The sequence below is a fragment of the Dactylosporangium sp. NPDC049742 genome, assembly GCF_040674675.1.
GTDB classification, from domain to species: Bacteria; Actinomycetota; Actinomycetes; order Mycobacteriales; family Micromonosporaceae; genus Dactylosporangium; species Dactylosporangium maewongense.
Map to the genome: position 1 here is coordinate 157,449 of NZ_JBFANF010000014.1, position 56,172 is coordinate 213,620.

The 56,172-nt window shown below is 72.3% G+C and carries 43 protein-coding genes; 24 read left to right on the forward strand and 19 right to left on the reverse strand.

From position 1 onward, the window contains the following. Positions 1-157 precede the first annotated feature (157 nt). From AB0J72_RS20055 to htpG, 8 genes are read right to left on the reverse strand one after another with little or no spacing between them, the layout of a single operon-like run. On the reverse strand, positions 158-3,136 hold the full coding sequence (locus tag AB0J72_RS20055) for a DUF5682 family protein (RefSeq protein ID WP_363400722.1): 2,979 nt from the start codon (positions 3,134-3,136) through the stop codon (positions 158-160). Further along, positions 3,133-4,245 (reverse strand): AAA family ATPase, encoded by a 1,113-nt coding sequence (locus AB0J72_RS20060; RefSeq protein WP_363400723.1) that lies wholly within the window; start codon positions 4,243-4,245, stop codon positions 3,133-3,135. The genes AB0J72_RS20055 and AB0J72_RS20060 overlap by 4 nt, the downstream gene beginning before the upstream one ends. A 10-nt stretch (positions 4,246-4,255) precedes the next feature. Continuing rightward, positions 4,256-5,905, reverse strand: a complete 1,650-nt coding sequence (locus AB0J72_RS20065; protein WP_363400725.1) for a VWA domain-containing protein — start codon at positions 5,903-5,905, stop codon at positions 4,256-4,258. Beyond that, positions 5,902-7,284, reverse strand: a complete 1,383-nt coding sequence (locus AB0J72_RS20070; protein WP_363400727.1) for a hypothetical protein — start codon at positions 7,282-7,284, stop codon at positions 5,902-5,904. The genes AB0J72_RS20065 and AB0J72_RS20070 overlap by 4 nt, the downstream gene beginning before the upstream one ends. A 43-nt stretch (positions 7,285-7,327) precedes the next feature. Further along, positions 7,328-7,807: a hypothetical protein gene (locus tag AB0J72_RS20075; RefSeq protein WP_363400729.1), complete on the reverse strand. Its 480-nt coding sequence runs from the start codon at positions 7,805-7,807 to the stop codon at positions 7,328-7,330. A 45-nt stretch (positions 7,808-7,852) separates the two neighbouring features. Next, the gene (locus tag AB0J72_RS20080) at positions 7,853-9,016 is read right to left on the reverse strand and encodes an aminoglycoside phosphotransferase family protein (RefSeq protein ID WP_363400731.1); all 1,164 of its coding nucleotides are present in this window, start codon (positions 9,014-9,016) and stop codon (positions 7,853-7,855) included. A 1-nt stretch (position 9,017) separates the two neighbouring features. Next, on the reverse strand, positions 9,018-9,392 hold the full coding sequence (locus AB0J72_RS20085; RefSeq protein ID WP_363400733.1) for a nuclear transport factor 2 family protein: 375 nt from the start codon (positions 9,390-9,392) through the stop codon (positions 9,018-9,020). Then, complete coding sequence (gene htpG, locus AB0J72_RS20090; RefSeq protein WP_363400735.1) at positions 9,389-11,236, reverse strand: molecular chaperone HtpG; 1,848 nt, start codon at positions 11,234-11,236, stop codon at positions 9,389-9,391. The genes AB0J72_RS20085 and htpG overlap by 4 nt, the downstream gene beginning before the upstream one ends. Positions 11,237-11,302: 66 nt before the next feature. On the opposite strand from htpG, the gene AB0J72_RS20095 reads away from it, so the two are divergent. Genes AB0J72_RS20095 through AB0J72_RS20105 form a run of 3 tightly spaced genes read left to right on the forward strand, consistent with a single transcriptional unit; the run spans position 11,303 to position 13,139 of the window. Further along, on the forward strand, positions 11,303-11,632 hold the full coding sequence (locus tag AB0J72_RS20095) for a YciI family protein (protein WP_360566659.1): 330 nt from the start codon (positions 11,303-11,305) through the stop codon (positions 11,630-11,632). Beyond that, entirely contained in the window at positions 11,629-12,795 is a 1,167-nt protein-coding gene (locus tag AB0J72_RS20100; RefSeq protein ID WP_363400738.1) for an RNA polymerase sigma factor, read from the forward strand. The genes AB0J72_RS20095 and AB0J72_RS20100 overlap by 4 nt, the downstream gene beginning before the upstream one ends. Before the next feature lie 32 nt (positions 12,796-12,827). Next, the gene (locus AB0J72_RS20105) at positions 12,828-13,139 is read left to right on the forward strand and encodes a DUF5808 domain-containing protein (RefSeq protein WP_363400740.1); all 312 of its coding nucleotides are present in this window, start codon (positions 12,828-12,830) and stop codon (positions 13,137-13,139) included. Between the two features lie 3 nt (positions 13,140-13,142). Here the strand turns inward: AB0J72_RS20105 and AB0J72_RS20110 are convergent, their stop codons facing one another. Then, positions 13,143-14,096, reverse strand: coding sequence for a YafY family protein (locus AB0J72_RS20110; RefSeq protein WP_363400742.1), 954 nt, complete (start codon positions 14,094-14,096; stop codon positions 13,143-13,145). Positions 14,097-14,150: 54 nt separating this feature from the next. Here AB0J72_RS20110 and AB0J72_RS20115 point away from each other — a divergent pair, with 54 nt between their 5' ends. From AB0J72_RS20115 to AB0J72_RS20125, 3 genes are all read left to right on the forward strand, one after another. After that, positions 14,151-14,822 (forward strand): alpha/beta fold hydrolase, encoded by a 672-nt coding sequence (locus AB0J72_RS20115; protein ID WP_363400744.1) that lies wholly within the window; start codon positions 14,151-14,153, stop codon positions 14,820-14,822. Between the two features lie 174 nt (positions 14,823-14,996). Further along, the gene (locus AB0J72_RS20120) at positions 14,997-15,812 is read left to right on the forward strand and encodes a hypothetical protein (protein ID WP_363400746.1); all 816 of its coding nucleotides are present in this window, start codon (positions 14,997-14,999) and stop codon (positions 15,810-15,812) included. A 1,416-nt stretch (positions 15,813-17,228) separates the two neighbouring features. Beyond that, a complete protein-coding gene (locus AB0J72_RS20125) occupies positions 17,229-19,568 on the forward strand; it encodes a tetratricopeptide repeat protein (protein ID WP_363400748.1) in 2,340 nt (779 codons plus the stop codon). 10 nt (positions 19,569-19,578) lie between these two features. Here the strand turns inward: AB0J72_RS20125 and AB0J72_RS20130 are convergent, their stop codons facing one another. Continuing rightward, complete coding sequence (locus AB0J72_RS20130; RefSeq protein WP_363400750.1) at positions 19,579-20,892, reverse strand: carbohydrate-binding protein; 1,314 nt, start codon at positions 20,890-20,892, stop codon at positions 19,579-19,581. A gap of 205 nt (positions 20,893-21,097) precedes the next feature. On the opposite strand from AB0J72_RS20130, the gene AB0J72_RS20135 reads away from it, so the two are divergent. Beyond that, complete coding sequence (locus AB0J72_RS20135) at positions 21,098-22,408, forward strand: helix-turn-helix transcriptional regulator (RefSeq protein WP_363400752.1); 1,311 nt, start codon at positions 21,098-21,100, stop codon at positions 22,406-22,408. 28 nt (positions 22,409-22,436) lie between these two features. Next, entirely contained in the window at positions 22,437-23,792 is a 1,356-nt protein-coding gene (locus tag AB0J72_RS20140) for a helix-turn-helix transcriptional regulator (protein ID WP_363400754.1), read from the forward strand. A gap of 77 nt (positions 23,793-23,869) precedes the next feature. Here the strand turns inward: AB0J72_RS20140 and AB0J72_RS20145 are convergent, their stop codons facing one another. Next, entirely contained in the window at positions 23,870-24,331 is a 462-nt protein-coding gene (locus tag AB0J72_RS20145) for a PPOX class F420-dependent oxidoreductase (RefSeq protein WP_363400756.1), read from the reverse strand. Positions 24,332-24,390: 59 nt separating this feature from the next. Between AB0J72_RS20145 and AB0J72_RS20150 the strand changes: the two genes are divergently transcribed. Then, a complete protein-coding gene (locus tag AB0J72_RS20150) occupies positions 24,391-25,431 on the forward strand; it encodes a suppressor of fused domain protein (RefSeq protein ID WP_363400758.1) in 1,041 nt (346 codons plus the stop codon). A 52-nt stretch (positions 25,432-25,483) separates the two neighbouring features. Next, entirely contained in the window at positions 25,484-25,855 is a 372-nt protein-coding gene (locus tag AB0J72_RS20155) for a VOC family protein (RefSeq protein ID WP_363400760.1), read from the forward strand. A gap of 1,041 nt (positions 25,856-26,896) precedes the next feature. Here AB0J72_RS20155 and AB0J72_RS20160 read toward each other — a convergent pair. The 3 genes from AB0J72_RS20160 to AB0J72_RS20170 are packed head-to-tail and all read right to left on the reverse strand — an operon-like array spanning position 26,897 to position 29,236. After that, entirely contained in the window at positions 26,897-27,523 is a 627-nt protein-coding gene (locus AB0J72_RS20160) for an FMN-binding negative transcriptional regulator (RefSeq protein WP_363400762.1), read from the reverse strand. Positions 27,524-27,543: 20 nt separating this feature from the next. Beyond that, on the reverse strand, positions 27,544-28,695 hold the full coding sequence (locus tag AB0J72_RS20165) for a hypothetical protein (RefSeq protein WP_363400764.1): 1,152 nt from the start codon (positions 28,693-28,695) through the stop codon (positions 27,544-27,546). A gap of 37 nt (positions 28,696-28,732) precedes the next feature. Beyond that, a complete protein-coding gene (locus AB0J72_RS20170; protein WP_363400766.1) occupies positions 28,733-29,236 on the reverse strand; it encodes a SigE family RNA polymerase sigma factor in 504 nt (167 codons plus the stop codon). Between the two features lie 123 nt (positions 29,237-29,359). On the opposite strand from AB0J72_RS20170, the gene AB0J72_RS20175 reads away from it, so the two are divergent. Both AB0J72_RS20175 and AB0J72_RS20180 read left to right on the forward strand, forming a co-directional pair. Continuing rightward, the gene (locus AB0J72_RS20175; protein ID WP_363400768.1) at positions 29,360-30,316 is read left to right on the forward strand and encodes an ATP-binding cassette domain-containing protein; all 957 of its coding nucleotides are present in this window, start codon (positions 29,360-29,362) and stop codon (positions 30,314-30,316) included. Further along, positions 30,313-31,107 (forward strand): ABC transporter permease, encoded by a 795-nt coding sequence (locus AB0J72_RS20180; RefSeq protein WP_363400770.1) that lies wholly within the window; start codon positions 30,313-30,315, stop codon positions 31,105-31,107. Before AB0J72_RS20175 ends, AB0J72_RS20180 begins: the two co-directional genes overlap by 4 nt. Here the strand turns inward: AB0J72_RS20180 and AB0J72_RS20185 are convergent. Continuing rightward, the gene (locus AB0J72_RS20185) at positions 31,081-34,155 is read right to left on the reverse strand and encodes a BTAD domain-containing putative transcriptional regulator (protein ID WP_363400772.1); all 3,075 of its coding nucleotides are present in this window, start codon (positions 34,153-34,155) and stop codon (positions 31,081-31,083) included. The genes AB0J72_RS20180 and AB0J72_RS20185 overlap by 27 nt on opposite strands. Positions 34,156-34,242: 87 nt before the next feature. Continuing rightward, the gene (locus AB0J72_RS20190) at positions 34,243-36,321 is read right to left on the reverse strand and encodes a fibronectin type III domain-containing protein (protein ID WP_363400774.1); all 2,079 of its coding nucleotides are present in this window, start codon (positions 36,319-36,321) and stop codon (positions 34,243-34,245) included. Positions 36,322-36,697: 376 nt separating this feature from the next. On the opposite strand from AB0J72_RS20190, the gene AB0J72_RS20195 reads away from it, so the two are divergent. From AB0J72_RS20195 to lysS, 4 genes are all read left to right on the forward strand, one after another. Continuing rightward, positions 36,698-37,090, forward strand: coding sequence for a YciI family protein (locus tag AB0J72_RS20195; RefSeq protein WP_344501237.1), 393 nt, complete (start codon positions 36,698-36,700; stop codon positions 37,088-37,090). After that, positions 37,087-38,301, forward strand: a complete 1,215-nt coding sequence (locus AB0J72_RS20200) for a DUF6596 domain-containing protein (RefSeq protein ID WP_363400776.1) — start codon at positions 37,087-37,089, stop codon at positions 38,299-38,301. Before AB0J72_RS20195 ends, AB0J72_RS20200 begins: the two co-directional genes overlap by 4 nt. Before the next feature lie 228 nt (positions 38,302-38,529). After that, entirely contained in the window at positions 38,530-39,000 is a 471-nt protein-coding gene (locus tag AB0J72_RS20205; protein WP_363400778.1) for an STAS domain-containing protein, read from the forward strand. A 137-nt stretch (positions 39,001-39,137) separates the two neighbouring features. Next, a complete protein-coding gene (gene lysS / locus AB0J72_RS20210) occupies positions 39,138-40,829 on the forward strand; it encodes a lysine--tRNA ligase (protein WP_363400780.1) in 1,692 nt (563 codons plus the stop codon). Positions 40,830-40,956: 127 nt separating this feature from the next. Here the strand turns inward: lysS and AB0J72_RS20215 are convergent, their stop codons facing one another. Beyond that, positions 40,957-41,583: an RICIN domain-containing protein gene (locus tag AB0J72_RS20215; RefSeq protein ID WP_363400782.1), complete on the reverse strand. Its 627-nt coding sequence runs from the start codon at positions 41,581-41,583 to the stop codon at positions 40,957-40,959. A 496-nt stretch (positions 41,584-42,079) separates the two neighbouring features. Here AB0J72_RS20215 and AB0J72_RS20220 point away from each other — a divergent pair, with 496 nt between their 5' ends. The 3 genes from AB0J72_RS20220 (at position 42,080) to AB0J72_RS20230 (ending at position 46,926) form a co-directional block, all read left to right on the forward strand. Further along, positions 42,080-43,954 (forward strand): adenylyl cyclase, encoded by a 1,875-nt coding sequence (locus tag AB0J72_RS20220; protein WP_363400784.1) that lies wholly within the window; start codon positions 42,080-42,082, stop codon positions 43,952-43,954. A 175-nt stretch (positions 43,955-44,129) separates the two neighbouring features. Beyond that, positions 44,130-46,220 (forward strand): sigma-70 family RNA polymerase sigma factor, encoded by a 2,091-nt coding sequence (locus AB0J72_RS20225; protein ID WP_363400786.1) that lies wholly within the window; start codon positions 44,130-44,132, stop codon positions 46,218-46,220. A 271-nt stretch (positions 46,221-46,491) separates the two neighbouring features. Then, positions 46,492-46,926 carry an HIT family protein gene (locus AB0J72_RS20230; RefSeq protein ID WP_363400788.1) on the forward strand — a complete coding sequence of 145 codons (435 nt, stop codon included), beginning with the start codon at positions 46,492-46,494 and terminating at the stop codon, positions 46,924-46,926. 14 nt (positions 46,927-46,940) lie between these two features. On the opposite strand, the gene AB0J72_RS20235 is transcribed toward AB0J72_RS20230, so the two are convergent. Beyond that, complete coding sequence (locus tag AB0J72_RS20235; protein WP_363400790.1) at positions 46,941-47,360, reverse strand: hypothetical protein; 420 nt, start codon at positions 47,358-47,360, stop codon at positions 46,941-46,943. Positions 47,361-47,428: 68 nt separating this feature from the next. Here AB0J72_RS20235 and AB0J72_RS20240 point away from each other — a divergent pair, with 68 nt between their 5' ends. After that, on the forward strand, positions 47,429-48,715 hold the full coding sequence (locus tag AB0J72_RS20240; RefSeq protein ID WP_363400792.1) for a helix-turn-helix transcriptional regulator: 1,287 nt from the start codon (positions 47,429-47,431) through the stop codon (positions 48,713-48,715). Between the two features lie 195 nt (positions 48,716-48,910). Here the strand turns inward: AB0J72_RS20240 and AB0J72_RS20245 are convergent, their stop codons facing one another. After that, positions 48,911-49,891 (reverse strand): hypothetical protein, encoded by a 981-nt coding sequence (locus AB0J72_RS20245; protein ID WP_363400794.1) that lies wholly within the window; start codon positions 49,889-49,891, stop codon positions 48,911-48,913. 463 nt (positions 49,892-50,354) lie between these two features. Between AB0J72_RS20245 and AB0J72_RS20250 the strand changes: the two genes are divergently transcribed. From AB0J72_RS20250 to AB0J72_RS20265, 4 genes are read left to right on the forward strand one after another with little or no spacing between them, the layout of a single operon-like run. Beyond that, a complete protein-coding gene (locus AB0J72_RS20250; protein ID WP_363400796.1) occupies positions 50,355-50,942 on the forward strand; it encodes a toll/interleukin-1 receptor domain-containing protein in 588 nt (195 codons plus the stop codon). Between the two features lie 7 nt (positions 50,943-50,949). Beyond that, on the forward strand, positions 50,950-53,265 hold the full coding sequence (locus AB0J72_RS20255) for a hypothetical protein (protein WP_363400798.1): 2,316 nt from the start codon (positions 50,950-50,952) through the stop codon (positions 53,263-53,265). Then, positions 53,262-54,719, forward strand: coding sequence for a hypothetical protein (locus tag AB0J72_RS20260; protein WP_363400800.1), 1,458 nt, complete (start codon positions 53,262-53,264; stop codon positions 54,717-54,719). Before AB0J72_RS20255 ends, AB0J72_RS20260 begins: the two co-directional genes overlap by 4 nt. Further along, positions 54,712-56,058, forward strand: a complete 1,347-nt coding sequence (locus AB0J72_RS20265; RefSeq protein WP_363400801.1) for a DUF4407 domain-containing protein — start codon at positions 54,712-54,714, stop codon at positions 56,056-56,058. The genes AB0J72_RS20260 and AB0J72_RS20265 overlap by 8 nt, the downstream gene beginning before the upstream one ends. Positions 56,059-56,172: the final 114 nt, after the last annotated feature.

Below are 56,172 nucleotides of genomic sequence, written 5' to 3' on the forward strand. Positions count from 1 at the left end.
GCCACGACCTCAAGGTCGCGGCGCCCCGACCGGCCGGTCTGCCACCGGGGGCTGCCCCACCGCCGCGACCTCAAGGCCGCATCGCCCGACCGGCCGGCCCCGCCACCGGCCGCCGCTTCCTTGAGATCGCGTCGCCCCGACCGGTGCGGCCTCGCTGTCACCTCACCGCCAAGAGCGCCTCCAGGGCTTCCCCCGTCGCGGGGTGGTCGGCGAGCAGCGCCCGCACGGCGGACGGCCCCGGACCAGCCGAGCCTGCGGCGGATGCCTGGCCCGGACCGGCGGGCGCCGCGAGTAATTCGAGGTCTGACCAGCCGGGGCTCTCGCCGCCGGCACCCGGAATCCCGAGCAGGCCGGCGACCCCGTTCGCCGCGGACGGGTGCCCGGCGAGCAGCCGCATGACCGGCACGGCCGCGTCCCAGCGCTCCGACCCGGGCCCGAACCCGTCGCCGCCTCCGACCAGGTCACCGAGGCCGCCGAGGGCACCGCCGCCGTGGGCCGCGGCACCCGGGGCGGGCGCGGCGGCGGTCCACGGCGGGACCCAGGCGTCGACGGCGGGCAGGCTGCCGGGGAACGTCCGACCGGCCTCCCGGATCAGGACGGGCACGAGCTCGCCCGCCTGGTCGCGCAGCGTGGTGATGAGCGTCGGGAGCCACGGCAGCAGGACCGGGTCGGGCAGGTGGGCGAACGCGTCCGACATCACCTCGACCACGAACGCGGCCAGCTTCGGCACCGGCTCCAGCGCCTGGACGAACCCGCTCAGGTACTGCGGGAACGTCGGCACCACGAGCGGGTTGCCCAGCAGGTCGGCGCAGCGGGCCCGCAGGTCCGCCAGGGGCAGCAGGCCGAGCTGGTGCTGCGCGGCCCAGAGCAGCGCGACCTTTGCCGGCGACTCGGGGTGCGACTGCCGGACGGCGAGCTCCAGCTGGGCCCGGTCGCAGCCGAGCGACAGCGCCAGGCCCTCCATGGTGAAGAGGAAGCCGAGCATCGCGCCGACCTGCCGGACCCCGGTCTCGTCGTCGACGAACGCGGTCGGCAGGAGCGTGCAGTAGTGCGCGTAGCCGGTGGTGACGAACGACGCGCACCACGACGGCAGCTCCGGCTCGGTCGACCGGTAGTGCGCGAGCAGCCGGCGGATGCGGCGCAGGACGTCGGGGGCGTCGTCGACGGTGCGCTCGGCGGCGAGCAGCTCGACGGCCCGCGCGCCGAGCTCGTCGGTGAACCTGCGGCTGCCGAGGAACAGGATCGAGTCCTCGACGGCGCGCAGGGCGACGGCGGCGGTCGCGTCGGGCGCGTACACGGATCGGCGGAGCCTGCGCTCCACGACCTGTTCGACGGTGACGCCCTCATAGCCCAGCTCGATGATGTACCGCTGGTGCTTGCCGATCGAGAGGTCCCAGCTCTCCTGGACCGACCGCTCGCCGAGCCGTCGCGAGCCCATGATCGGCCGGACGGCGCCGTCGGGCAGCAGGTACCGCAGCATCCACAGCAAATGGGAGCAGGGAACCAGCTCGGGCTGCCCGTTGAGGTCGAGCAGCGCCCGCTGCACCGTGTTCTTGCGCAGGTCGAGGCCGATCGGGGCGAGCCGGTCGTAGACGTCGCGAGCCAGTGGCGGCAGGGCCTCGTAGCCGACCTGGCCGACGCGGTCGCCGCCGAGCAGGATCTCGCAGAGCCGCCGCACGTCGCGCCGGCCCGGGACCACGTCCTTCTCGATGCAGGTGACGGCCGCGTCCTGGAAGTCGTACGGCGTGGGCCGCGCCCGGTTGCGCATGCCGGCGAGCAGGATCGACGTCTCGAAGACGGCGATCGCGTCGGCGGTGCTGGCGAGGTACCCGTTGCGCCGGGCCAGCCGGACGATGTCGACGGACCAGCCGAGCAGCTCCTCCTCGTCGAACCCGTGCAGGTCGGGCGGGCTGGCCAGGAACTGGGTCAGCTGGTCGGCGACGGGAGCCGCCTCGACCGGCGCGGCGGCCGGCCGGGCGGGCTTCTTCTTGCTGCCGCGCTGCCCCTCGAGCTGGAACGTGGCGAGCTTCGACCGGCTGACCGCCTTGGCCCAGGTCGCCGCCGCGATCGACACCGAGCCGGAGGCGAGCCCGAACTGGCCTTCGATCGCCGAGTGGCTGGACGGGATCAGCCCGTACAGCCACTTCGTCGCGGTGCGTGGGCTGATCTCGAACGGCGCCGCGTCCGGTCCGGTGCCGAACTGCTCGACCCGGCTGGCGGCGTGGAAGGCGCCGCACACGTACAGGCAGTCGGCCCGGTCGACGCCGGAGGTGGCGAGGTGCTCGCGCATGCGGGTCCACATGTAGCGCTCGCGGTCCTCGTCGACCGTGACCCGGTCGGTGTCGCTGGGCGCCAGCCGCCGGAAGAGGCTGCCGATCAGCACCATGACCTGCCGGTACGTGGCGTAGTCGGCGTCGACGAGCGGCTGCTCGACGTACTGGTCCCACCACTCCGACCAGTGCCGCACCTTGCCGTGGTGCAGCAGGTGCGTCTCCAGCTCGGCGAAGCGCGGCCGCAGGTCGCCGATCTCGATGCCGACCGCGTCGCCGTGCAGCGCGCCGGCGTCCTCGGCGTCCGACGCGTCGGCCTCGGACGGCGCGACACCCGACCCGGCGCCGGACGGCTCGGCGTCGGCCGGGGCTTCCTCGCCGGACGCGCCGGAGGTGCGCGGCTGCCACTGGAAGACGTGGTCGGTGGAGCGGTCGACCAGCACCAGCTCGACGCCGGGGGTCTCCAGCGCGTACGCGATCGCCTGGTACTCGGCGGAGGCTTCAGTGATCGGCGCGATGACGCTGAGCGGCCCCCAGTCCTTCGGGAACGTGTCCAGCTCCGACGCGAACGCCTGCAACGCCACCGGCAGCCGGCAGTTGCGCAGCTCCGTCAGCAGCGGGGCCAGGTCCTCGCACAGCTCCAGGTAGATCACCTTGGGCTGCTTCTCGCGCAGCCTGCGGACCATGGCGAGGGCGGACGCCGGCGAGTGGTGGCAGACCGGGAAGATCTCCAGCTCTTCGCGCAGCGCCCGGTCGACGTCGTCCACGATCCCGGAGAGGATCCCGGGCACGGCGCCGGGCGAGCCGGCGAACGCGGTCGCCGCCTCGACGAGCTGCTGCCGCAGGGCCCCGAACGGCTCGCTCATGACAAGGTGGCGATCGCCTCGCGGCCGCCTTCGAGGAAGGCCGGCCATTCCCCGCCGTCCTGCTTGCTGCGCGGCTCGACGACGCCGTGCCAGTACTTGTTGAGGATCGCGAGGTCCTCGGGGCTGCGGCGGGCGAGCGACCCGACGAGCGAACCGGCGAGGGTCTGCGCCCGCAGGGTCCGGTCGCCGAAGAACGTGCTGTGCAGGATCGCGTCCTCCAGCACGCCGATCTGCTCGGCGGTCGACAGCGCCGACTCGAGCTTCTCGTCGTCACTGGTCGCCGATGCCGCCGCGGTACGGAGGTCGGCGAAGCTCTGCAGCAGGATGTCGAGCAGGTTGGGCGGCACGTCGAGCTCGATCTGGTGCCGGCGCAGCAGCTCCGTGGTGCGGAACCGGACGATCTCCGCCTCGCTGCGCTTGTTGGTCACGACGGGGATGCGCACGAAGTTGAACCGACGCTTGAGGGCCGAGGACAGGTCGTTGACCCCGCGGTCCCGGCTGTTCGCGGTCGCGATGATCGAGAAGCCGGGCTGCGCGAACACGATGTTGTCGTCGTCGAGCTCGGGGATCGACACGTACTTCTCGGACAGGATCGAGATCAGCGCATCCTGCACGTCGCTGGTGGAGCGGGTCAGCTCCTCGAACCGGCCGATGACGCCCCGCTCCATCGCCGTCATGATCGGCGACGGGATCATCGAGGCGCGGGACTGGCCCTTGGCGATGACCATCGAGACGTTCCACGAGTACTTGATGTGGTCCTCGGTCGTGCCGGCGGTGCCCTGCACGACGAGCGTCGAGTTGCGGGAGATGGCCGCCGCGAGGAGCTCGGCGAGCCAGCTCTTGCCGGTGCCGGGGTCGCCGATGAGCAGCAGGCCCCGGTCGGACGCGAGCGTCACGATGCTGCGCTCGACGAAGCTGCGGTCGCCGAACCACTTCTGCGAGACCTCACGGTCGAGGCCGTCCGCGCGCTCCGAACCGAGCACGAACAGGCGGACCATCTTGGGGCTCAGCCGCCACGAGAACGGCTTCGGCCCGTCGTCGATCGACTCGAGCCAGTCGAGCTCATCGGCATACTTGACCTCGGCGGGGGCGCGGAGCATGTCGGTCATGTCGGGTCTCCTATGCGAGGAAGTTCTTGAGTTCGGTGATGAGCTTGCGGATGTGGCCGGAGATCACGGGCGTGCCCATGTCCTTGAAGCGCTGCCGGAACCACGGGTTGACGCTCTGCTGGCCGCCGCTGCTGACGGAGCCGATCGGGATGAACCTGACGCCGGAGCGGTGCACCGCCTGGATGCCTTCCAGCAGCGGCTGCGACCGGTCGAACTCGTAGAAGTCCGAGATCCAGACCATCACCGTGTTGCTCGGGTCGGCGATCTTCGGACGGGCCATCGCCATCGCGACCGGCCCGTCGTTGCCGCCGCCGAGCCGCGTGCGCAGCAGCACCTCGAACGGGTCGTGCACCCACGGCGTCAGGTCCAGCGCCCGCGTGTCGTAGGCGATCAGGTGCACGTCGACCTTCGGCAGCCCCGCGAAGATCGACGCGAGGATGGTGCAGTTGACCATCGAGTCGACCATCGAACCGGACTGGTCGACCACGACGATGAGCCTCGCCGGCGTGGTGCGCTTCGCGGTCTGCCGGTAGAAGAGGCGGTCGACGTAGAGCCGCTCGTCGTCGGGGCTCCAGTTGGTCAGGTTCTTCCAGATGGTGCGCTCGAGGTCGAGGTTGCGATAGACCCGCTTCGGCGGCACCGACCGGTCGATCACGCCGGCGCTGCTCTGCTGCACCTGGGTCCGCAGCACCTCGGCGACCTCGTCCACGAACCGGCGGATCAGCGCCTTCGCGTTGGCGAGGGCGACGCCGGACAGGTTGCTCTTGTCGCGCAGCAGCTGCTCGATGAGCGACATGCTCGGCGTCAGCTGCTTGGCGAGCGCCGGGTTGGCCAGGACCTCCCGCAGGTGCATCCGCTTGACCAGGTCGCCTTCGAGCCCGCCGAGCACCCCGGCGAGCCCGCCGGCGTTGGGCTTGCCGCGCAGCTCCCCGGGGTTCATGCCGAGCGCCCGCTCGAACCACCCCGCGTCGGCCTGCCAGTTGGCCAGCTGCCCGGCGCTCACGCTGCCGCTGCCGGTCGCGAACACGTTGATCAGCAGCTTGGACACCAGCGCCGCCCGCCGCACCTCGTCCCCCGCCGCGCCCGCTGCCGCCTCCACAGAGCTGCCCGGCGCCGTGCCTGACGGGGTGGTCGGCGCGCCCGCCGAGACGGTCGACGCGCCAGCTGGGGTGGTCGACGCGACGGCCGAGGCTCCCGGCGCCCCCGGGGCAGTATCGGCCGAAGCGCCGGGCGTCTCGCTGGCCGAACCGCCTGGGGTCGCGGCCGTCGGGGTGCCTGGCGACGCCTCTGGCCCGGTGCCCTCCGATTCGCTCTCCCCGGCACCCGCCGAGGGTTCTGCCCTCTTGGCCGTCGGGGTGCCCGATGGCGCTCCTGGTGCGGCGCCCGCCGGAGTGTCTGAGGGCGAGGCCGGCGAGGCACCCGGGCCGGTGGCCAGGGTGGGGTCGGCCGGGGTCATCAGGCCGTCGAAGGCGCCGGCCAGCTCGGGGTGGCGCTGGACCAGGTTGTCGACGGAGACGGCCGGGTCGAGCAGCGCCGGGGGCAGGCCGATGTCCTCGACGATGGCGACGCTCGCCGCCTCCAGCGCCTGTTGCTCGTCGGTCTGGAAGACCCGGGACAGCATCCGCCAGTAGAGGACCTGGCGACGGTTCTCGTCGCTCATCGGCGCAGCAACCTTCCGGCCCGCTCGCGGAGGACCGCGACCGCGTCGCCGGCCGCGGCGGCCGCCTTGACGACCTTCGGGTCGGTGGGGCCGAGCGCCCAGTCGGTGGTGTGGGTCGCCACGGGCTGGCGCTTGACCATGGTGAGGACCGCGACCGGCTGCAGCGACCAGCCGCCGTCCCACCGCAGCAGGCCGATGCAGGCCTGCGAGGCGGCGACGAGCTGCGGGGTCAGCGGGCCGCACGACGGCAGCCGCGTCGTGTCGACGGCGATCGTCTGGTCTCCGAGCGTGAACGTGCCACCGTCGGCCGCATAGCCCTCGACGAGGACGGGCTCGCCGATGCGGGCCGGGTGGCGCTCCAGCGGCGGCACCGCCGGTGCGACCGCGCCGGGCAGCAGCACCCGGGCGGTGGCGAACGGGTCCGCGGGCGGCCCGGCCTTGGCCTGCGCGTCGCTCCAGACCAGGTCGCCGCTGTCGAGCAGCGGCAGGTCGGTGACGTCGAGGGTCAGCCGCTCCGCGAGGGCGCCGAGCAGCACGGGATGCGCCGCGAACAGCCGCCACACGGCCGGCCCGACGATCGTGTCGACCTTCGGCGCGGCGACGCTGGTGCGCACGAGGCGCGGGGCGGCACCGGGGGTCTCGAGGATGCCGTGCACCTGAATCTGCACGGCGGTCGCGTGCTCGTGGACGTCGGCGCCGAGCAGCAGGAGCCGGCCGCTGACCGGCTCGGACGCGGTGGCCCGGCCGCCGTCCTGGGCCAGGAGCATCGCGCGGCTCCACAGGTCGCCCCACCGCCGCAGCGGCAGCCGGTCCATGGTGGCGATCGGGCTGCACGCGCGCAGCTCCGCGGCGAGCCCGTCGAGCAGCGTCGCGAGGCGACGCAGCCGCGGCTCGGCGAGGGTCGCCGCGATGATCTGGCCGGCGGTGGTGACCAGGTCGTGGTCGACGCCGCGCCAGCCGGTGATGGCGAGCTCCCGCAGCCAGGAGCGGCTGCCCGCGAGCAGGTTGCCGACTGCTCTGATGCCGTCCGGGTCGTCGCCGGTGCGGGCGGGCCACTCCAGCCGGGTGCGGCCGAGCGCCGCGTCGGCCTGGGCGAGCAGCGCGTCGTGGACGGCGCCGAACAGCGCCGACCTGGCACCGGCCAGGGCGAGCAGGTGCTCGTCGGAGATCGACCCGGCGGCGATCTTGTCGGCGGCCTCGGCGACCCGGTCGCGCAGCGGGCTGCCGGCGAACGCGTCGGCGAGGCCCGTGAACACGGACGGAGCGACCCTGGCGAGCCCGTCGGCGAGGGCCTGGTCGACGGAGCCGGCCAGGTCGAGGGCCTCGGGCACGCCCGGGGCGGGGTCGGCGAGCAACGCGCCGAGCTGGGTCTCGAGCATCAGCGGACCACCCGACAGGGCGCGAGACAAATCGAACAGCGCATCATCGGGCCGCCCCGACCGACGGGAACCAGTGCAGCTCGGGCACGGGCTGCGTGGTGTCGGGCAGCTCCAGATAGGCCAGGTGGCGCAGGAAGCTGCTGAACACGGTCGCCGCGGGGGACGGCTCGTGGTGCGCGCGCAGCGCGCCGGCGAGGCTCGCGCCCGGCTCGGCGTCGATGCGCAGATAGCGGGCGACCCGGTCGGCGCCATACTGCAGCACCGCCTCGTCGAGCAGCGCCTGCAGGTGCTTGCACGGATAGGACCCGCGCAGCCCGCCGCAGGGGCGGTTGTTGTTGGTGCTGCAGCTCAGGCCGTGGCTGCCGGCCCCGATCGAGGAGACATAGACCCGCTCCACGTCGGAGCCGCTCGACACGACCCCCTGCAACCGCCCGTCGGCAAGCTCGACGAACGGCACCTTGGCCAGCTTGCGGGGCTTCACCGGCGGGATGATGGGCGCTACCGAGCGCCGCTCAACGTCCACAGGCCATCGACCTCCAGCGTCGGACGATCCTTGACGCCGGTAGTTCTACAGCATCGGTACGACAAAATTTCCGACGGCGGCCTTCAAGCAGCTCGGGACGTCCTCGGCATGGTACGGCCATTCATCTTGTTCAATATTGGCGAGGAAGTTGGCGTAGACGGCGGCGCCGAGCAGCGGGGCCACGGGGCGCAGCAGCGTCACCGCCCGTGACGGGTCGCAGCCGGGCACGGCGGCGCGCCACAACGAGGACCACCGCGCCAGCAGCGCCTCGGACGACTCGAGACCGCCGCACAGCCGGAGGATGTCGAACCCGGGATGCCCGAGGTAGGCGTCGCCCCAGTCCAGCACCGCCGGCGGTACATGAGCCGCAGAACGAACGTTGCCGGGGTGGAAGTCACCGTGGACGAGCGTCTCCGGCACCCCGCACGCGGCCACGGCCGCCAGCCGCGTGGGCAGCGCGTCGAGGACCGCCTCGAGCCCGTCGATCCGGTCGAGCCAGGGGGTGGCGGCCGCGGTGATCTGCTCCAGGAGGAGGTCGCCCCGGCGGTCGAGGATGCCGGGCAGCACCGGCCGGTCCCGCAGGAACCGCAGCTGGAGTTCGTGCAGCAGGTCGACCATCGGCAGCCGGTCGGCCTCGGGCGCGCCGAAGCGGTCCTCGCCGTCCAGGTGCGACAGGAGCTGGCGGCCCTCGCCGTCGGCGGCGAGCAGGGTCGGCGCGGCACCGGGCGCCACCGCGTTGAGCCAGCTCAGCACGGCGGTCTCGGCGCGCAGGAAGGCGGGCAGCTCCTTGAGCCACACCGTGCCGCCGCCGGTCTCCAGCCGCCACAGCGACGACAGGTTCCAGGTCTTCACCTGCACCATGTCCGAAATTTCGGAAATATGTGACGAAGCCCATTCGAGTGACCGGGCAGGCCCGCCCACCGCCGCATACGGAGCACGCAACGGATGCGACGACAACATGCCGGAGAACGGCAGCACGCCCGCGGGCGCGGAAGGCACGGAAGCGAGATACGTGACCGACCCGCCCGGCTGCTCCGGCAGCGACGTGGACAGCAGCCGCAGCACGGTGACCGTCACCCCGAACCGTGCACGGGCGGCGGAGACCACCGACGCGATCTCCGACCACCACGGTATCTCGACCTCGAACGGCGGCAACGCGCCGAGCACGTCGCCGCCGGACGAGACGAGCACAAGGGAGACGGTCCTCATGTCACAGCATGCTGGCGTGCGCGGCGACCAGCCGCCATCCGGTTTCCTCGGCGAAGGCCCAGGTCCGCGTGTACCGCATCCGCGCCGCGAACGAGGTGCCCTTGAACGTGCCGGCGAGCTGACCCAGGAAGCAGGTGACCCCGGTCCGGTCGTGGACGAGGACGATCAGGTCCTCCTCCTCGACCTTCGTGACCTTCTGCTCGCCGGAGCGGTGCAGGTGGAGGTCGTCGCCCTTGCCGTACAGCAGCCCGTCGGAGCCGGTGAAGACCAGGCGCTCGTCGAGCACCTCGTCCAGCACCGCGACGTCGCCGGCCAGCTGCGCGGCCTGCAGGCGGCGCTCGGCGGCCCGCAGGCCGTCCTCCGACGGGGCCGTCACAGCGAGCGCGCCAGGCGGTCCGCGACCAGGCGGGTGAAGCGCGCGGGATCCGCGAGCTCCCCGCCCTCGGCGAGCAGCGCCACCCCGTACAGCAGCTCCGCGGTCTCCACGAGCCCCTCGTCGTCAGGCGCGGCCGAGAACGCCGAGCGCAGCCCCGTGACCAGCGGATGCGTCGGGTTCAGCTCCAGGATCCGCTTGGTGCGCGGCAGTTCCTGCCCCATCGCGCGGTACATCTTCTCCAGCGTCGGCGTGATGTCGTGCTCGTCGCCGACGATGCAGGCCGCCGACGTGGTGAGCCGCGAGGACAGCCGCACGTCCTTCACGTCGTCCTGGAGCTTCTCGCCGAGCCACTGGAGCAGCGGCGCGAACTCCTCCTGCTGCTCGGCCGGCGTCTCCGTGGCGCCGAGGTCGACCTGCCCCTTGGCGATCGACTGCAGCTGTTTGCCGTCGAACTCGGTGATCCGCTCGACCCACACCTCGTCGACGGGGTCGGTGAGGATCAGCACCTCGTAGCCCTTGGCGAGGAACGCCTCCATGTGCGGCGAGTGCTCGACCATGGCCCGCGACTCGCCGGTCATGTAGTAGATGTCCTTCTGGTCCTCCTTCATCCGCGACACGTAGTCGCGCAGCGAGGTCAGCTCGCCGGACGCGGTCGACGGCAGGAGAAGCAGGTCGAGCAGGGCGTCGCGGTTGTCGGCGTCGTCGATCAGGCCTTCCTTGAGTGCCCGGCCGAACTCGCTCCAGAACCCGAGGTACTTCTCCTTGGACTCGCGCATCTCGGTCAGCGTCGAGAGCACCTTCTTCACCAGGCGCCGCCGCACGACCTGGATCTGCCGGTCCTGCTGCAGGATCTCGCGGGAGATGTTGAGCGACAGGTCGTGGGCGTCGACGACCCCCTTCACGAAGCGCAGGTACTGCGGGGTCAGCGCCTCGCAGTCGTCCATGATGAAGACGCGCTTCACGTAGAGCTGCACGCCGCGCTTGCCCTCGCGCATGAACAGGTCGAACGGCGCCCGCGACGGGATGAAGAGCAGGGCCTCGTACTCGAACGTGCCCTCCGCCTTCATGTGGATCGTCTCGAGCGGATCGGTCCAGTCGTGCGAGACGTGCTTGTAGAACTCGTGGTACTCCTCGTCGCTGACCTCGCTGCGCGGCCGCGCCCAGAGGGCCTTCATCGAGTTGAGCGGCGTCTCGGCGTCGCCGAGGCGGATGGGCCAGGCGATGAAGTCCGAGTAGTGCTTGACGATCTCGCGGATCTTCCGGTCCGCGGCGTAGTCGTGCAGCTGGTCGTCGGGGTCCTCGGGCTTGAGGTGCAGCGTCACCGAGGTGCCCTGCGGCGCGTCGTCGACGGGCTCGATCTCGTACGTGCCCTCGCCGGCGGACTCCCAGCGGGTGCCGCCCTTCTCGCCGGCCCGCCGGGTCACCAGGGTGACCTTGTCGGCGACCATGAACGTCGAGTAGAACCCGACGCCGAACTGCCCGATCAGCTCCTGCTTCGCGGCGGCGTCCTTCGACTCGCGCATCTTGCGCAGCATCTCGGCCGTGCCCGACTTCGCGATCGTGCCGATCAGCTGGACGACGTCGTCGCGGGACATCCCGATCCCGTTGTCCCGGACCGTCAGCGTCCGGTCCTCGGCCGAGACCTCGAGGGAGATGTGCAGGTCGGAGGTGTCGGCCTCCAGATCCTTGTCGATCAGCGACTCGAGGCGGAGCTTGTCCAAGGCATCGGACGCGTTGGAGATCAGTTCCCGCAGGAAGATGTCCTTGTTCGAGTAGATCGAGTGGACCATCAATTGCAGGAGCTGCCGCGTCTCGGCCTGAAACTCCAGCGTTTCGCTGCTCACCTGAAATCCCCTTCCGTAAAGATGCCGCAGAAAAGAATACGTGGACGCTGGGGTAGAAAGGTGACCATGCGGCAGTACCTGCTCAGCGTGATCGAGCCAAGCGAGGGTGAGCCTCCGTCGCCGGCGGAGATGGCGGCGATCGACGCGGACGTGACCGCGTTCGACCGGGAGGTGCGCGAGGCCGGCGTGTGGGTGTTCTCCGGCGGCCTCCTGCCGCCGTCGACGGCGACCGTGCTGCGGCCGGGCTTCGTCAGCGACGGCCCGTTCGCCGAGGGCAAGGAGCATCTCGGCGGGTTCTGCGTCATCGCCGTCGAGGACCGCGCGGCCGCGCTGGCGTGGGCGGACAGGCTGATGCGCGCCTCGCGGCTGCCGATCGAGGTCCGGCCCTTCCGTTGACCTCGGTGGAGCGGGTCTTCCGGGAGCAGTACGGGCGAGCCGTCGCCGTCCTGGTCGGGCTCCTCGGCGACATCGACCTCGCCGAGGAGGCGGTGCAGGAGGCGTTCGCCGCGGCCGTCACCCACTGGGCCGCGGAAGGCCCGCCGCCGAGCCCCGCCGGCTGGATCATCACCACCGCCCGCAACCGGGCGATCGACCGGCTGCGCCGGGAGGCCAAGCGCTCCGGGAAGCACCAGGAGGCGGCGCTGCTGCACGGGCCTCCGGAGGAGGGTCCCGACCTGCTCCGGCTGATCTTCACCTGCTGCCATCCGGCGCTGTCGATGGGGGCGCAGGTGCCACTGGCGCTCCGGCTGCTCGGCGGGCTGTCCACCGTGGAGATCGCGCAGGCGCTGATCGTGCCCGAGACGACCGTCGCACAACGCATCGTGCGGGCGAAACAGAAGATCCGCGACGCCGGCATCCCCTACCGGGTGCCGTCGGACGAGGAGCTCCCCGCGCGGCTGCCGCCCGTCCTCGCCGTCATCTATCTGATCTTCAACGAGGGGTACACCGCCGGCTCCGGCGAACGGCTCGTCCGCGACGACCTGTGCGCGGAGGCGATCCGGCTCGGCCGCCTGCTGCACCGGCTGCTGCCCGACGAGCCCGAGGTCACCGGGCTGCTCGCGTTGATGCTGCTCATCGAGGCGCGGCGACCCGCGCGCACCGGGCCGGACGGGGCGCTCGTCCTGCTGCGCGACCAGGACCGTGGCCAGTGGGACGCCGGCCTCATCGCGGAAGGCCACAGGCTCGTCAGACGGTGTCTGGAGCTCGACCGGCCCGGCGTCTACCAGCTGCAGGCCGCGATCAACGCCGTCCACACCGACGGGCCCGGCACCGACTGGCTTCAGGTGTTGCGCCTGTACGACCAGCTGCTGCACCTGTCACCCACACCGGTCGTGGCGCTCAACCGTGCGGTCGCCGTCGCCGAGGTGACCGGCCCGGCGGCGGCGCTGGCCCTGGTCGAGGCCCTCGATCTGCCCGACTACCACGTGTTTCACGCCGTGCGGGGTGATCTGCTGGGCCGGCTCGGCCGCGTCGCCGAGGCGCGGGAGGCGTTCGGCCGGGCCGCCGCATTGGCCGGCAACGATGTGCAGCGGGCATACCTTATGACGCGTCGCACTTGAAGAACCGTGACAACCGGTGGCACGCTCGAATGGTGAACCACGCAGCCTTGGCCGAGCTCCTCGCGATCACCTTCATGGTCGCCGTCCTCGCCCTTGCGATCGTCGCGGTCCCGGCACCGAAGCGTCGCGACGGCGGCGACGCGCGCGGGATGAGCGCCGACCCGCGCGCGTGGCGCGGCGTCTTCTACGTCAACCCGGATGACCCTGCGCTGTTCGTGCCGAAGCGGCAGGGCGTCGGGTGGACACTCAACTTCGGCCACAAGTGGACGTGGCGGCTGGTCTGGTTGATGATCGGCTCACTGGTGGCGTCCGTGGTGCTCAGCACGGCCCTGTCGCGGGACTGACGCTCACTCTTCGGCCGCTTCAGCCACGGGCCGCCCGGCGCTCTCGCCGAGGCGGGCGGCCAGCGCGCGCACCTCGTCGCGCAGCGCCTCCGGGCGCCTGATCGTGAAGTCCCAGCCGAGGCCGGCCAGCATCCGCGCCATCCCGTCGAGACGCTCGGCGCGGCAGGTCAGCAGCACGCCGTCCGGGTGCGCGGCGAGCGTCCCGACCGCCGGCGGGATCCGGCTCGCGGCGTCGGCGAGCTCCGCGCGCAACACCACCTCCACCTCGTGCCGGAACGGCACCGCCGCCAGTTTCCGCAGCACGTGCGCCACGGCGTCGAAGTCGGGCGGCGGCTCGAAGTACACCTGCAGGCTCGTGATCGACCGGATCCGGTCCAGCCGGAACGTGCGGATCTCGCCGCTGCGGTGGTCGTGCCCGGCGGTGTACCACCGTCTGTTGTGGACGACGACGCCATACGGGTCGAAGTCGCGCTCGGTGTCCTCGTCGCGCCACGACCGGTACGCCAGCCGGACCCGCCGGTGCGCGCGGGTCGCCTCGCCGAGCGCGAGCAGCTGCTCAACAGGCGCCTTCTTCTCAGCGTGTACGGCGGTGAACCCCAGCGTCTCGCGGACCGCCTGGACCCGCTCGCGCAGCCTGGCCGGCAGGACCCGCTCGACCTTCGCCAGCGCCGCCGGCGCCCCCACCCCCTGCCGTTCCGCGGCCAGCAGGCCGAACACCACCGACACCGCCTCGTCGTCGGTCAGCATCAGGGGCGGCAGCTTGTACCCGGGCAGCAGCCGGTAGCCGCCATACCGCCCGCGCTCCGCCTGCACCGGGACGCCCAGGTCGGCGAGGGTGGTGGCGTACCGGCGGACCGTGCGGCCGTCGACCTCCAGGCGGCGCGCCAGCTCGGGCCCGGTCAGGCCGGGCTGCGCCTGGAGCAGCTCCAGCATCGCGAGCACCTTGCCGGTGGACATGTTCTTCTTCTTATCAGGGCGTGATCCGCCCGGATATCGTCTTACGGTCGTGGCATGACGCACTTCATCCTTGTTCCCGGCATGTGGCTCGGCGGTTGGGCCTGGGACGCGGTCGCCGCGCCGCTGCGCTCCGCCGGCCACGACGTGACCGCGCTGAGCCTCGACCTGCGCGCGGGCGCCACCCTCGACGACCACATCTCGCAGGTCACCGCCGCCGTCGCGGACGCCGCGGAGACGGTGCTGGTCGGGCACAGCTACGGCGGGCTGCCGGTCCGCGGCGCGGCGGACCGTTTGAAGGTTTCACGAGTGATCTATGTGGACAGCGGCCCTCTGCCGGACGGCGTCTCGCAGGCCGACGTGTCCCCGCCGGCCTCCCCTGACGGCGTGTTCATCCCGCCGCCGTCGTTCGACCCCGCTGACGACCCGGTGCAGTTCGCCGGCCTGCATCCGGCACAGTTCTCCCGCGCCGTCCCGCACCCGCTGGCCAGCGCGTTGTCGCCGCTGCGGCTCTCGTCCGCGGCGCAGCCGCCGACCGACCTGATCTGCTCGACGTTCGCCGTCGCCGACGTCCAGCAGATGATCGACGGCGACCATCCCTTCTTCGCCGGCCTTGACCGCGGCGACTACCGGGTCCACGGGCTGCCGACCGGCCACTGGCCGATGCTCAGCCGCCCGGCGGACCTGGCCGCTGTGATTTTGTTTTCCGCAGGTCGGCACGGGGATTGACGGTGTGTGCGGCGATTTTTTGTCGGGGGGTGGGTGCAGACTGCTGGCATGGGTCCGGGGAGTCGTGGTCGTAGCCACAAACGCAGGCACCGTCAGCAGTCTGTCCACCGCCGCACGCCGCACCGGCGCGCTCCTTCGACCGCGGCCGGTCCGCCGGGTCTCTTCGCCGCGGTCGTGGGCGACGTCGACCCTCTCCTGCGGCGCATCCTCGGCGGGCCCGCCGCCCTGGTCCCCGACGACGACCCGACCGACGCCGAGTTCGCGGGCGCCGCGTTCGTGTCGATGGCCGCCCTCACCATCGGCGACCCGATGGCCCACGTCACGGCCGGCAGCACCCTCGAGGCCGTCCTGCTCTCCGACGTGATCCCCAGCTTCGAGCGCGCCACCACCCCCATGGCCCCAGCCGTCGTCCTCGGCCTCGGCAGCGTCGCCGGCGGCCGGGTCGCCGCCGCGTCCGCCGCCGCCGTCGAGCGCATGGTCGCCGCCGGCGCCCGCCGCCCCGTCTGGTCCCCTGAGCTCGCCGGCCCTCAGCGCGCGGGCGGCTGCCACCGCCTCGTCGCCGCCGACGGCACCGTCGCCGGCCTCGGGTTCTCGGTCGCCCGCGCCGGCTGGGCCCGCTCCGTCGAGTGCTATCTCGACCGCGAGGACGGCCGCCTCACCCGCACCTACCTCACCTTCCTCGTCGGCGTCGGCTCCCCCGCCCACGAGCAGCAGCTCGGCGTCCGCCGCCACCTGCACGAGGCCATCCGCGCCGTCCGCGAGGACGTCCCGCCCGCCGCCTTCCGCACCTTGGTCGAGGACGCCCTGCAGCGCAGCGACCTCCACGACAGGCACCGCCCCACCCCCCTGATCGACCCCTTCATCTTCGCCGCCGACACCCTCACCTCCCCGATCGACGACGCTCCCGCCAGCCCGCTGGTCCGCACCGTCACCCCGCTGCTGCGCGCCTGGATGCGCGGCCTTCCCCGCGAGATCCGCCGCCTCCAGTGACCCGCTTCCCCGACCTCACCCCCACGCGACCCACACGACCGACGCGGCCACTTCCGGTCGCGGACAGGAGGCCCTCACCGGACCGCAGATCCAGGACCTGAGCCGACGCCCGCCGCGGGGAGTCCGCGCCGCTGGCCCTGTCCGCCTCCGCGGACAGCAACGCCTCGGCGAACGTCTTCACCGTCGCCCGCAGCAGACCGGGTGCTGCGGCAACCGGCTGGAGTCCGCACGCTTGGGTGCGGTCATCGCTCGATCCGGCCTTTTCGCGCTCGTGGTCAGTTCGAAGGACCAAGCGGTGACCGGATCCAATCGCTCATCCACCATGCAGGAGGCGATTCGCACACCATTCCCATGGACGCGACCGTTCGCCGGTGCGGATGGCGGTCACCGGACCGTGCGCTTCCCAGGTGTTGGCCGACACCCGCATCCAGCCGCGGGGCAAGGTGGTCGCTGCCTGCCACGCATCCGCAGGTTCGAGCCGGCGCCGTACGCGTCGGCCGCGGACTCCCACGCATCCGCAGGCGTTGAGCCGACGCTTGTGACCCAGGTTTCGGGATGGGCAATGCGGTCTCCCACGCGGACACAGGCATTGGGCCAGCGCACCCGCCCAGCCGTGCGGGCACACCGATCGCGGCGGCCCACACGTTCGCAGATCTGAGCCGGCACCTGCACCCGGCCGGCGGGAAGAGGCGACCGCGGACTCCCACGCGGGCACAGGAGCTGAGCCGGCAGTCGCGGCCCAGCCATCGGACGGGGCAATCGCCGCACCCACGACTGTTGGGCCAGCGTCTCCGCCGATCGCCGCCTCCCACGTGTCCGCAGGCGGATTGAGCCTGCCGCGCGGACAAGCCGATCCCCCCACGTCCGCAGGTTCGAGCCGGCACCCTGCACCCCCGCCGCGGGAAGAGGCGATCACGGAGCCCCGTGAACACAGGGCGCTGAGCCGGCAGTCGCGGCCTGGCACCGGCGCGTCCACAAGGTATTGGGCCAGCGCACACGCTCGGCCGACGCGGACAAGCCCATCGCGGCCTGTCCACACGTCCGCAGGCGGTGAGACAACACCTGTGCCCAGCCACGGGACACGGCAATTGCCGCGTCTCTGCGTCCACAAGAGATTGAGCCGGCTTCCGCGCTCAGACGATCGCGGCCGCCCACGCGTCTGCGGTCGCCGCGGTGCTGGGCGTCGGATATTCGCTACTGTCGTTGTGAGGGCGAGCCAAACAGGTTTGTCGGCGGCCTGAGGCATGGCCACGGTCCGGGGTTCTTGGTCGAAGGATGGATGCGGTCGTCGGGGTGACCAGAACTGTCCTTTGATCTCCGGGGCTCGGGGGCTGGTGCCCGGAAGCGGACGGCCGGTGGGTTGCGGGGGCGCGCGACACTGGCAGGCGCGGGGCGGGACGTGAGGGATCGGCGGCAGTGGACGAGTTGCGCGAGGACGCGGCGAAGGTCGGCACCATGGGGCAGCTTGCTCGGGTGCTGCGGGAGCTGCGGGTGCGGGAGTCGGGGCGGGCGGGGCAGCCGCGGTTGACGTACCGGCGGATCGCGGCGCTGACGGGGTGGTCGCACGGGATCGTCGGGGAGTATCTGGCCGGGCGGGTGTTGCCGCCGACGGATCGGTTCGACGAGTTGGTCAGGCTGCTCGGGGCCACGCCGGACGAGCAGCGGGCGCTGGCGTCGGCGCGGGACAGGATGGAGGAGCTGCGAGCGGCGGGGGTGTCCAAGGGGGAGGAGGCGCCGCGGCAGTTGCCGGCGGACCTGGTGATGTTCGCCGGGAGGACGGGGCAGCTCGCTCACCTCGACGGGCTGCTCGACCGGCGGCGGCCGATCGTGGTGTCGGGGACGGCGGGGGTCGGGAAGACGGCGCTGGCCGTACATTGGGCGCATCGGATGACGAGCACGTTTCCCGACGGTCAGCTGTTTCTGGACCTGCGCGGGTTCGGGCCGAGCAGCCGCGACCCGGTCAGCCCGTTCGACGCGCTCGGTGTCGCGTTGGGGTTACTGGGGGTGCCGCCGGCGCAGGTGCCCGCGGACGCTGGGGCGCGGGCTCGGCGGTACCGGCAACTCCTGCGCGACAAGCGGATGTTGATCGTGTTGGACAACGCGTCGACGGCTGAGCAGGTGCGGCCGTTGCTGCCGGGCTCGGGGGCGGCGCTCGCGCTGGTCACGAGCAGGTCGGACCTGACGGAGCTGGTGGCGGCCGACGGCGCGTATCCGGTGACGCTCGACCTGCTCGACGTCGGCGAGGCCAGGGCGCTGCTCGCGGGGCGGATCGGCGCGGCGCGGGCGGAGCGGGAGCCGGCGGCGGTCGACGCGATCGTCGCGGCGTGTGCGCGGCTGCCGCTGGCGCTGTCGGTCGTGGCGGCGCGGGCGGCGTTGCATCCGGACTTCAGTCTCGCCGCGATCGCCGCGGATCTGACGGGGGCGCGCAGCCGGCTGGACGCGCTGCGGTCCGACGACCCGAAGGCCGACGTCGAGACGGTGTTCTCGTGGTCGTACCAGCGACTCAGCCCCGACGCGCAGCGGCTCTTCCGGCTGGGTGGCCTGCATCCCGGCCCGCAGCTGGGGATCGCGGCCGCCGCGGCGATCGCCGGGCTGCCGCGGGAGGCGGTGCTGCCGCTGCTGGCGGAGCTTGTCCGGGCGCAGCTGGTGATCGAGGGGCGGTCGGGGCGGTTCGGCATGCATGACCTGCTGTGTGCGTACGCCGCCGATCTCACCCATGTCGCCGACCCCGCCTCGGAGCGCGCCGCCGCGCGCAAGCGGCTGATCTCGCACTACGTCGAGGCGGCCACGGCCGCGGCGATGGCGCTCAACCCTTCGCGGGACCCGGCGGGGCTGCCCGCACCCGCCGCGCGGAAGGTCCCGGAAGGTGAGGCGGCGGCGTGGTTCGAGGAGGAGCGGACGGCGCTCATCGGCACCGTGCAGCTGGCGGTGGCGGGCGGGGCGGACCGGGAGGCGTGGCGGCTCGCCTGGGCGATGGCCGACCACCTCGACAGGAGCGGGCGCTGGGGCGACTGGATCGCCACGCAGCGGGCCGCGGTCGGCGCCGCCGAGCGGCTCGGTGACCGGGCGGCGCTCGCGCTGGCGCACCGCAGCCTGTCCGGCGGGTGCATCCGCAGCGGGCGGCACGAGGAGGCGCGGCGGCACCTGCGGGTGGCGTTCGACCTGTTCGTCGAACTGGCCGACCACGCGGGGGCGGCCCGGTGCCAGCACGCGCTGGCCTGGCTGCTGGAGACGCAGGACCGGTTCGCGGAGGCGGTCGCGCACGACGAGCGGGCGCTGAAGCTGTTCCGGCTGGCGGACGACCCGGTCGGGCAGGCCCGGGCGTTGAACTCGGCGGGCTGGCACCGCGCCCGGCTCGGGCACCACGACGTGGCGCTCGAGTGCTGCGAGGAGGCGTTGGAGCTGCAACGGGCGCTCGGCGACGCGGCCGGTGTCGCGGCGACGCTGGACAGCCTCGGGTACATCCACCACCGCCTCGGCGACCATGACCGGGCGATCGAGCGCTATCAGGACGCGTTGCTGCGCTACGCGGAGCAGGGCGACCGGTTCAACGAGGCCGACACGTCGATCCGGCTCGGTGACACCTGGGCCGCGGCGGGCCGGTGGGATCAGGCGCGGGCGGCGTGGACCCGGTCGCTGAGCACCCTGGACGTGCTCGCCCACCCGAAGGCCGGTGAGGTGCGCAGCCGGCTGCAGCACCGCGGAGCGGGCCCGACGACGCTGTCGGGCCCGCTCCTCCCCATACCCGCGAACTAAGTCGAAACCGTCACGCCCACAGCGCCGGTACGTTCGGTGGCTCCCAGCCGACCTGCGAGGTGTGGCCCTGCAGGCAGCGGTAGGACCGGCCGCCGTAGGTGACGGTCGCGCCGGTCGCGTACACGGTGTTCGGCGCCCACGTCCCGCCCTGCGGCGGGCTCGTCGTCGTGGCCGTCGCGGTCGGACCCGGGCCGCCACCCGAGGTCACGAGGGTCAGCCCGTACGCCTGAAGGATCTCGTTGACGGGCTGGTAGTACATGGTGCCGCCGGAGGTGCAGTTGCCCGAGCCGCCGGAGGTCACGCCCTGCGCCTGGGTGCCCGACAGCCACGAGCCGCCGGAGTCGCCCGGCTCGGCGCAGGCGTTCGTGCGCACGAGCCCGGTCACGGTGCCTTGTGAGTACGTGACGGACGCGTTCTTCTGCTGGATCGTGCCGCAGTGCCAGCCGGTGGTGGAGCCGGAGCGGCAGACGGAGGCGCCGACGGCCGCCTCGGTCGACCCGGCGACGGCGACGGTGCCGCCGCTGTAGTTGTTCACCAGGCCGCGCGGGGTGTTGCCGGCGTCGACCTGGACCCACGAGTAGTCGTTGCCGGGGAAGCTCGACCCGCGGAACGTGCCGCTCGGCTGGGTGGTGCGGGCGCCGGTGGTGCCGCAGTGGCCGGCGGAGACGAAGCCGCCGTTCACGGAGAAGCCGATCGAGCACCTGGTGCCGCTGCCGATGTAGTACGCGTTGCCGCCCACCACGTCGATGTACGGCCTCGGGTCCTCGCTGGTCGCCTCGACGCGGACCGCGGCCTGGTCGACGCCGGCGGCCGACAGGAAGCCCTGCGCGGCGGATCCGAGGACTACGACGGAGTTGGTGGGCAGGTCCGCGTACCAGCCCTTGACGGTGCGCGGCGCGGCGGACGAGTGCCGGTCGAGCTTGGCGACGATCGCGTCGAGCTGCGCCTCGCTGCGGCTGACCAGGGTCGGGGTCGCGCCGAGGTTGCGGACGCTCTGCTGCTGGCCGGCATCGGTGATGCCGACGGTGACGGTCCTGCCGTCGGCGGCGACCCAGGTGCCGCCGTAGCGGGCGCCGAGGGTCGTGCGGAGGACCTGCTGGGTGGTCGCGGCGCGGCCGTCGAGGGTGAGACGGTCGCGGGCCTGCGCCGGGGTGAGGTGCAGGTCGCGTTGCATCGCGCTGAAGACGGCGGGTGCGACCCCGGCCGGCGGCGCCGCCGCGGTGTCGGCGACGCCGGTGCCGGCCAGGGCGTTGTGGGTGAGTACGCCGGTCGTGACCAGGGCGGCGGTCACGGTGACGGACAGCACCAGGGCAGTTCTGCGCATCGCAGTTCCTTCCCGGAAGTGCAGCGTTGGGGGTGCTGGCGGTGGTGTCCGGCATCGGGACGGGGGAGGCACCCGGCATCCCGACGCCGGAGATCGTGGGAGGTGCGCAACTGGCTTGTTAACTCCAGTTACCGTCGTTGTTGCGTGAACGCTAGGACGCGCACAGGCGGCTGTCAATACACAGTTGATGTGGGAAGGTGACGCGGTGACGGAGGACGAGTCGCTCGGCGCGCGGATCAGGCGGTTGCGCCTCGACCGCGGGCTGACCCAGCGGGAGGTTGCGGAGCCGCGGTACACCCGCGCGTTCCTGGCCGCGATCGAGGGCGGCGTGCGCGTGCCGAATGCCGAGACGCTCGCCCACATCGCGGGCGCGCTCGGGGTCGACGCCGACGACCTGCGTCACGGCCGCCCGGCGGACCTGGCCGGCACCCTCTCCGGCGAGCTCGCCGAGGCCCGCCGGGAGCTGTCCCGCGGCCGCACGGCCGAGGCGGCGGCGAAGGCCGACGAGGTCGCCGAGCTGGCGCGCCGGTACGCGCTGCCGGAGCTCCAGTGCCGCGCGGTCCACCTCGCCGGGGACGTCGCGCTGCACCGTGGCGACGTGGGTGCGGCGATCCAGCGGTACGCCGGCGCGAAAACCCTGCTGGAGCAGCATGACGTCACGCTGCGTGCCGCGGTGGTCGCGCGGGAGGCCTACTGCCTGCAGATCACCGGCGCCACCGGCGAGGCGATCACGCTGCTCGAAGCCGAGCTGCGCGCCGTCCGCGCCGCGGCCGACCCCGATCCCGACGCGCAGGTCCGGTTGACGAGCGCGCTGGTGTACACGTTCCTGGAGCTGGACTGGCGGGAGCGGGCCCGCCGGCTGGAGCGGGAGGCACTGCCGCTGCTGCCGCGGGTGCGCAACCGCGAGTGGCTCGCGCAGTTCAGCGTCACCATCGCCCAGCTGCGGCGCGACCACGACCTCGCCGACACCGAGCGGCTGCTCGGCGAGGCGCTCGCGATCTACACCTCGCTCGGGCTCACCCGGGAGATCGGCATCTGCCAATGGGCGCACGGGTACGTGCTGCGCCGCGTCGGGCGGGTCCGCGAGGCCGCGGACCGCTTCGAGCAGGCCAGGGCGATCCTGGACGAGGTCGGCGCCGTGCAGGACCTGGCCGGCGCGACCCTCGAGCTCGCGGAGGCGCGCCGGCTCGACGGCGACCTGGACGAGGCCGAGCGGCTCGCGGCCGAGGCCGCCGACATCTGCCGCCGCACCCTTCACCAGGAGTGCATGGCCGAGGCCGACCGCATCCTCGGCCGGATCGCGGGCGCCCGCTCCCCCGGGTCTCCCTTCGCGGACGAGCTGCTCAGCGCCGCCGCGGATCGTTACGAAGAGTCAGGGCTCGTTGCCGAACTCGTGACGACGAGCAGGTTGTTGGGCGAGCAGCGGCGGGCCGGGGGTAACGTCGAGGGTGCGGCGGAGAGCTTCCGGCGGGGGCTGCTCGCCGCGGCCCGGCTGCCTGAGGGCGGATCGCTGTGAGCGGCGTCGTGTTCGAGGGTGGGGCGCTGTGAGCGGCGTCGGTGAACGGATTCAGGCGCTGCGCACCGGCAAGGGGCTGACGCAGCGCGACCTCGCCGAGCCCAACTACACCGCCGCCTACGTCTCATCGGTCGAAAACGGTCACCGCGTCCCGTCCAGCGACGCGCTCGCACACTTCGCGGCCCGCCTCCGGGTCGACGTCACGCAGCTCACCACCGGCCGCCACCCCGGCGACGCGCTGTCCATCGAGATCGACCTGCTTGAGGAGGTGCAGCCCCAGCTCTGGTACGAGCAGCTCGCCACCGACCCGACGGCGCTCGACACCCGCCGGGCGGCGGCGGAGGTCGTGCTCGGCCGGCGTCGCCTGGCGGCCGGCGCGCCCGACGACGCCGTCGCGCACTTCGAGCGGGCCCGGCGGCTCGTCCCGCCGACGCTGGCTCATCTGCGGACTCCCGCGGTGGCCGGGCTCGCGCTGTGCGCACGGCTGCAGGGTGATCCCGGCTATGCCGCGTACCTGCTGACGGGTTTCCGCGACGAGCTGCACCGTTCCGGGCTGCCGGATCCGGCGTCGGTGCTGGCGGTGCACGCGCTGCTCGCGCTGTGCCAGCACGACCTGGGCGAGGACGCGGCACCGGCGGCGTCGACCGCGCTCGCGCTGGCCGGGCCGGGTGCGGAGGCGGTGCCCGCGTTCGTGGCGACGGCCCGGACGCTGGCGGCGTCGAGCCATCTGCCGGAGGCGCGGGCGGCGCTGGCCGCGGCCGGGGCGGCGGTGCTGGAGTCGTGGCTGGCGGACGAGATCGCGGGCGCGTTCCGCATCCGCGCGCGGGCGCGGCTGTCGGCGGGCGATCTGGCGGGCGCGCTGGCCGATCTGACGGCGGCGCGGCACCGGTCGACGGGGCCGGCGGCGCTGGACGCGCTGGTGGACCTGGCGGAGGTGCACCGGGCGCTGGGCGATCCGGCGACGGCGCGCGCCCTGCTGTCGGCAGCGGATCCTGCGATCGCGCCGCTTGTGACCGAGCCGGACGCGGATGCTCTGATCGGCCCCGGCACCGGCGCTCACGGCGGCACCGTTGGGGGCAATGGCGATGCCGACCTCGAAGGCCACCGCCGCGACCGTACCGGTGGCGGCGGGTCGGCGGTCGAGGTGCGCCGGGCTCGTGCGCACCGGGTCCACGCCCTGCTCAGCCAGGACGCCGGCGATCTCGAGGCGGCCGAGCGGCACCTCCGGGCCGCGATCGCCATCCACCGCGGGACCGGCCCGCGGCGGGAGCTGGCCCAGCTCTCCCTCGATCTCGCCGACCTGCTGACCGCGATGCGCCGGCCCGACGACGCCCTGGCCGTGCTCGCCGACGGCCTCACCGCCGTCGACACCCACGCCGGATAGCCGTGGCAGGCCGCGGCAAGGCAGGCGCGCCGCGGCGGGTCAGGCGGGCCGCGGCGGGTCACGCGGGCCGCGGCGGGTCAGGCCAGTCGCGCGGGGAACCCACCCGTCGCGATCGGCCCCCACGACTCGATCGTGATGCGCAGCAGGGACTTGCCCTGCTGGCGCATCGCTTCCCGGTACTCGTCCCAGTCGGGATGCTCGCCGGAGATGCACCGGAAGTACTCGACCAGCGGCTCCAGCGCCTCCGGCAGGTCCAGCACCTCGGCGACCCCGTCGACCTGGACCCAGGGGCCGTTCCACTCGTCGGACAGCACGACGACCGAGACGCGCTCGTCACGGCGGGCGTTGCGGACCTTGGCGCGCTCCGGATACGTCGAGATGACGATCCGCCCCTCCGCGTCGACGCCGCAGGTGACCGGCGAGGCCTGCGGCCGCCCGCCCGCGCGAGCGGTGATGATCAATGCCCGGTGCCGGGTGCGGAGGAACTCGATCAGTCCAGAGCGGTCCACGTCGGTGTTCGTCGCGATGGTACGAGCCATGCCTCAACCCTAGTCGCACCAAGGGTTGAAGGATTTCCGAACTGTGGTTAGGTCGGCTGGTGACCTCCGACGCACCTGGCTGGGACGCCATCGACGCCGCGCTCGACCGCCTCTACCCCGGCATCGAGCCCAAGCACTACGCCACGCTGCTGAAATGGTCGCTCGGCGGCCCGGATCCGCTCGACGGGATCAGCTTCTACGCCCGCGACACACCGGTCCCGCACTGGCACATCGTCAGCTACGGCATGTGCGAGCTGTATTCGGCGGCGAATCCAGACGCGGAATGGTCCGGCTGGGGCTACGAGTTCACATTCCGGGTGCGTCGCGCGCCGGGCGAGGCCGAGCCGCCCGTCTGGGCCGCCAACTTCCTGCAGAACCTCGCCCGGTACAACTTCAGCAGCGGCAACGGTTTCGCGCCCAATCATCAGATGGACCTCAACGGTCCGATCGCGCTGGAGTACCAGACCCGGATCCGCGCCATTTCCTTCGTCGAGGATCCGGAGCTCGGCGTCATCGACACCCCGTTCGGCAGAGTGCGATTCCTGCAGGTGTTCGGGCTGACCCTGGGCGAATACGCGGCGACCCAGACCTGGAGCACCGAGGCCGTGCTCAAGCTCGCCGCCGGATACGCGCCGCTGTTCATCACCGATCTGGGCCGCACCTCGTTCACCGACATTCCCGCGTTCGCCGAGAAGGTCGCCGCCGGCCGCCGCCGCGACGGCTCCTCCACGAGCAGCCTGGCCGTCGCCGAGTTCGCCTGGCTGCCCGACGGCGACGGGTACCGCCTCATCGTCGGCGCCCACGCGGTCGAACGCATCGCCGCCATCCTCCGCGGCCGGCTGCGATTCGGCCGGACCCTGGTCATCGACGGCCCCGACAGCAGCGTCGAGTTCTCTTCCGGCAGTTTCGGCCTCGGTACCAACAGCGACGGCACCCTCCTGAGAATCGCCCTGACGGAAGAGGCCCTCGACAACCTGACCGGCGTCCTCGTCCCCTTGGCCGGCGCGTCCCCCGTCCCCGAAGCCCCCGGCCTCATCGTCGACGTCCGCCCCACCCTCATCCGCGACAGCGACGGCAACGTCGTGGAGCGCATCGGCTGAGCCCTCGGTCGGTCCCACGGAAAGTGTCGGTGGGTTTTCTTAGAATGGGGGCATGCTCGACCATCTTGGGATCCAGGTTGCCGACTTCGATGCCAGCAAGGCGTTCTACGACGCTGTGCTGGCCCCACTCGGCGCGAAGCGCATGATGGAGTTCCCCGGCGTCGCCGGTTACGGAGTCACCAAGCCCGACTTCTGGCTCGGCCCGGTCACCGTCGACGTCGTCCAGCGCGAGGTCCACGTCGCGTTCTCCGCCTCTGACCGCGCCACGGTCATCGCCTTCCACGAGGCGGGCGTCGCCTTAGGCGCCGAGGTCCTCCACGCCCCACGCCTGTTCCCCGAATACCACCCCGACTATTTCGGCGCCTTCCTCCGCGACCCCGACGGCAACAACATCGAGGCCGTCTGCCACCTCCCCGCCCTCTGACCCACAACCCCACGAGCCGGTGAGCCGGCCGCACCACCCCACACACCGCAGCCTCGCCTGGCCGCAACCCACACCACCGCCCACACACAACCCCAACGCATGTCATCACGGCGGGAACGGCTCAACCCCTCACCCACACGCAACCTCAACGCACGTCATCACGGCAGCACAGGTCAACCCCTGACCGCGCCGCACTGTAACCCACAACACCGCACCACGCCCTGCCGCCCCCGAACTTCAACGTGCGCGCAGGCCATCACGACAGGTGTCACCCAGTCGCGCCCCCACCACGCCGCCCACACGCAGCCACGTCCCACCCAACCCAGATCGGCACCGGCGGGATCGCCCAACCCCGACCCGCAGCACAACCCAGGCACCGCCGCGTCCAACCGCAACACACATCGTCGCAGCGGGCCCGGCCCTTAACCCCGACAGCAACCGACGACCCGCCACTTCTCCGGCCCGCAATCCACGCCGGCGGTCCAAGTTCCGCCGCCTCCAACCTCAACCCGCCACGTCACCGCCGCACGACCACCCAACCTTGGGCCACGACGCCGCCCAGCCACGCCACGCCACGCCCCAACCCACGTCGTCACCGCGGGGCGCCCACGCTCCACCACGCCCAACCTCGGCCACGGGTCATCACGGCGGTATCACCCAGCCACGCCCCCACCACGCTGCCCGCATGCAGCCACGTCCCACCCAACCCCGATCGGCACCGGCGGGATCTCCCAACCCTGACCCCCGACGCAGCCCAGCTCCGCCACGCCCCAACCCAATGCATGTCGTCACCGCGAGGCGCCCACGCTCCCACCACGCCCAACCTCGGCACGGGTCATCACGGCGGAGCGGCGCAACCCTGACCCACAACGCCGCGCCACGCCTGGTCACCCCGAAGCTCAACGCACGCAGAACCATCGCTGCGGAACGCCCAACCACGCCGCCCGCACGTGGGCGCCCCAGCCCCAACGCATGTCGGCAATCGGCGGGATCGACCAGCGCCATGACCTGCGATGCAGCCCGGGCGCGCCGGCCGGGGAGTTAGGCGGGTGGGTGGGGGGTGTCTGACATCGCGGCGGCTACCTGGCGTTCGGGGTCTGTGCCGGTGGCGAGGGAGGAGCGGACGCCGGCGATGTCGGCTGGGGAGCGGTTCTGGCTGAGTTTCCACTTGGCTTCGATGCGGGTGATGGCGATCTCGACGCCGACGATGGCGCGGAGTTGGCCTTCGATGAAGGGGCGGGGGGCGTCGTCGACCGACCACGGGGAGGGGCGGGTGGACTCGTGGAGGGTGGTGAGGCGGCGTACCAGGGTTTCGGTCCAGGTGGGGTCGTCGTGGGCGATGAGCGTGCCGTAGACGTGGGCGGTGATGTAGTTCCAGGTCGGCACGACGCGGCCGTGTTCGTGCTTTGTCGCGTAGGCGGAGGGGGTGACGTACGCGTCGGGGCCGCGGACGATGACCAGTGCCTCGGCGGCCGTGTGCTGCCACTGGGTGTTGTTGCGGGCCACGTGTCCGAGCAGGGCGCCGGCGGCGGGGTCGAAGAGCAGCGGGAGGGTGGTCGCCACCATCTGCCGGCCGTCCCACGTGACCAGGTCGCTCGCGGCCGGGCGGGACAGCAGCTCGTGGACGGCTGCCTCGGAGGGGGCGGCGAAGTGCGCGGGCACGTACATGAGGTCAAGCCTAGAGACCCTCAGCAGCCCTGCCAGATCACCGGCGCGGGGAGGCCCGTGGCGGTGGCGCTCCAGCCGGCCACCGTGTGGCCGTCACCGACGATGGTCGCGGCGGCGCCGCGGGTGCCGCCGGTGAGCATCGGCAGCGGGACGACGGCGCCGTCCCGCCAGATGCCGGGCTCGTCCCTGCCGACGCGGCCGGCCAGGGCGCCGGCGGCGGACACCGAGGTGGGCACGATGCGCATGCCGTGGTCGAGGGCGCCGGTGCGCAGGTTCCAGCGCACGACGACGGACTCGGCGGTGAGCTCGTCCTTGCCGTCCTCGCCGCCGCGGCTGGTGGAGGCGGTGCCGACCGCCCAGTCGCCGGTGACCGCCTGGCCCTCGCCGCCGCGGTAGCCGGACGGTAGCGGGAGGGCGGCGCCGGTGCCGGTGGCGGTCCAGCGGTACGGGTGCTCGCGGGTGCCGATGGTGCCGACGACCGTGCCGTCGTCGGCGACGCCGGCGGCGGCGGTGTCCTTGCCGCTCGCCTGCAGCAGCTTGGGGGTGCCCTGGCCGGGGGGCCAGACGACGGCGCGGGCGGAGAGGTCCGGGGTGCCCGGGAGGTACGCGGTGCCGGCGATCTCGCCGCGGGCGTTGACGGCGACGGCCTCGGAGAAGGTCGCGCCGGTGGGGGCGGGCAGGTCCACCACGGCGCCGTCGCGGAAGACGGCGGCCCGGCGGGCCTCCAGCCGGTCGCGGATGCCGGCGACGAGGCCGGAGGCGTTCACGGCGGTCCCGGCGAAGCCGGTCGGCAGCAGCCGGGGGGTGCCGTCGGTCCACAGGATCGTCACGGCGGGGGCCATGTCGTCGCTCGGGAAGGGGACGCCGATGACGTACCGGCCGGTCGGGTCCGCGGCGATGACGGAGCCGCCGGTGATGCCGGCGGGCAGGGGCAGGGACCGCACCGAGCAGCCCTCCGGCGCGGCACCCGTGATCGCCGGCACGGGTGGCCGGGCCCCGGACGGCCGCAGGGCCACGGCGACGACCGCGACCAGTACAAGAGCGGAAAACGCAGACAGTGCGGCCTGTCGGCGGCGGTGGGAGCGGCGGGCACGGACCAGCACGTCCTCGGCGCGCAGGCGCGAGGCGCTGGAGGTGTGCCGGGCGTAGTCACGGAGCTGCTCGTCGATCATGACGCACCCCGGACGACAGAAAGCGACAAAACGGAGATCATGACGCGCTCCAGGTGGTCGAGGGGATCGTGCGGCGCAGGGCGGCCAGCGCGTAGGCGGTGCGGCTCTTGACCGTGCCTTCGGAGCGGCCGATCAGCTGGGCGACCTCGGCGACCGGCAGGTCACACAGGAAGCGCAGGACGACGACGACCCGCTGACGCTCCGGGAGCCGGTCGAGGGCCTGCCGGATCAGCAGCCGCTCGTCGACCCGCCCCTCGCCGCCGGCCACCGGACCGTCGGGGGTGCTGTCCCGCAGCAGGACCCGCGACCAGGGCCGCCGCCGGTCGGCGAGGCACGCCCGGACGACCATGGTGTGCACGTACGCGTCGAGGTTCGACACGTCCGAGATGCGGTTCCAGCGGCGGTACAGCACGGTGAGCGCGTTCTGCACGGCGTCGTCGGCCCGGTCGCGGTCACCGAGGATCAGGTAGGCGACGTGGTGCAGCCGCGGGATCCGCGCCCGGACGTACTCGACGTACTCGTGCTCCTGTTCGGCGCGCAAGGGTGACCTCCACGAAAACCAACCGGCGTCACAGATGAAGATGCTCGCCGCCCGGCACGGGGTTCAAAAGTCGTGTCGGCGCCGTGTCGGTCCCGTGTCAGCGGGGCCGCGCACGGTGGTGGCATGACGGATCTGATGGTCGAGGCCGAGGGCCTCGTCAAGCGGTTCGGGGAGACGAGGGCGCTGCAGGGCGTCGACCTCGCCGTCCCCCGGGGCACCGTGCACGGCGTGCTCGGCCCCAACGGCGCGGGCAAGACCACCGCCGTGCGCATCCTGTCGACGCTGCTGCGCCCGGACGCCGGAAGTGCCCGGATCGGCGGCGCCGACGTCGTCCGCGACGCCCAGCGGGTGCGGTCCAGGATCGGGCTGACCGGCCAGTACGCGAGCGTCGACGAGGACCTGACCGGCCGGCAGAACCTGGTGCTGTTCGGCACGCTGCTCGACCTGCGCAAGCGGGCGGCGAAGGAGCGGGCCGCGGAGCTGCTGGAGTGGTTCGACCTGACCGAGGCCGCGGACCGGCCCGCGAAGACCTACTCGGGCGGCATGCGGAGAAGGCTCGACCTGGCCGCGAGCCTCGTCGGCCGGCCGGATGTGATCTTCCTGGACGAGCCGACGACCGGTCTGGACCCGTCGAAGCGCGAGGACATGTGGGGCGTCGTGCGCACCCTGGTCCGCGACGGTTCGACGGTACTGCTGACCACGCAGTACCTGGAGGAGGCCGAGGCCCTCGCGGACGAGATCACCGTCATCGACCACGGGCGGGTCATCGCCAACGACACGCCGGACCGGCTCAAGCGGATCGTCGGCGGGCAGACCCTCGAGGTGCGCCCCACGGACCCGGCCGACCTGGAGAAGACCGGGCTGATCCTGGCCGCGGTCGCCACCGGCGGGCAGACCGCCGAGCAGACCCGCAAGGGCGTCCTGTCGGTGCCGGTCGCCGGCGATGAGGCGCTCACCGAGGCCGTCGCCCGGCTCGCCACGGCGGGGATCGCCGTCACCGAGCTCTCGATGCACCTGCCCAGCCTCGACGAGGTCTTCTTCACCCTGACCGGCAAGCCCAAGGAAGAGGTCGCCGCATGACCGCCGTAGCCGCACTGCCGACTCACAAGGGCCCGTTCCGAGGCGTACGCCATTCGCTGGAGCTCACGAAACGCAGCCTGATCAAGACCTGGCGGACCCCGGAGGCATTGATCGACGTCACGATCCAGCCGGCCCTGTTCATGGTCATCTTCGTCTACATCTTCGGTGGCGCGGTCGCCGGCGGCACGCACCAGTACCTGCAGTTCCTCATGCCGGGCATCCTGGCCCAGACCGTCGCGATGGGCGCCATCTCGATCGGCGTCAACCTCAACAGCGATCTGGAGAAGGGCATCTTCGACCGGTTCCGGTCGCTGCCGATCGCCCGTTCCGCGCCGCTCATCGGCGCCGTGCTGGGCGACGTCGTCCGGTACGTCGTCGTGAGCATCTCGACGTTCGCGTTCGCCTACCTGATGGGGTTCCGGCTGCACGCCAGCCCGGTGCACGCGGTCGCCGGCTGCCTGCTCGCGGTGCTGTTCGGCCTGTGCCTGAGCTGGGCGCTGGTGTTCGTGGGGATGCTGGTGCGCACGTCCGGCGCGGTGCAGGGTGTCGGCTTCCTGGTGATCATGCCGCTGACGTTCGCGTCGAACGTGTTCGTCGGCGTGGCGACGCTGCCGGGCTGGATGCAGGGGTTCGTGAAGGTCAACCCGCTGACGCACCTGGTCGAGTCGATGCGGGCGCTGTTCCTCGGCACCCCGGTCGGCGACCACGTGTGGTGGACGCTCGGCTGGTGCGCCGCCTTCGTCGCGGTGTTCATGCCCCTCGCGCTAGCCGCCTACCGCAAGAAGGTCTGACATGAGCGCGCGGATGCGGTCGGTGGCCTCGGTCACCGGCCGCTCGCGCCAGCCCCAGCCGTCCTCCACGGAGCCGCTGGCGGCGCCGGCGCCGCCAGCGCCGACGGGGAAGTCGCCGCCGGGGAAGAGGTGCTCGGGGTTGCCGCCGACCCGCAGCCCGAGCGTCCACAGCTCGCCGGCGGCGCCGAGCCCACCACGAGCCGCCAGCGCCGCCCCCGCGAGGGCCCACGCCCCCAGGATCGGCACGTCCTGCGTGGACAGCGCCTCGTCCCACGCCAGCCGCAGCAACGCGGCGGCCCGGTCGGCGTCGCCCAGCCCCAGGCACAGCACGGCCACGGCGCTGCGGTACAGCACCCGCAGCTGCGGGACGCCCGGCTCCATCGTGTCGACGAGGGCCAGTACCCGCGTCATGTGCGCCAGCGCCGCGACGTGGTCGTCGTGCGCCATCGCCAGCTGGGCGAGCACCAGCGACGCCAGCCCGGCGTCGTGCTCCTGGCTGTCGGGCGAGCCCGCCACCGCCCTGAGCCGCTCCGCCGCGGCCGCGTCGCCGCCGAACGCCGCCCGCGCGTCGAGCATCACCCGGATCGAGCCGACGTCCTCGGTGGCGCCGAGCAGGTCCATGTGCCGTTCGCTGCGCCGCAGCCACTCGTGCGCGCCCGGGCCGCCGCGGGCGCCGATGCTCTGCGCGGCGGTGCCCATCCCCCAGTGGTCGCCGACCTCCTCGAAGCACCGGTACGCGTCGGTCGCGTCGGCGACGGACTCGGCGAGCGCGCCGAGGTTCTCGTTGACGGTGGACCGGAAGTAGTAGCCGAAGCCACGCACGTAGGGGTCGGGGTCCGCGATGAGCGCGGTCGCGCCGGCCCCGTGGTCGAGGTAGGGCGTGGCGAGCTGCCGGACCATCGAGGCGAGCGTCCACGCCCGGTCCGAGATCTCCGCGCGCCGCGTGCCGAGGGCCCGCAGCATCCGCAGTACCAGCGCGAAGAGGCGGGTCGTGTCCCGGACGAACGCGTTGAGCCCGGTGAACAGGCACAGCCAGGTGGCCCGCTCGGCGTCGACCGAGGCCAGCGCGAAGCGGCGCCGCGCCAGCGGGTCGCCGACCCGGAACACCCGCAGCGTCCAGGCGACGACCTCCGCGTGCAGGCCGCGGACCGTCCACAGGTGGGCCAGGGGCAGCATCACGTCGACGGTCGCGGCGTCGTCCTCGTGCTCCAGCGCCCAGCGCAGCGCCGTGACGAGGTTGTCCTGCTCGGCCGAGCAGCGCCGGAACGCCGCCAGCTGCGCCGGGGACCGGAACCGCTCGGCGAGGTCGGCGGACTCGGCCGCCGCCCACCGGACCAGGCCCTCCATCGCCGCGTCGCGGGTGCCGGCGCCGTCGAGGCGCACCTCGCCGTATTCGCGGACCGTCTCCAGCATGCGGTACCGCAGTGCGCCGTCCTCGCCCGGTTCCAGGACCAGCAGCGACTGCTCGACCAGCGTCGCCAGCCCCCGGCGGGCGTCCCGGCCGCCGACCACGGCGCTCGCCAGGGCGGCGGTGAACGGCGCCGGGATCACCGCCAGCCGCTCCAGCAGCTCCCGGTCGGCGCCGCCGAGCAGCTCGCGGCTCCAGTCGACCAGCGCCCACAGGCTCGCGTGCCGGTCGGGCAGGCCGCGCAGCGCGGCGTCGAGCAGCCCGAACCGGTCGGCGAGCCCGGCCAGGACGTCGTCGATCGGCATGTGCCGCAGCCGGGCCGCGGCGAGCTCCAGCGCGAGCGGCAGGTTGTCCAGCCGGTGGCACAGCTCCAGGGCCAGGTCCGGGTCGGCCGGCACGCCGCCGCCGGCCCGGACCCGCGCGTCGAGGAGGTCGAGCGCGGCGTCGTCCGCCAGGGTCCCGAGCCGGTGCACGACCTCGCCGGGCAGGCTCAGCGGCGCCCGGCTGGTCGCGAGCACGGCGAGCTCCGGCGCCTCGGCCAGCGCGGTCAGCTCCGCGGCGGCCCCGGCCGCGCCGTCCAGGACGTGTTCGCAGTTGTCGAGCACCACAAGACCGCGCAACTCCTGTACGGCGAGCCGGAGCCGCTCCCGCGTACCCAGCCCCCGCCACTCCGCCCTGCCGGCGTCGAGGTCCGCCGCGCCGACCGCGGCGAGGACGGCGGGCAGGACGTCCGCGTCGGTGCGCAGGGCGGCCAGCTCCACCACGTGGACGGCCCGCCCTTCGGTCGCGGCCAGCCGGGCGATCTCGGCGGCGAGCCGGGTCTTGCCGGCCCCGCCGGCGGCGACCACGGTCACCAGCGGCGCGGACGCCAGGGCCGCGCGCACGGCGGTCACGTCGCCGTCGCGCCCGACCAGGGTCGTCACCGCCCGCCGCCAGCCCGCCGGCAGCGCCGTTCGGGGCTCCGCCCGCGGGGCGAGCTCCCCCCGCAGCAGCGCCAGGTGCACCGCCGCGACCGCCGCGGACGGGTCGGCGCCGTAGTCGTCGGCGAGGGCGGCGCGCAGGCGCTCCACGACGTCGAGGGCCTCGGCGTCGCGGCCCTGCGCGGCGAGCACCCGCACCAGCAGCACCGCCGACGGCTCGTGCGGCGGCTGGTCCGCGACGAGGCGGAGCAGATCGGTCTCGTCCGCGGGCACGCCGGCGGCGAGGGCGGCCTCCGCGGCGAGCCCGGCGACGTCGGCGAGGAGCGGGGTCGAGCGGTCCGGCACCTCCGGGAACAGCGCCCGCGCCGCGCGGGCCGCCTCCCGCGCCCGCTCGTGGTCGCCGGCGTCGAGCGCCTTCCGGCCGCGGTCGAGCAGCGACCTCGCGACGACGGCGTCGACCTCCACGGCGTCCGCGGGCAGCAGGTAGCCGCCGGGGGCCGCGGCGATCGGCAGCCCCAGCCGCCGGGCCCGGGAGATCAGCGCCTGCACCGCGCCGGGCGCGTCGTCGGGCGGGCCGGCGTCCCAGACGGCGTCGACGAGCGCGCCGACGGACACCGCCCGGCCGCGCGCCTCGACCAGCGCCCGCACCACGGTCGCCAGCCGTGCGCCCTTCACCGGCCGGCCGTCGACGGCCAGCTCCCCCAGTGTCGTGACGCGCATGGCTCGATCATGCCGGGGGTCCGGGCAGACGGACGCCCCGGGGGAGGGCCCCGGGGCGTCCGCCGCTACGTGTTGCCGGCCCGCGTCCTAGACGTGGGTCCACCAGTCCCAGGTGCCGGAGTTCGGCGCGGACTGGACTCGGTGCCAGACTTTGCCGTCACCACCGACGGCGAAGACCTCCATGATCCCGTCGGCCCGCGTGAAGGCGGTCGGGTTGCTGAAGATCAGGCCGCTGAGGTTGGTCCAGCCGCTCCACTGGCTCGGGTCGGCGGCGTCGGTCTCGGTGTTCGAGTACAGGTTGCCGTCGGTGCCCCGGATGAACACCGCGATGGTGCCGTCGGCGTTCTGCGCGGTCTCGATGTCGTTCGCGTACATCCAGTTGCCGAGGCGGACCCACCAGGCGAACGAGCCGTCGCCGCTCTGCAGCCGGTACCAGATCGCGTGGTCGCCGCCGATGGCGAAGACCGTGATCCGGCCGTTGGCGTTCTTGACCGCGACCGGGTCGCTGAAGATCAGGCCGCCGAGGTCGGTCCACGCGCCCCAGGTGCCGTCGGCGGCCTGGACGCTGGAGTAGAGCATGTTGTCGCCGCCACGGGCGAACATCTGCTGCAGGCCGTCGCTGTTGGCGATGATCGGGCCGCTCATGGCACCGGTGGTGCCGGGCGCGGCGGCCTTGGTGGTGATCGTGGTGGAGGCCGCGGTGCTGTACGCCGTCGGGCTGGCGTAGGCGACGACGGTGACGTCGTACGCGGTGCCGGCCGCCAGGCCGTTGATCGTGCAGGTGACGGCCGGGGCGACCGCGGTGCAGCTCAGGGCGCCGGAGCTGGCCTGGGCGGGCTCGGACGGGGTGGCGGTCGCGACGTAGTACACGACAGTGGCACCACCGACGGGAGCGGCCGCGGTCCAGGCGATCGTCGCCGAGGTGGCGGAGACGTCGTCGTCGGCCGGCGGAGTGACGACCGGCGGGGCCGGCTTCGGCACCACGGCGGGGGTGACCGTCGCGGGCGTGGAGGCGACGCCGACCGATGCCGTGCCGTTGGCGTTGATGGACATGACGCCCGTGTTGTACACGGTCGCGTTCGTCAGACCGGTGATCTTGCAGGTCAGCTGGTCGGTGATGCAGTACTTGACGACGCCGCCACCGGTGATCGCGGCGGCCCGGTACTTGGCGACGGTGCCGGACGCGGGCGCGACCCAGCTCAGCGTCGCCTCGCCGTCGCCACCGGTCACGGTGACGTCAGTGGGGTCGTTCACCGTGCCCAGGATGTAGATGGGGCCGGAGGCCGCGGGGTCCGAGCTGAGCCCGTCCTTGGCGGCGGTCACCTTGAACTCGTACGAGAAGCCCGGCGCGACCGCGGTGCCACCACAGGTCACCGCCATCGATCCGGCGACGACGGGGCACGTGATGCCGGGAATGGCGACGCCCTCTTTGTACGCGTCGACCGTGTAGGTGACGCCCGCCGTCGGCGAGGCACCCCACGACACGGTGGGCACGCCCGCAGTGGTGGTGGCGGCGACCACGTCGACCGGCGCCTCGGGGCCGACACCCGGCGTGGCACCGACGCTGGCGCTACTGGCCGCGGAGTCCGGGACCGAGTTGGCGCCGTTCGTCACGACCTTGAAGGTGTACTCCGTGCCGTCGGTCAGGCCGGTGATCTTGCAGCTGTTGCTCAGCGCGTTGGTCGCGCTGGTGCAGGTCTTGCCCGTCGAGACGCCACCGAGGTAGGCGGTCGCGGTGTAGTTGGCGACGGTGGACAGGGCGTTCGCCGCGCCGGTCCACACCACGTTGACCTCACCGGTCTTGCCCGTGGCGACCGGGGTCCCGATGGCGGGCGGGGCCAGCACGGGCGTCATCACACCGGTCGCGGTGGCGTCGGCGATGAGCGTGGCGCCCTGCGGGTCGACGGTGATCGTGTACGTCGTGCCGGCGATCAGCCCCGTCAGCGTGCAGGGACCGCCGGCCTTCGCGGCGACCTGGCAGGACTGGTCGGGCGACGAGCCGGCGTCCGGGCCGTCCGCGTTGACGATGTAGGCAGGGCTTGTGTTGACGTCCGTGGCGTTCGGCTCATCCGGGGTCACCGTGACGATCAGCGTCTCGTTGGGACCCAGCGCGGACACGCCGGTGACGCTGGCAAGGACCGCCGCCGAGGCGGGCTGCTGGGCCACCAACAGGGAGCCTGTCGCCACCGTCAGAACAACCGCCGAGCCGAGCAGGCCGCGTCTGGGCCCTGCCCGGCGGTCGCGCGGTTTGCTCACTTGAATCATTGCGTCCAACCCCCCGTTGCGAGGCGCCAGCTACGGTGCCGACGCGCCATCTCCTAGCAATGTAGGGCGGTGTTGTACTTTCCGGAGCAAATTAGGTAATAAGGCTCTTTGACAGGTGGCCAGCACTCTTCGTGTGCTAGTGACCACGTTCAGCTCAACTGCCGCGATCGGCGCGACGCCCGAAAAAACTTCCGTGGAGGATGTAGACATCGAAGGCGGCGCTCCGACGTACCAGGCGAGCGACGGAACGGCCGTCGCGCACCGCGAGGAGACCCCGATGAAGTACGTCATCCTGATCCACTCGAATCCGCAGCCGTGGGGGCACCCGACCAGCGACTACCTCGCGGCCCACCAGGCACTGCCCGGCGAGGTCCGCAAGCGGCTGAACGCCGAGTTCGAGCAGGTGATGACCGAGCTGCAGGCCAACGGCGAGCTGCTCGGCGGCGAGGCGCTCGGCGACCCGGCGAACGCCCGGCTCTACCGGTGGCGCGACGGCGAGCCCCTCGCCAGCGACGGGCCGTACTCGGAGGCGAAGGAGCACCTCGCCGGCTTCTTCCTGATCGACGTCGACAGCCAGGCGCGGGCCGAGGCGGTCGCCGCCCGGTTCTCCGGCCCGGACGAGACGGTGGAGCTGCGCCCGATGATGTGGCCCGGCGGCGACGACCAATGACCGGTCCGGTGCTCGGTGACGTGTGGCGCCATGAGGCGCCGCACGTCCTCGGGGCGTTGCTGCGCAAGTACGGCGACCTCGGCGACTGCGAGGAGGCGCTGCAGGACGCCGCCGAGGTGGCCGCCGCCCGGTGGCCCGTCGACGGGGTGCCCGACTCGCCGCGGGCCTGGCTGATCACCGTGGCCTCCCGGCGCCTGATCGACCGGGCCCGGGCGGACTCGGCCCGGACCCGGCGCGAGACGCTGGACGCGGCCCAGCGCCCGGCCACGACGGAGGAGGCGACGACCGAGGACAGCGACGACACGCTGCGGCTGTTCTTCCTCTGCTGCCATCCGGCGCTGACCCGGCCGTCGCAGGTCGCGCTCTGCCTGCGCTCGGTGGCCGGCCTGGGCGTGGAGCAGATCGCGGCCGCGTACCTCGTGCCGGCCCGCACGATGACGCAGCGCCTCAGCCGTGCGCGGATCGCGCTGCGCCAGGCCGGTGCGCGGTTCGTCATGCCGTCGCCGGAGGAGCTGCCCGACCGGGTCGCCGCGGTCATCGACGTGTGCCACCTGGTCTTCACCGAGGGATACGCGCGGACGTCGGGCGAGGCGCTGCTCGACGTGCAGCTCGCCGAGGAGGCGATCCGGCTCGTCCGGCAGCTGCACGCCGCGCTGCCCGACCACGCCGAGGTCGCCGGCGCGCTGGCCCTCATGCTGCTCACGCACGCCAGGTCCGCCGCCCGGGTCGACGCCGCCGGCGACCTCGTGCCGCTCGCCGAGCAGGACCGGCTCCGCTGGCGGCACGACCTGATCACCGAGGGCGTCGAGCTGCTGGAGCGCACCCTGCCCCGCGGGCACGTGGGCCGCTTCCAGCTGCAGGCCGCGATCGCCGCCGTCCACGCCGAGGCCGCGACCTACGAGGAGACCGACTGGCTGCAGATCAGCGTGCTCTACGACATGCTCAGCAAGGTCGCGCCCGGCCCGGCCGTCACCCTGAACCACGCCGTCGCCGTCGCCATGGCGCACGGACCCGCGGCCGGCCTGGCCATGCTCGAGCCGCTGCTGGACGACCCCGCCATGCAGCGTCATCACCGGCTGTACGCGGTGCGCGGCCACCTGCTCGACCTCAGCGCCGACCCGGACGGCGCGGTCGAGCAGTACCGGATCGCCGCCCGTCTCACGGCGAGCCTGCCGGAGCAGCGCTACCTCAACCGCAAGCTGGCCCGCTGAGGGTCGCCCTGGCCGGCCCGGCTCAGGAGGCCGGGTCGGGGTGGTCGGCGCGTAGGTCGCGGTGACGGTGGTGCCGTGGTCGTCGTGGGCGATGCGCAGGCCGGCGGCGAGGTGATCGTGCCGCCGTCCGGGGACGGCCGGCGGGCAGGCCATCGGGTGACACGTCCGGCCGCCGGACCGATTTGCCGGTAGTGTCGGAACGATCGCCACTGCATGGGGGGCATTCCTGTGGATTCGAGGCATTCCGGTCTGCGGCCCGGTGCAGGAGGGCGGGAGTTCCTACAGGTTCAGGTCGACGCGGCGGCCGGCGACCACGCGCAGCACGCACTGATCCTCACCGGCGTCCTGGAAGGCCCGACGGCGCGGGAGCTGCTCACCGTCATGGCGGACACGCTGCCGGACCCGGCCCCGGAGCTCGTCGTCGTCGACATCGCCGGGGTGCGGTTCCTCGGCTCCCAGGGGCTGCGCTGCCTCATGGCCTGCCGCCGCCACGTGGAGAGCCGGGGCGGGCGGATGGTGCTGCGCAACCCGGCGCCGATGGCCGAGCGCATCCTGTACATCGCGGGCATGCTCGAGTCGTTCGGGCTGTCGATGACCGCGCAGGGCACCTCGGTGCCGGCGGCGTACCGGATCGAGACGGCCATCGCGGCGGAGCCGGCCGGGGTGGCCGGGGTGGTCGGCGCGGCGGAGGTGACCTGAGCGTCTCCCGTGGCCGGGGTAAACGGATGTGCGCGGCCGCACCGCCGGACAGTAGGCTTGGGCAGGGTCGATGAAGAGGCCCCCCGCCGCTGGTGGGGGGCCTCTTCCATGCAGCTGCCGACGGAAGAGTGGCGATCGTGGCGAGTGAGACAGACAACGACTGGGTCGACCGGTTCGCGGACGAGGTGATCGCGGCGTCGCAGCGACGCGCCCCGGGCAAGCCGGTGGTCTGCGCGTCCGGGCTCAGCCCGTCCGGCCCCGTCCACCTCGGCAACCTCCGCGAGGTGATGACCCCGCACCTGGTCGCGGACGAGATCCGCCGGCGCGGGCACGACGTGGTCCACATCATCTCGTGGGACGACTACGACCGCTTCCGGAAGGTGCCCGCGGGGATCGACCCCTCGTGGGCGCAGCACATCGGCAAGCCGCTGAGTGCCGTGCCGGCGCCGGCGGGCAGCGAGCACCCGAACTGGGCGGAGCACTTCAAGGCCGCCATGATCGCGTCGCTGGCCGAGCTCGGGGTGGAGTACCGGGGGATCAGCCAGACGGAGATGTACACGTCCGGCGCCTACCGCGAGCAGATCCTGCTCGCCATGCGCGAGCGCGCCCGGATCGACGCGGTCCTGGCGCGGTACCGGACGAAGAAGCCCGCCGCGGCTGCCGCGAGCGAGGACGAGGCCGAGGCGGCGGAGGGCTCCGGCGCCGCGAGCGAGGACGACGGGACCGCCGCGACCGGCTACTACCCGTACAAGCCGTTCTGCGGCAACTGCGGCACCGACCTCACCACCGTCGTGTCCTACGACGACGACACCACCGAGCTGACCTACACGTGCGTCTGCGGGTTCACCGAGACCGTGCTGCTGTCGGAGTTCAACCGCGGCAAGCTGGTGTGGAAGGTCGACTGGCCGATGCGCTGGGCCTACGAGGGAGTGATCTTCGAGCCGTCGGGGGTCGACCACTCGTCGCCGGGCTCGTCGTTCCAGGTCGGCGGGCAGATCGTCACCGAGGTGTTCGGCGGCGAGCAGCCGATCGGGCCGATGTACGCGTTCGTCGGCATCAGCGGCATGGCGAAGATGAGCAGCTCCCGCGGCGCGGTGCCGACGCCCGCCGACGCGCTGCAGATCATGGAGGCGCCGCTGCTGCGGTGGCTGTACGCGCGGCGCCGCCCCAACCAGTCGTTCCAGGTCGCGTTCGACCAGGAGATCCAGCGCATCTACGACGAGTGGGATTCGCTGGAGAAGCGCTACACGGCCGGCACCGCGGTCCCCGCCGACCGCTCCGCCTACCTGCGGGCCTCCCGGACGGCGACGCTGGAGCTGCCCCGGACACCGCGCACGGTGCCGTACCGGACGCTCGCCTCCATCGTCGACATCACCACCGGGCAGGCCGAGCAGACCCTGCGGATCCTGCGCGACCTCGACGCGGAGCAGCCGATCACGTCGCTGGACGAGGTCCGGCCGAGGCTCGACCGGGCGCAGCACTGGGTGAACACCCAGGTGCCGGCCGAGTCGCGGACCAAGGTGCTCGACGAGCCCGACAAGGCGCTGCTCGACTCGCTGACCGCCGAGCAGCGCGAGTCGCTGCGCCTGCTGCTGGCCGGGCTCGACGACCACTGGTCGCTCGACGGCCTGACCACCCTGCTCTACGGCGTGCCGAAGGTGATGGCCGGCCTCCCGCTGGACACCAAGCCGACCGCCGAGCTGAAGGTGGCCCAGCGCAGCTTCTTCGCGCTCCTGTACCACCTGCTGGTCGGCCGCGACACCGGGCCGCGCCTGCCCACCCTGCTGCTCGCCGTCGGCGCCGACCGCGTCCGGGCGCTGCTGTCCTGAGATGGCGGTGGCCCGCCGGAACCCCGGCGGGCCACCATGACACCGGCGCGGCGGGCTCCTGGGCTGGCCGACCCGCGAACCGAGCGCTCCCTGCCGCGGCGGGAGGCGATCGCGCCGGTGGAAGGGTTCACCGTGCCGGAGTCGGCGGCACCTGCCAGCGCTGCTGCCTCGTGCCGGCGCAGCGGGTGATGTACGGCCTGCCGCCCCACTCCGTCAGGCACTGCTTCGAGGAGCGGGTGACCAGCGCGCCCCGGACCGCGTCCCACTGCTGCGCGACGGTCCCGGAGCAGGCGCCCAGCCGCAGCGAGGCGTCCAGGCAGCGGCCCGCCGTGCGCAGCGTGCCGTCGGCGACGAGCGTCCAGGTCTGCGCCGCGGCGCCGGAGCAGCGGCGCAGCCGCACCGACGCGTCCAGGCAGAGCCCGGCGGACCCGACCAGCGGCCCCGACGCGGCGGCGGAGACGGCCGCGGGGGCGACACCGGACTCGGCACCGGGCCCAGTACCGGACCCGGCGGCCGGCGCGGACCCGAGGCCCGCCTCCACCGGCGGCGGGAGGACGGCCATCTGCAGCCGGCCGGACGACGAGGCATAGTCCGCGGAGGGGGCGGGCGTCGCGGGCCGGTCGCCGGCCGACAGCGCCAGGGCGGTCGTCGCGGTCGTCACGATCAGCACCGTCCAGGCGAACGCGGGGTAGTGCCGCCCCGCCCGGCGGTGCGCCGGCCGAGCGCCCGGCGACGCCGTCGGTGCCGGATTCACGAGGGCCACCCAGGAATGCCGTGGCCGGTATTCCGGCGATTCGGGGCGAGTCACCGCGGGCGCGTTGTTGGGGTGTGCCGCGGGCGGAATCTGTTGCTGCTCGAGGGCTCTCACGTATGGGCGGACCAGCACCGGAGACATAGCACGACGGTAGTGGCCATCAGCGGTGACCGATCCCGGCCGGACCGGGTGAAACAGCAGAATCACCCTCCGTCTCACCCTGTCGTTGGAGCGCTTTCACAAATCGCCGCAGCCCGGATGGATCGCACGGAACGTCCGCATTTCCTGTGGCCGCCGAGCGGTTTCGTGGAAATCGAGGGCGCGCGGACGTAGCGCACGGCGGATTTACACGGTAGAAACAACACGCTGGAGAGAGCGCTCTCACACGCGGACGCCGATGCGCCGCCGGCTCCTCCCACACCCCATCCACCGTGTACCTCACCCGCCCGCACGATCGAGAGGACGCACCCGTATGACGATCCAGTCCGAGCATTCCGTGAGGCGGTGGTCGAGCCGTCGCAACGTCGGCAGGGCGTTCGTGCTCAGCCTGGCGCTGACGACCGCCACCGCCTCGATGGGGACAGCGGCCGGCGCGACCCCGCCCGGGTTGAACGGCGGGTCGCAGGACCTGGGCCCCAACGTCACCGTGTTCGACCCGAGCACGCCGGTCAGCGAGATCCAGGCGAAGCTGGACGCGACCTACGCCAAGCAGGTCGACAACGAGATGGGTACCGCTCGGTACGCCTACTACTTCAAGCCCGGCACGTACGGCACGGCCGACCAGCCGCTGCAGTTCAAGGTCGGCTACTACACCGAGATCGCCGGCCTGGGCGCCAACCCGGGCGACGTCGTCATCAACGGCAAGGTCGAGGTGTACAACCGCTGCCTCGAGAACGGCGGCACCAGCAACTGCCTCGCGCTGGTCAACTTCTGGCGCACGCTGTCCAACCTGTCGATCAACGTCAACGGCAAGGGCCAGGACGGCTGCCGCGGCTCGGCCAACTTCTGGGCCGTGTCGCAGGCCGTCTCGCTGCGGCGCCTGAACGTCACCGGCGGCAACCTGTCGCTGATGGACTACTGCACCGCCGGCCCGCAGTACGCCAGCGGCGGCTTCATCGCCGACTCCAAGGCCGGGACGATCGTCAACGGCTCGCAGCAGCAGTGGCTGACCCGCAACAGCCAGGTCGACAACTGGTCCAACGGTGTGTGGAACCAGGTCTTCTCGGGCGTCGTCGGCGCCCCGGACGACTCGGCGTTCCCGAACCCGCCGTACACCACCATCGCGCAGACCCCGATCAGCCGGGAGAAGCCGTACCTCTTCGTCGACGCCAAGGGCAAGTACAACGTCCGCGTCCCGTCGGCGCAGAAGAACACCAGCGGCACCTCCTGGGCGAACGGTGAGACGGCCGGCCGCACCATCCCGCTGTCGGACTTCTACGTCGCCAAGCCGGGCGACTCGATCGCCAAGATCAACCTGGCCCTGCTCGCCGGCAAGAACCTGCTGCTCACCCCGGGCATGTACGACGTCGGCCGCAGCATCGAGGTCCGCTGGCCCAACCAGGTGGTCCTCGGCATCGGGCACGCCACGCTGACCGCGGTCAACGGCGCCACCCCGCTCGACGTCGCCGACGTCCCGGGCATCATCGTCGCGGGCGTCACCATCGACGCCGGCCTCAAGGAGTCGAAGGTCCTGCTGCGCGTCGGCAAGGAGCACGGCTGGGGCTTCAGCGACCCGAAGAACCCGACCACGCTGTCCGACGTGTACTTCCGCGTCGGCGGCCCGCACATCGGCAAGACCGACACCGCGCTCGAGGTCAACAGCGACAACGTGCTCATCGACCACACCTGGGTGTGGCGCGGTGACCACGGCGTCGAGGGCTTCACCGGCGGCGTCAACGGCGACAACCAGCGCTGGGCCACCAACACCGGCCGCTACGGCGCCGTCATCAACGGCGACAACGTGACCGCGACGGGCCTCTTCGTCGAGCACTTCCAGAAGTACAACACCGTCTGGAACGGCGAGCGCGGCACCACGATCCTGTACCAGAACGAGCTGCCGTACGACCCGCCGACGCAGGCCGACTGGATGAACGGCAGCGTCAAGGGCTACGCCGGTTACAAGGTCAACAACAAGGTGAAGACCCACAACCTGTACGGCGCGGGCGTGTACGTCTTCAACCAGAACAACCCGTCGATCCAGACCGAGAACGGCTTCGAGGCCCCGAACACCCCGGGCGTCAAGCTGCACCACATCATGACGGTCAACCTGAGCGCCGGCGTCATCAACCACGTCGTCAACGGCGTGGGCAACGCGGCCGACACCACCATGATCGGCGTGCCGATCTACCTGGCGGACTACCCCGTCGCGTAACACCCCGCACCACCAACGGTGGGCTCATCGCGATCAGCGATGGGCCCACCGCTGTGTTTTCTGAAAGTTACGCCCGTCCCCGCTGGCCGCGAGGGCGCTCCCTTTACACCCCGCCGGGCGGCGTGGAACCATGCGGCGGCGGTTGAGAGCGCTAACATCGCAGGCGGGAGGCCCGGTGGCCGAGACCATCGTCGGGACGGCCGAGCTCGTCGCGGCGGCCCAGGCCGGCGACCGGGCGGCGCTGGAGGAGCTGACCGCCGCGCACCTGCCGCTGGTGTACAACGTGATCGGCCGCGCCCTGAACGGCCACGCCGACGTCGACGACCTCGTGCAGGAGACGATGGAGCGGGTCGTGCGCAACCTGCGCGGCCTGCGCGAGCCGGAGCGGTTCCGCTCGTGGGTCGTCGCCATCGCGTACCGCGAGATCCAGCTCCATCTGCGCAAGGCCCGCCGGCTGGGGTTCCCGCGCCGGCAGGAGGCGCTCGCCGAGGTGCCCGACCCGGCCGGTGACTTCGCCGAGCGCACCGTCACCGAGCTGGTGCTCACCGGGCAGCGCCGCGAGCTGGTCGAGGCGACCCGCTGGCTCGACGACGGCGACCGGCACCTGCTCGCGCTGTGGTGGCACGAGGCGGCCGGCGACCTGACCCGCACCGAGCTCGCGGCCGCGCTCGGCATCGGCCAGCCGCACGCCGCCGTCCGCCTGCAGCGCATGAAGGCGCAGCTCGAGACGGCCCGAGCGATCGTCCGGGCCCTCGCGACGAGCCCGCGCTGCGATGGCCTCGAGACCGTCGTCGACGGCTGGAACGGCGTGGCCCGGCCGCTGTGGCGCAAGCGGCTGTCCCGGCACGTCCGCGAGTGCACCGGCTGCGGCGGCCACCGGCACGGGCTCATCCCGCCGGAGCGGCTGCTGCACGGGATCGGCGCGGTCGCCGTGCCGGCCGTGTTCGCGAAGGCGGCGCTGCCCGGCACGTCCCTGCTCGGCTCACTGCAGCAGCTGTTCCAGCACAAGGCGGCCGCGGTCGCGACCGTGGCCGTGGTGGCGGGCGGCGGCTTCGCGTACGCGGTGTACGAGACGCCGGACGGGCGCGAGACGCCGGCCGTGTCCGCACCGCAGGCACCCGCACCCTCGGCCACCTCCCCGGTGCCGCCGGCCGCTCCTTCCACGGCCCCGCCGGCCCGCACCACCGGCGAGATCTTCGTGTCACCGACCGGCGCGGACACCGGTGACGGCTCGATCGACCGCCCCCTGGCGACGCTCTCGGCGGCGGTCGCGCTGGTACGGCCAGGGCAGACCATCACGCTGCGGGGCGGCACCTACCGGCCCGCCGACCCGGTCACCATCACGACCAGCGGCACCGCCGAGCAGCGGATCACGCTCACCAACTACCGCGACGAGGCACCCGTGATCGACGCCTCGCGCATCCCCGCCGACAAGTGGGCGATCACCCAGCGGGCGGACTACTGGACCGTGCAGGGCCTGGAGATCAAGGGCTCCCGCAGCCACGCGTACGTCTGTCTCTCCTGCAAGCACGACGTCTTCCGCCGCCTGTCCGTCCACGACAACGTGGAGTCGGGCCTCACCCTGCGCGACGACGGCACCGTCGGCAACCAGGTCCTGGACAGCGACTTCTACCGCAACCGCAACCCCGCCGACCAGGGCCAGACCGGCATCGGCCTGGGCGTGAAGTTCGGCGACGGCGACGGCAACCTCATCCGCGGCTGCCGCGCCTTCGACAACGCCGACGACGGCTTCGACCTCGGCGACTTCCGCAGCCCGGTGACGCTGGAGTACAACTGGGCCTTCGGCAACGGCGTCAACCGCTGGGGCGCGCGCGACTGGCAGAGCAACGGCAACGGCTTCACGCTCGGCGGCGGCAGCCCGCCCGCCGCGGCCGCCCACCGGCTCCGGCACAACGCCGCCTGGGACAACGTCCATCACGGCTTCACCGACAGCGGCAACCGCGCGGCCCTGCAGCTCACCAACAACACCGCCTTCCGCAACGGCGCCACCGGCTTCGCCGTGACCGACGCCCCGGCGACCCTGCGCAGCTCCGTCTCGATCGACAACGAGACCGCGGTGCGCGCCAACGCCGCCGTGCAGTCCAGCCGCAACACCTGGGACGAGGGCACCTGGACGAGGTCGATGTTCCGCACCACGGACCCGGTCACCGCCGAGTCCCCCCGCTCGCCCGACGGCTCCCTGCCCCCGACCTCGTTCCTGACCACCGGCAACGGCATGGGCGCCTCCATGTCCGGCGGCGACTGACCCGGCCCGCACGGGCCGCCCCGCCGGTTCAGCCGCAGCGGATCGTTCTCGACGCTCATCGTCAACCACTTCCACGGCGCCGCCGCCAGGGTCGACCCGCCGCGACCGCGTTCGCGAACCGCCGCCCGCACCAGGTCGTCGAGGTGAACGCCGCCATCCCGGCCCTCACGTAGCCCGCCGTCACACCCGCGCGCGCCACGCCATCGGCAACGTGAAGGACACCTCACCGCCCGAGCCGGACTCGCCCGGCGGTCCCCTCTATGCTCGCGCAGTGACTGTCGCCGCCACCGATTGCGTGTTCTGCGACATCGTCTCGGGCCGCGCCCCGGCGATCGTGATCTACCAGGACGAGCACGCGATCGCGTTCCCGCCCATCCGCCCGGCCGCCGTCGGCCACACGCTCGTAGTCCCGCGGCATCACCTCCGCGACTTCTGGGACGGCCGGCCCACCGAGGTGGCGCCGGTGGCGGCGGCGGCCGCGGTCGTCGGCTCGGCGATCCGGCGGGCGCTTCGGCCCGAAGGGATGAACCTCATCAGCTCGGCCGGTGCCGTCGCCACCCAGTCGGTCTTCCACCTGCACCTGCACGTCATTCCGCGCTGGTCGGACGACCGCATGGGCCCGATCTGGCCGACCAACCCGCCGCAGGAAGCACCCTCACGAGAGCAGGTGGCAGCGCTGATCCGCGCCGAACTGGCCGGTTCCTGACCAAGCGCCCCGGCTCAGGCGGCGAAGGCGGCCAGAACGACGAAGACCAGGTCGACCAGGGCCACACCACCATAGAATGCGACCAGGGTTGGTGAGCCGACCGCGGCCGGCCAGAGGATCCGCGAGCGGTACCGTGTCGCGTTCATCGACAGCGGCTCCACGTCGTCCTCGGCGCGGCGGACCGCGTCGTAGAGCCGCCGGTACAGCCGCTCCTGACGAAGCAGGAAGCCGTCGACGCCCCAGAATGCGATGAGCGGCAGCAGCGCGCTCACGCCCACCAGCCAGCTCCCGCGCTCGGCTGACACGGCCAACAAGGCGGTGGTCATGGTCACCAACCAGCCCTTGACCAGGAACGACATGGTGCTCATGCGGTCGATGACGCCTTGCAGGAATTCCAGGTGCTTGATGTGCAACGTTTCGGACGCGCCCGTCATCGTCATCATCCTTCCGGGTTGTCGGATGCGCGGTTGTCACCCATCGAACTGACATCGATACTGTGCGGATGGAGGCTGAGCAACGGTTCGGACCCGAACTCCGCCGGCTTCGCCACGACTCTGACCTCTCGCTGAGCGACCTGGCCGGACGCGTCCACTACAGCAAGAGCCACCTCAGCAAGGTGGAGAACGGCGACAAGGCGCCGTCGGAGGCGCTTGCCCGGCAGTGCGACGCGGTGCTGCGCGCCGGCGGTGCTCTGCTGCGCCTCGCCGTGCCGGTACCGGCGCGGACGGATCGGGCTCCCGCGGACGCGGCGCCGGCACGGACCCGGGACGAGCGCTGGACGCTCACCCTCACCGACGGCGACGGCCGGCTGGCGGTCGGACCTGACGGCACACCGAGCGAACTGGAGGTCAACCGCTGGGCGGTGCCCGATGCCGGCCGGGCCGGACGGCTGCCCGAGGGCACCGTCGAGATGTTCGGCGTGATCCTCGGCGATCTGCGCAGACTCGGCCAGTGGCAGCCGCCGGCGGTGGTCCTCCCCGGCGTGCTCGCACACGCGGCCACGCTGCGCTCGCTGGCCGGCCGGGTCACCCCCGCCGAGCGTCCGGCGGTGCTGGTCATGGCGTCCCGGTTCGCCGAGTACGCCGGCTGGTGCCTGCAGGAGGCGGGTGACGACCACGGCGCGCTGACGTGGACCGCTCGGGCCGCCCGACTCGCCCTCGACGCCGGCGACGATCAGTTCGCCGCATACGCCGACGTGCGGCGAGCACTCGTGGCGCTCTACCGCCATGATGCCGTCGAGACGGTCGCCCTTGCCCGGCGCGGCGCACAGGCCGCCGCCGACCACCGCATCCGCGGGCTTGCCGTGCAGCGGGAGGCGCAAGGTCACGCGCTCGGTGGCGACGAGCGCGCGTGCCACCGCGCGCTCGACCGCGCCGCGGAGCACCTGTCGCTCGCCGCCGCGCCGGACGGCACCCCGGTCATCGGCACCTCCACCCTGACCGATCCCGTCGCGATGGTCCGCGGCTGGTGCCTGTACGACCTCGGCCGTCCGGAAGCCGCCGCGGAGACGCTCGAGCGCGAGCTGGGCAAGGTGCCGCCGGGCGCCCTGCGGACACGGGTCCGGTTCGGCGCCCGGCTGGCCCTGGCATACGCCGATGCCGACGAGGTCGAGCAGGCCTGCGCGACGGTACTGCCGCTGCTCGGCCCGGCCGTCCACGTCGACTCCGCCACCGTGCGGGCGGACCTCGACCGACTGAGCCGGGCGCTGCGCAGGCAGCACCTGAAGACCGCCGTACGCGAGCTGTTGCCGCGGTTGAACGCTGTGCTGCATACCGCCAGCATTGCTTGACGAAACCGCCGGCTGCAGGCGTTTCCCGTTGCCTACCCGATGGGAGAAAGGCAACTCCTTCTGTGCCCGCCCACTGCTGCTCGACCGTAGGTGCATCCCAAACACCTAATGGTCGAGGAGGTGTTTCCTCATGGAGTCGCACGGCATCATCGTGGCCCTCGTCCACGCCCTGCTCGCCGCATTCGCCTGCTGACGTCAGCTCGCATGGCCGGGGTCGCCCCGGCCATGCGACCACGCCAATCCGTACGCGTATCCCTGCCGGAGATTTCGGAACGTGAGATGCACTTCACCGAACCGATCGACGTCGAGAACGTTTTCCACCGCCGGCTCGGCGTCCACCATTCTCGGCGGCACACCGTCGACCCGGGAAACCACCGGCGGAACAGCAGCAGAGTCGAACCTTACATTGACGTCGAGCGCTCGCACGGGAACCAGAGGCTGCATCACATAGTGCGGGACCATCGGCTGACCCGGCGGCAGGGTGAGCCGGATCGCGTAGTCGTGCGTCGCGCCGGCGTCGAAGCTGCGCGGCAGTTGGATGAAGTAGATGAAGTGCTCGGGCGAGGGCTGCACCCGTTCTCGGATGTTGCCGCCGTAGAGGAGCTCCAGGTTGAGATCGTGTGCCACCCCGTCCGACGTGCTGCGCGGCACGGTGAACCGGCAGAAGATCTCCTCTACGCCGTCGCCGGTCATGACGATGCTGCGGTGTTCGGTGATCTCGGGCGCGGGGCCGTCGAGGCGCAGCAGTGCCCGGACCGAGGCGACCTGCCAGCGCTCGACGCCGCGATCGGAGCTGTCGCCGACCGCACTGACCGCGGCCTTCTGGGCAAGCACCTGGAACGCATGGTCGACCCGGCGCCGAGCGGTGCGCTCATGGCAGTGCAGTTGACCGGCCAGCCAACGCTCACGGGCGGCCAGGTCGCGGTGATCGGCCGCGGGATGCAACGCGAGCGCGGCCGCGACCGCTGGCCACGTGTCGTCCGCCTCGTCGCGCAGCAGCGCACCGAGTGTTTCGGCGAGCTTCAGCCGCGCCGCCGCGCCACTGTCGGAGTCGGTCACGCCGCACAGGTCGCGCAGCTGGTGACCGAGCTTGGCGGGAAAGCTGGGATGCCGCGTCGCGCGGCCCTTGCGCAAAGCGCACAGCTCGTTCAGCAGCTGGGGCAGGTCGGCGTGCACGGTCTACTCCTTGTCCGCTTCGGCGTTCTGGCCAGCGACTGGCCAGAAGATTGGCCACTCGTTGTCCACAATTCGGTGCAACATGTGATCCGACGTGGTCATACGGGGAGCCAAGCGTCGCACGTCTCATCCATCTGAGGAAATCCGTAAATATGATCCACTACCACCTTTCCGTCCGCTGTTCGGTGGTCGTTCGACGAGTAGGACCCCCCATCCCGAGACCCTGATTTTCCGTCCGGCAATGCAGGACCCGCCGAAAACCGCTTGTTGGCATCGGACTGCCACTGCAAGGCTGTCGACGCGGTCCATACCGTGCCACAGCACCGGATCCTTGAATCGGCAACGCCGTGCGCGGCGATCCGCGACCTGACGGTGTTCGCCAGAAAATGAAAAGCCCTCACGCCGCACCGATATCCGCCGGCGCTGTTTCGCTGCGCCCGGACGCCCACCGGAAGGTGCACCAATGATCGACATCGTGGTCAACTACCGAACGTCGGACGAACCGCTGGCCGCACTGCTCATCGACCAGGCGCTCGCCAAGCGCATCGGCGGCCGGGTCTTCCGCGACTACAGCTCGATCCGGCCCGGCCAGCGATATTCGTCGCGGATCTGGACCGCTATCGACCAGTGCCAGGTCTTCGTGGCGGTCATCGGCAGCCGCTGGCTGCAGAAGGACGACGACGGCCGGCGCCGCATCGATGACCCGGCCGACTTCGTCCGCCGCGAGATCGCCAAGGCCCTGCAGCGGGGTATCCCGGTGGTGCCGGTGCTGATCGGCAAGGCGAGTCTGCCGAAGCCGGAGGACCTGCCGGAGGACCTGAGCGGGCTTCCGGCGCACCAGTACCGCTGCGTCCGCATCCGCGGCGCCGAGCACGAGGTCGAGCGGCTCGCCGATGAACTCATCGCGCTGCTGGACGACGAGCCGTCGAACGGGGAGGAGACCGGCACGGCCGCCGCCGGGGGCAGGCCGAGCTCGACGGTGACGAACGTCTTCGAGGGCACCGTTCACGCCGAGGGCGCCGTGTTCGGCGTCGTCAACAACGGACGGTAGATGCCGCATGCCCATCGAGACGACCGCCGGCGAGGAAACGGACGCCGGCGTCACCGCCCAGGCCGGACCTGACGTCGCCGACACCGCGGACCCGCTGGCGGATGCCGCCGCAGAGCCCCGGGCGCAGTCCGAGGAGCCGGTGCCCGGCGAGCAGGGCGGGGAGTCCACGGCGGAGAAGAGGCCGCCGCACGAGGACAAGGCGAAGAAGGAGGCCGGCGTCGCGAACCAGGTGACCGACGCCGTCTGGACCTTCTATCGCGGTCCTGTGGCCTTCACGTACAACACCTTCAACGGCGCCGTCACCGCACCGGGCTCCACTTTCGGAGTTCGGGAAGGGGCCGGGCCCCGCTCGGGCGGCCACCGCAAGGTGACCGGCCGGATCGGCGACGAGCACGCCGCGGCCACCGTCCGTCGGTACGCGGCGCCGCCCTGCTTCGTCGAGGCCCAGGCGAAGCTGCGCACGCACCACGTGGTCGTCGTCGAAGGCCGCCCCGGGACGGGCCGGCGCTCCGGCGCGATCAACCTGCTGCGCGAGGTCACGCGAGAGCCGCTCGTGGTCCTGTCGCCGACGCTCTCGCTGCGCGAGCTGGCCGAGCGCGCCTACGACAGCGGCTTCGGCTATCTCATCCTCGACCACGTCTACGAGCAGCGGCGGGTCGACCTCGAGTTCACCTGGGCCAACGTGCAGGAGAACATCGAGCGGGCCGGCGCGTTCCTGGTGATCACCAACTCGTGCGTGGGTGGCACGGCCAGTAGCGCGGTGCCGCACATCGCCTGGGACCTGCCGTCGGCGGAGGCGGTGCTCCGGGCGCAACTGGGACCGCGCGAGGACCTCGACACGATCGTGCACGACGTGCTCGCCGCGTTCGGCGACGACGCCGCGCCGGCGAAGCTGGCGGCAGTCGCGCGCCTGATCCGCGACGACAATCTGTCGGTCGAGGAGGCGCTGAAGAAGCTCGACGAGAGCGCCCGCCGCCAGGTGCTCGAGTGGTTCGCCGGCCGGCCCGCCCACCGGGACGTCGTCGCCGCGGCTGCCCTGTGCTTCCTCGAAGGCACGGACATACGGACGTACGAGGTGCTGCTCGACGATCTGCACGAGGTGCTGGCCGGCCGCGTCTCCGGCAAGCGGGCCAAGGCGCAACTGCGCAAGCGGGACGCGGACATGTTCGGCGAGCGCGAGACCCGGCTGCACGGCACTGGCCTGCTGCAGATGCGCAGCGAAACGTGGAACGGCGCACCGATCGAGATCGTCGCATTCAAGGACGACGCCTACCGCCGGTACGTGCTCGCGGAGCTCTGGCGCACGCAGACGAACCACTTCTGGGACTCGGTTTGCGAGTGGCTCACCGAGGCGGCGGTCAGCCGGTTCGCGGAGAGTCACACCGCGGTGGCGAGCGGGCTGGCCTGGCTCGCCTGCTCCAGCGTCAACGAGACGCAGCGGTGCTACCTGGAGCCCTGGTCGGCCGCGACGACCGGCTGGCCGGGCCAGGTCACCGCGGCATACGCGCTGTGGTTCATGTGCCACCGGGATGAGCTGGCGTCCATCGCGCTGCAGACCGCGGTGCGCTGGGCCCGCAGCGGCGACAGCGACCAGCGGTGGACCGCGGCGTTCGCGCTGGGCGGCGAGCTCGGGATGTTCTTCCCCTCCGACGCCGTCAACCGGCTCTGGCAGCTCATGACCCGGGACACCGACCTGTGGGTGATCGGCTGCGCGTCGATGGCGGCGCTGTTCGCCACGCTGAGCGACGACGAGGACGGCGACCCGGTGACCGTGCTCAACCTGCTGGGCAAGAAGATGACCGACTTCGGCACGGGCGCCGGACCGGCCGACCGCAAGGGCCCGGTTCCTGCTGTGCAGCTCATGCGTCTGCGCACGCTGACGATGACCGCGGCCCTGTCGGTCGTGTCCGCCAGCAGCATCCGCACCGGCCGCCCGGCGGTGGCCGAGTACCTGGCCCGCAACCGGCGGCGCGCGGCGACCGGCGCCGAGCCCCTGGCCGGCAACCGGCGACGGATGGCGATGATCGCCCGGATCTGGGCCGGTGTGCTGACGTTCCGCCCGCTGCGCTGGGAGGCGTTCTTCGCGCTGCGGCTGGCGCTGCACGCGCTGCGCGACATCGACGAGGACTACCTGGCAACGTCCCGCGATTTCGGCACCGCCCTCGCCGAGGCGCTACCCGAGGCCGAGCGCCGAACGTTCAAGGACGCGTTCATGCAGGTCGACGAGCGGGCCCGGAAGGGGCGCAAGGAGCCGCTCGCCGAGGTGCTCGTCGCCTGCATCGAGGCCATCACGAGAAAGATCCATTCCGGAGGTGTTCGTTGAGTTCCGCCGTCTACCCGATTCTTGAGCGCCGGTCCTTGGACCCGGCGGAGAAGGCCCGCTGGTTCGGTAGGAAGAACCGCAAACTCGACGACCTTCCGCGCCCCGCCGCTCATCAGTCGCTGGTGTACCTCGTGGCCGGCGACCTCGTCGTCGACGACGGGCAGATGTCGATGGCCGGCGAGCAGATCGTCAACGCCACCAATGTGAGCGTCGTGGACATGCGGCGCGACGCGCTCGTCGTGGTGCGCATCGACATCCCCTCGGCCGATGCCTCGTACTTCGAGGTGCTGGTGACCTTCCGCTGCACGGTGGACGATCCGGTGGCGGTGGTGGGCGGCGGCGTCAACGCGTCCGAGGCGCTGCAGGGGCATCTGAAGGCGCACAACCGGATCTTCGAACTCGGCCTGGGGTACAAGCTGACCGAGGTCAACGAGGTGCGCCGGATGGTCAGCGCGCAGGTACGGGCCTACCTGACGCACGTGCCGGCCCGGGTGTCGGGCATGCAGGTCCGGTTCGCCAACGTCGAGGTGAGCAGCCCGAAGGAGCTCATCGACTTCGAGGGCAACGTACGCAGCAAGACGTTCGCGAACAAGCTCGACCAGCAGGAGGCGGAGTACCTGCAGCAGAAGGACGCCGGCTCCGCGGCGCACCACCAGGCGATGGAGAGCGGCCGGCGGGACCACGAGATCGACCTCGACGGCAGGTCGCACCGGCACGACCTGCGCAAGGCGTCCGCGTCCGCCGCGCAGGACCTGGAGCTCGACGGCTGGTCGCACGCGCACGGGCTGCGCAAGGCGTCCGCGGACGTCGAACACGAGCTCGACATGGTGCAGCAGCGCGGCGCGGTCGCCCGAAGCGAGTTCGACCGGAACGTGGAAATGCTCAACGGCGACCCGAAGCGGGCCTTGCTGGCCGCGTACGCCGCGGGCCAGCTCGACGCGCAGGGCCTGTCGGTCGGGCTGAAGGCGATCGACGACAGCCTTCGCGACCAGGCCGTCCACGTGGCGCAGCAGGAGCGCGACGAGAAGCTCGCGCTACAGGCAGCGAAGCTCGAGGAGCGGCGCATCGAGCGCGGCTGGCAGCGCGAGGACAGCGACCGCGAGGCGGAGCTCAAACACCGTGAGGAGGTGCAGGCACGGGTCGACCGCCTGCGCCGCGAGAAGGAGAAGCGCGAGGACCAGCTGCGCAAGGAGCAGATCGACCGGGACGACAAGCTCCGCGAGGAGCAGGCAGGCCGGGAGGACCAGCAGCGGCTCAACAGCATGCGCTTCGAGATTCTGAAGCAGATGGCCGCCCAGGGTCACTTCAACACCACGGATCTCGGCGGTGGCAGCCTGTTCGCCGAGGTCATGCGCATGCCGCAGGCGGAGGTCGAACAGCGGCATCAAGACGCGGTGGGCAAGCGTGTTGCGGAGCAGCTCGAGAGTGGCGGGGTGCGTGAGGAGGATGAGTGAGACAGTCCTGATCCGCTCGCAGGCCGACGAGGACACCGTCGAGCTGCAGCACGAGCCGTACCGGCCGGCGAAACCAACCCGGCGCGGCCCCGGATACCTGCTGCGCCAGATCGCGGGGGTCGACGAGACGATCCTCGACTGGGTGCCGGAGGAGCGCCACCGGTACAGCCGCCTCGGCGCGATCGTGCTCAACACCGGGCTGATGGCGGCGCTGTCGATGCTGGCCCTGCTCGGGTCGCACGACGTGCCGATCGCGGCGCTGGTGCCGGCGGCGCTGTTGTGGGGATACGTCGTCCTCACGTTCGACCGGTGGCTGATCACCGATACCCACGGCTCCAGCGGGATGGGCACCGGGAAGTTCCTCGCCCGGCTCGCCATCTCGATTCTGATGGGGCTGGTCGTCGCCGAGCCGTTGCTGCTGTGGATGTTCAGCTCGGACGTGCACACCCAGATCGGCAAGGACCGCACCACGCTGCTGGACACCTACGAGAGCACCCTCAAACGGTGCAACCCGCTGTCCGGTGAGCCGCCGGCGGACGCGTCCGGCTGCACGAAGGAGTACATCCTGAACGTCCCCGGATCGCCGAGACCACTGCTGGACAGCAAGAAGGCGGCGGAGGACGAACGAACCAAGATCAACGCCGCTATCGCCGACATCGACACCGAGATCAAGCGCCGGGAGGACCTCGCCCGCCTGGAATGCAACGGCACCCCGGGCCGGGGCCTGACAGGACGTGTGGGCGAGGGCCCGAACTGCAAGCAGCTTCGTCGCGAGACGGCCGAGTACGTCGCGTCCAGCAACCGGCCCCAGCGGCAGGGCGAGCTCAACGCGGTCAACGCCAAGATCGCCGACATCGACGCCCAGATCAGCACGGCGAGCCAGGGGTACGCCGAGGCCGCCAGCAAGGCGATCAAGGAGAAGGTCGACGCCAAGGAGGAGAAGCTGGAGACGCCCGGCCTCCTCGACCAGGTGCGCGCGCTGAGCCAGCTCGCCGATCAGAACACGTTCGTGCAGCTCCAGTCCTGGCTGCTGCGACTGCTCCTGGTGGTCCTCGACGCACTGCCGGTGATCGCCAAGCGGCTCAGCCGGCCGACGACCTACGACGGTCTGCTGTCCCGGCAGCTCACCATCAGCGACAAGCTCCACCACAAGACGCTGAAGAGCCGCAGCGACCAGGCGCTGGGGGACCTCGACGTGCAGATCCAGGAGACCGAGCACAAGATCCGGGTGCGGCGGGAGCGCATCGAGGAGCAGGGCCGCGACGCCGAGGCGGACCGCCAGGCCACCCTTGACGCGCAGATCGAGGAGCTGGCCCGCCGGCTGCGGGGAGACAGCTAACTGGGGAGGGGGGTGGTCGGGCGCTGGGTCCGACACCACGGGCGGAGCCGCCGCGGCAGGACGCGGCGCGGCGACGGCGGGGACAGGCCCGGCCCGGTCGAGGCGGGCGACCGC

Bases quoted from the DNA above. Each gene is read 5' to 3' on its own strand.
- AB0J72_RS20055 (WP_363400722.1), bottom strand. From the start codon at position 3,136: ATGAGCGAGCCGTTCGGGGCCCTGCGGCAGCAGCTCGTCGAGGCGGCG.
- AB0J72_RS20060 (WP_363400723.1), bottom strand. From the start codon at position 4,245: ATGACCGACATGCTCCGCGCCCCCGCCGAGGTCAAGTATGCCGATGAG.
- AB0J72_RS20065 (WP_363400725.1), bottom strand. From the start codon at position 5,905: ATGAGCGACGAGAACCGTCGCCAGGTCCTCTACTGGCGGATGCTGTCC.
- AB0J72_RS20070 (WP_363400727.1), bottom strand. From the start codon at position 7,284: ATGCTCGAGACCCAGCTCGGCGCGTTGCTCGCCGACCCCGCCCCGGGC.
- AB0J72_RS20080 (WP_363400731.1), bottom strand. From the start codon at position 9,016: ATGAGGACCGTCTCCCTTGTGCTCGTCTCGTCCGGCGGCGACGTGCTC.
- AB0J72_RS20095 (WP_360566659.1), top strand. From the start codon at position 11,303: ATGCGGCAGTACCTGCTCAGCGTGATCGAGCCAAGCGAGGGTGAGCCT.
- AB0J72_RS20110 (WP_363400742.1), bottom strand. From the start codon at position 14,096: ATGTCCACCGGCAAGGTGCTCGCGATGCTGGAGCTGCTCCAGGCGCAG.
- AB0J72_RS20115 (WP_363400744.1), top strand. From the start codon at position 14,151: ATGACGCACTTCATCCTTGTTCCCGGCATGTGGCTCGGCGGTTGGGCC.
- AB0J72_RS20130 (WP_363400750.1), bottom strand. From the start codon at position 20,892: ATGCGCAGAACTGCCCTGGTGCTGTCCGTCACCGTGACCGCCGCCCTG.
- AB0J72_RS20145 (WP_363400756.1), bottom strand. From the start codon at position 24,331: ATGGCTCGTACCATCGCGACGAACACCGACGTGGACCGCTCTGGACTG.
- AB0J72_RS20155 (WP_363400760.1), top strand. From the start codon at position 25,484: ATGCTCGACCATCTTGGGATCCAGGTTGCCGACTTCGATGCCAGCAAG.
- AB0J72_RS20160 (WP_363400762.1), bottom strand. From the start codon at position 27,523: ATGTACGTGCCCGCGCACTTCGCCGCCCCCTCCGAGGCAGCCGTCCAC.
- AB0J72_RS20165 (WP_363400764.1), bottom strand. From the start codon at position 28,695: ATGATCGACGAGCAGCTCCGTGACTACGCCCGGCACACCTCCAGCGCC.
- AB0J72_RS20175 (WP_363400768.1), top strand. From the start codon at position 29,360: ATGACGGATCTGATGGTCGAGGCCGAGGGCCTCGTCAAGCGGTTCGGG.
- AB0J72_RS20180 (WP_363400770.1), top strand. From the start codon at position 30,313: ATGACCGCCGTAGCCGCACTGCCGACTCACAAGGGCCCGTTCCGAGGC.
- AB0J72_RS20185 (WP_363400772.1), bottom strand. From the start codon at position 34,155: ATGCGCGTCACGACACTGGGGGAGCTGGCCGTCGACGGCCGGCCGGTG.
- AB0J72_RS20195 (WP_344501237.1), top strand. From the start codon at position 36,698: ATGAAGTACGTCATCCTGATCCACTCGAATCCGCAGCCGTGGGGGCAC.
- AB0J72_RS20200 (WP_363400776.1), top strand. From the start codon at position 37,087: ATGACCGGTCCGGTGCTCGGTGACGTGTGGCGCCATGAGGCGCCGCAC.
- AB0J72_RS20235 (WP_363400790.1), bottom strand. From the start codon at position 47,360: ATGACGGGCGCGTCCGAAACGTTGCACATCAAGCACCTGGAATTCCTG.
- AB0J72_RS20240 (WP_363400792.1), top strand. From the start codon at position 47,429: ATGGAGGCTGAGCAACGGTTCGGACCCGAACTCCGCCGGCTTCGCCAC.
- AB0J72_RS20250 (WP_363400796.1), top strand. From the start codon at position 50,355: ATGATCGACATCGTGGTCAACTACCGAACGTCGGACGAACCGCTGGCC.
- AB0J72_RS20255 (WP_363400798.1), top strand. From the start codon at position 50,950: ATGCCCATCGAGACGACCGCCGGCGAGGAAACGGACGCCGGCGTCACC.
- AB0J72_RS20265 (WP_363400801.1), top strand. From the start codon at position 54,712: ATGAGTGAGACAGTCCTGATCCGCTCGCAGGCCGACGAGGACACCGTC.